The sequence below is a fragment of the Actinoallomurus sp. CA-142502 genome (assembly GCF_050936355.1).
Classification (GTDB): Bacteria; Actinomycetota; Actinomycetes; order Streptosporangiales; family Streptosporangiaceae; genus Actinoallomurus; species Actinoallomurus iriomotensis.
This window is the reverse complement of the sequence record NZ_JBNJMY010000001.1, coordinates 3,425,301-3,480,922: the sequence shown is the minus strand read 5'-3', so window position 1 is coordinate 3,480,922 and position 55,622 is coordinate 3,425,301. Positions and strand designations below refer to the sequence as shown.

Below are 55,622 nucleotides of genomic sequence, written 5' to 3'. Positions count from 1 at the left end.
TCGCCGATGAGGCGGGCGTAGGTGTCGGTTTTGGCGTGCAGGCGTTCGCCGTGGCGGCGTAGCCGGTGCTGCCGGGCCATCACCCCACCGGCCCGGAACATCGCCCCCGCCCCCAACGCGGTGATGGTGCCGTCGGGATGCAGACGGCAGGCCCCGGCACTCACCAGGGTGTTCAGCCCCCAGTCCACCCCCAGCGCCGTCGTGTGACCCATCGGCTCAGCCTTGGGGACGGGATGAGAGAACGCCAGGTCCACGCGTACTTTGTGGCCCTGCGGGCGGAGTGTGGGCAGGTGCAGCACCGCACCAGGCGGGACGGTGGGCGCCAACGTGATCGGGCAGGCCACCCAAACCCAGTCGGCGTAGGAGCACGGATCCGGACGCACAGGCAGTTGCAGCCGCAGCAGCACCCTGGCCGGGTCCTCTTCGGCGCGTTCCAAGGTGGCCTGCTGGCGGTCCACCGCCGCCAGCACCAGCATCCGCGCCGCACGCGGCACCTCTTCCAGCTCGAACACATCCACCGGAAACCGCCCATGCCTGTCGGCAAAGGCCGTGATCTGCCTCGTCCGCGCTTTGATCACGCTGCCGGGCAGGGACCGGCCGCCGGGGACCGCTTCCCGGACGGCGTCCCACTCGGCCTGCGTGCGTTTGCCCGCCTCGGCGGGCCAGGTCCTCAAGATTCCGGCGGTCAGCTGGGCGCGATGCTGCGCACCACGCAGGATCCGCCCGGCCTGTTCCTGCGCCATCCGCACGATCCGGTCATTGACCTTGAGTCCCGCAGGGATCTCCACACCCCAACCCAAACGCCGCAACGCCATCCACGCATTCGACGGCAGCACCCGGCGCCATCCACCCCACCGGCCAGCACCGCCACATCACCGGCATTCCAACGCCCGGCCAGCAAAGCCGCGACCATCCCCGCGACCAGATCCGCAGCCCACCCCACCCGCTCGGCCACCACCCGCGCGGTCAGAGCCTCACCGGTCTTCTCATCAACCCCGCCACGCAGCAACATCCGGGCGGTCGCGGTCCGGGCCACCTGGCCCTCAGCCAGCGGAAGTTTCCGGCTCACACGACACCACCGGATGACACGCAACCAAGCATGTACGCACAGTAACAATCCGTGTCAGCGTTCCGTACGATGATTCGAAAATTCGAGCGAAGCCAGCTCGTCAGAACATCGACCACCTACCCGGGAAACCCCCCGAGCGCATCCCGCTTTCGCCATCTTGAGCAGCCACAGCAACCCAACACCCTCTTGTGACCGCTATGTACGAATCGCTAAGGGAACCCGTTAGCCTTTGCGCGGCACCTGTGGGGAGGGCGAGTGGCCGGCCTTGAGCGGATCACGGGGGCCGTAGCTCAGCCGGATGACCTGACCGGTCTCGCCGGGGGCGCCGACGTCCTTGCCGTTGACCGTCACCCGGACGCCGCCGCCGTTGCCGATCAGCAGCCGGATGCGCTTCTTTGACTTCCACTCCTCGCTCTGCCCAGCGCGGATCATGCCGCTGAACAGCTCCTTGCCCTTGGCGTCGCGGACGTTGAGCCAGCTCGCGCGTTTCGCCTTGACCCGTACGGTGACGTCCTTGCGGGGCGCCGGCGACGGCGACACGGTGTGGTTGCGGGGAGCCGGTTTGGCGGTCGCGGGGGCCGCCGCCCGCTGGGCCGCGTGGTGTTCGTCGTGCCCGGTCGCGACCCGGACGATGCCGTAGAGCGCGACGAGGACGAGCGCGACGATCATGGCGGCGCTCCAGTTGGGCGCGCGCCGCTCACGGAAGCGTACGGGCGTCTCGGGCTCGAACGCCTGCCGCGCCGGGATCGCCTGCGGTGATCCGCCGTGCGCGTCGTCGTACCGGCCGATGAGGGGCTCGGGATCGATTCCGGTGGCCCGGGCGATGCTGCGGATGTGCCCGCGCGCGTAGAAGTTGCCGCCGCACAGGGTGTAGTCGTCGCGTTCGATGGCGTTGATCACGGTCTCGCGGATGCGGGTCCGGTCGGCCACCTGCCCGACGGTCAGCCCGGCGTCCCGTCGCGCCTTCGCGAGGGTGTCGCCGATGCTCGACGCGCCTTCGTCGCCGGCGCCGTCGCCAACGACAGTTCCCTCGCTCCGCTCCGTCACGGCACCTCCTGGGAACCTCGTGGCGTACACGCGATGACGTCGCCCGAATCGTCCTTCGCTACCGCTGAGTCTATGAAGGCCGGTCGCCGGAAGCGACGTGCAACGCTGTTACTTCAGCTACCCAAGATCTCCGTCGCTACTCGCCGCGCAGCGATGCCAGCACGCCCGGTAGATCGTCGGGTTTGACCAAGACATCGCGTGCCTTCGACCCCTCGCTGGGACCGACGATGGAACGGCTCTCCAGAAGGTCCATGAGACGTCCGGCCTTGGCGAAACCGACGCGCAGTTTCCGCTGGAGCATCGAGGTCGAGCCGAACTGGCTGGAGACGATCAGCTCGGCGGCCTGGACGAGCAGCTCGAGGTCGTCGCCGATGTCCTCGTCGATCTCCTTCTTGCGCTGATCGTTCGCCGCGACGTCCTCGCGGTAGTCGGGCTCGGCCTGCTTCTTGCAGTGCTCGACGACGTCATGAATCTCTTTTTCGGAGACGTAGGCGTTCTGCAGCCGCATCGGCTTGCTCGCGCCCATCGGCAGGAACAGCGCGTCACCCTGGCCGACGAGCTTCTCCGCGCCGGGCTGGTCGAGGATGACGCGGCTGTCGGCCAGGCTCGAGGTGGCGAACGCCAGCCGCGACGGGACGTTCGCCTTGATCAGGCCGGTCACCACGTCGACGCTCGGCCGCTGGGTGGCGAGCACCAGGTGGATGCCCGCGGCGCGGGCGAGCTGGGTGATGCGCACGACGGAGTCCTCGACGTCGCGCGGCGCGACCATCATCAGGTCGGCCAGCTCGTCCACGATCACCAGGAGGTACGGGTAGGGCTGGTAGACCCGCTCGCTGCCCGGGGGCGCGGTGAGCTTGCCGGCCAGCACGCCCTTGTTGAAGTCGTCGATGTGCCGGTATCCGGAGGCCGCCAGGTCGTCGTAGCGGCGGTCCATCTCCCCCACCACCCACTGCAGCGCCTCGGCCGCCTTCTTCGGGTTGGTGATGATCGGGGTGATCAGGTGCGGGATGCCGGCGTAGGAGGTCAGCTCGACGCGCTTGGGGTCGACCAGCACCATGCGCACCTCGTCCGGCGTCGCGCGCATGAGGATCGACGTGATGAGCCCGTTGATGCACGTCGACTTACCGGCGCCGGTCGCACCCGCGATGAGCATGTGCGGCATCTTGGCCAGGTTGGCCACGACCGTACGGCCCTCGACGTCCTTGCCGAGCCCGACGACCATCGGATGGTGGTCGTTGACCGCAATCGGGGCGCGCAGCGTGTCGCCGAGGCTGACGATGTCCTTGTCGGTGTTGGGGATCTCGACGCCGATCGCGGCCTTGCCGGGGATCGGCGAGATGATCCGCACGTCGGCGCTCTTGACCGCGAGCGCGATGTTCTTGGTCAGCGCGGTGATGCGCTCGACCTTGACCGCGGGCCCCAGCTCGATCTCGTACCGGGTGATCGTCGGGCCACGGGTGAAGCCGGTCACCTGCGCGTCCACGCCGAACTGGTCGAGCACCTCCGACAGCGCGTTCACGACGGTGTCATTGGCCTTGGTGCGCGGCTTGACGATCGATCCGGGCTTGAGCTTGCCGGCCGGCGGCAGGGTGTAATCGCCGCTGACGCCGGAGGAGGAGAGGGTGAGCTGCTCGGAGCTCTTCGGCGGCGGCGTGTGGTCCGGCGGCTCGGGCGGCGCGAAGACCTCGGTCGGCTCCGGCTCGAAGAGGTCGTCGGCGAGGCTCGGGCCGTCGTCCTCCTCCTCTTCCGGCTCTTCCGGTGCGCCGGTGCCCGAGACGACCGGGGTGTCGTACGGCTTCTTGTGGTCGCCGACCTCGACGTCGCGTTTGCGCTTCTTGCCCCGCGTCTTCTGCTCCTCCTCGGCGACGATCTCGTCGCCCTCGGGGAGCAGCGGATCGCGGAGCAGGATCCGGTCGCGGAACGCGAGGAGACGCTCGGGGACCTGGTGCACCGGTGTCGCGGTGACCACGAGCAGGCCGAAGGCGGCCACCAGCAGCAGGAGCGGCACCGCGACCCAGCCGGTCACCGTGCTCGTGAGGGGCGCCGACAGCAGCCAGCCGATGAGCCCGCCGGAACCCTGCAGCGCGCGCTCGCCCGCGTCGGGGTACGGCGTGCCGTGCGCGGCGTGGACGACGCCGAGGATGCCGCCGATGAGCGCGGAACAGCCGACGGTGAGGCGCCCGCCGTCGCCGTTGTGTCCCGGATGACGCAGCATCCGCCAGGCCAGCAGCGCGAACATCACCGGCAGCAGCCCGGCGAGCGTGCCGAAGCCGTCCCGCACGGCGCGGCCGAAGTACTTGATCAGTCCGGTGTGCGGCGTCCACCAGGTCGCGGCGGCGAGCACGATGGCCAGCCCGAGGTTGGCCAGGCCGACGCCGTCCCTGCGGTGCTCCTCGTCGAGGTCGCGCGCGCTCTGCCCGAACCGGCGCACCACCGCGCCGACGGACCGGGCGAGCATCAGCCAGACCCCGGCGATGACGCGGTAGATGCCGAGCATCAGCTGGGCGAGCGGATCGGGCCGCTGCGGCCGGCTCTTCGCGGCGGGGCGTTTGGCGGCCGGACGCTTGGCCGAGGACGCCGGCCGACGGGCCGCCGGCGCCGCCTTACGGGCGGCCGGCTTGGCGGACCCCGAGTTGCGGGCCGCAGGCTTACGCGCGTTGCCACGCGTGCCTGAGGAGCGTTTGGCGCCCCCTGGCGTACGTGTGGCCATGATGGTGAGACTAACGGCTATGCCCGATGGGTTCCCTTGTGCGCCAACGGCGTGTCGCGCGGAAAAGAGACCACGAGCCTCCCGGCCGAAGCCCCCGGGAGACCAACGCGTGTGGTGAGGCCCGGTGGTGAGGCCCGGTGGTGAGGCCCGGTGGTGAGGCCCGGTGGTGAGGCCCGGTGGTGAGGCCCGGTGGTGAGGCCCGGTGGTGAGGCCCGGTGGTGAGGCCCGGCGGTGAGGCCCGGCGGTGAGGCCCGGCGGTGAGGCCCGGCGGTGAGACCCGGCGGTGAGACCCGGCGGTGAGACCCGGCGGTGAGACCCGGCGGTGAGACCCGGCGGTGAGACCCGGCGGTGAGACCCGGCGGTGAGACCCGGCGGTGAGACCCGGCGGTGAGACCCGGCGGTGAGACCCGGCGGTGAGACCCGGCGGTGAGACCCGGCGGTGAGACCCGGCGGTGAGACCCGGCGGTGAGACCCGGCGGTGAGACCCGGCGGTGAGACCCGGCGGTGAGACCCGGCGGTGAGACCCGGCGGTGAGACCCGGCGGTGAGACCCTCCCGCCCGGGGGCCGATCCCACTTCCATTGTCCAGCCCGGAGGCCGGCCGGCGGAAGCTTCTCCGGTGGCTGTGGATAACCGGCCACCTCCGCCGCGCTGCCGGGAGCGCCCGGCCGGTCCTCAGGGACCGGCCGGGAACCGCCTGTGGGCGTCGCGCGGCGAGGTCTCTCAGACCTCGACGATGACCGGGATGATCATCGGTCGGCGGCCGAAGGACTCGTTCACCCAGCGGCCCGCCGTACGGCGGACGAGCTGGCGGAGCTGGTGGGCGTCGTTGATCCCGTCGGCCGCGGCGGACTCCAGGACCTCGTCCAGACGGGGGATCACGGCCTCGAAGCTGTCGATGCCCGCGCCGCGGGCGTGGATCTCCGGGCCGCCCAGTACCTTGCCGCTCGACGAGTCGATGACCACCACCACGGACACGAAGCCCTCGTCGCCGAGGATGCGCCGGTCCTTCAGCGAGGTCTCGGTGATCTCGCCGACCGACAGGCCGTCGACGTAGACGTAGCCGGCGCGGACCGCCCCGACGATCTTGGCCTGCCCGTCGACCAGGTCGACCACGACGCCGTCCTCGGCGATGACGATGTTCTCGTCCGGCACGCCGGTGAGCGCGGCGAGCCGCGCGTGCGCGCTGAGGTGCCGCCACTCGCCGTGTATCGGCATGAAGTTGCCGGGGCGCGTCATGTTGAGCACGTACAGCAGCTCGCCGGCCGGCGCGTGTCCCGAGACGTGCACCAGGGCATTGCCCTTGTGCACGACGCGGGCGCCCCAGCGGGTCAGGCCGTTGATCACGCGGTTGACGGCGTTCTCGTTGCCCGGGATGAGCGACGAGGCGAGGATCACCGTGTCGCCCTGCTCGATGCGGATCTGGTGGTCGCGGTTGGCCATCCGGGACAGCGCCGACATCGGCTCGCCCTGCGAACCGGTGCAGACGAGGACGATCTCCTCGCCCGGCAGGTCGTCCATCTCCTTCTGCTCGATCAGGATGCCGGCGGGTACCCGCAGGTAGCCGAGATCGCGTGCCACGCCCATGTTGCGCACCATCGACCGGCCGACGAAGCAGACCTTGCGGCCGCTCTCGTGCGCGGCGTCGAGCACCTGCTGCACGCGGTGCACGTGCGAGGCGAAGCAGGCGACGATGGCGCGCTTCTGCGCGATCCGCAGCACGTCGCTCAGCACGATGCCGATGTCACGCTCGCTGGTGACGAACCCCGGGACCTCGGCGTTCGTGGAGTCCGACAGCAGCAGGTCGATGCCCTCGGCGCCGAGCCGGGCGAAGCCGCCGAGGTCGGTGAGCCGGCCGTCGAGCGGCAACTGGTCCATCTTGAAGTCGCCGGTCGCCAGGACCAGGCCCGCCGCCGTACGGATGGCGACCGCCAGCGCGTCCGGGATGGAGTGGTTGACCGCCAGGAACTCACAGGAGAACGGGCCGAACGACCGCGTCTCCCCCTCGCGTACCTGAACGGTGGTCGGCTTGATGCGGTGCTCGGTGAGCTTGGCCTCCAGCAGCGCCAGCGTGAGCCGCGAACCGATCAGCGGGATGTCGGGCCGCTCGCGCAGGAGGTACGGCACGCCGCCGATGTGGTCCTCGTGCCCGTGCGTCAGCACGATGCCCTCGATGTCGTCGAGGCGGTCCCGTATGTAGTCGAAGTCGGGCAGGATCAGGTCGACGCCGGGCTGTTCGGACTCGGGGAACAGCACCCCGCAGTCGACGATCAGCAGACGGCCGCCGAACTCGAAGACCGTCATGTTGCGGCCGATCTCGCCCAGCCCGCCGAGCGGCACGATCCGCAGTCCGCCATCGGGCAGTGCGGGCGGCGACCCCAGCTCAGGGTGTGGATGACTCATCGGATCCCCCGCTTCTCATCCGACGGCACGGGGGCATATTCATGCGCGTTCGTCACGCGCCCTCCTAGCTTCGATCGCGGCACGCCCCTCCGGCGGTACCGCGTGGTGCCTGTGGTCCTCTCACGGACCCTCCAAGACCTTGACGCCGCCGGCGATGAGGTCCTCCCTCAGCGCGGCGGTGAACTCCGGCGTCGCGTCCACCAGCGGGGGCCGTACGGCGCCTCCGGGCTGGCCGACGAGCGACAGCGCGGCCTTCACCGCGATCACGCCCTGCGTACGGGTCATGATCGCGGTGGTGACCGGGATCAGCCGGCGATGGATCCGCCGGGCCCGGTCCACGTCTCCACCGAGGTAGGCGTCGATCATCTCGTGCAGATCGGCGCCGACCACGTGTCCGACGACACTGACGAACCCGGCCGCTCCGAGGGAGAGCCAGGGAAGGTTCAGGGCGTCGTCTCCGGAGTAGAACACCAGGTCCGTCTCGGCCATCACCCGCGAGGCCGCGAACATGTCGCCCTTGGCCTCCTTGACCGCGATGATCCGCGGGTGCTCCGCGAGGCGCAGCAGCGTCTCGGGGGCGATGGGTGTGCCGGTACGGCCTGGAATGTCGTAGAGCATCACCGGGAGTTCGGTCGCGTCGGCCACGGTCGTGAAGTGGCGCGCGAGGCCCTCCTGCGGCGGCTTGTTGTAGTACGGCGTGACGACCAGCAACCCGTCGGCGCCGGCGGCCTCCGCCTGGCGCGCCAGCTTCAGGGTGTGCACGGTGTTGTTGGTACCCACGCCCGCCACCACGTGCGCGCGGTCGCCGACGGCCTCGATGACGGTGCGCAGCAGCCGCTCGTCCTCGGCGTCGGTCGTGGTGGGCGACTCGCCGGTCGTACCGCTGACGACGAGCCCGTCGTTGCGCTGATGATCGACGAGGTAGGCGGCCAGCCGGGCCGCCCCGTCGTAGTCGACGGCGCCGTCGGCCGTCATCGGTGTGACCATCGCGGTGAGCATCCGGCCGAAGGGCGCCGCGTCGTCGCGCTCCTGCGGCACAGCGTTCGTGCTGGGTGCCATGTTCCGAACTTACCGGGCATCGCCCCCGCTGGGGACCCGCGGGCACCCCCGTGTCGCCTTCTTACCGCCCGTGAGCTCCTGTAACGAAGATGACGCCGCCAGAACACGCTCGGGGGTACATGTTCTGACGGCGTCTTCTGATCAATCGTCTCTCACAAAACCGGCGTTACCGGTGAACCTTGGCGGGCTTTCGTGCGTTGAAGAGAGTGGGACGAGGTTCCGCCGGGGTCTGGCGGGGCTGGCGGAGCCTCTCCCGGCGGAGGATGCGCGCCTCGGTTCGCCGGGGTCTGGGGCTCTCTCGCGCCGATCACCCACCCGATCGGCGCACCCGCGGCCGAGGCGCGCGCATCCTTCTCCCACCCCCCGACCTGCGCCGATGGTTATCCACAGGCGCGCGAAGACGTTCCGCTGGCAGGTGCCGGCGCTGGACAATAAGAGTGGGGTCGCCCCCCTGGGCGGGCGGGGTCCACGACGGGCGGGGTCCACGACGGGCGGGTCCACGACGGGCGGGTCCACGAACGGGTCATGTCCTCATCGAGTGGGCGCGATCGTCCCGTGTGGGTTCTTCAGAGGGTTCTCGATCAGCGGTTCGTCGCCGCTCTTCCGCACCGCTGGAAGCGGGTGAGGGTCTTGCTCATCGGCGGAGTCCGACGGAGACCGGGGCGTCCTCACCGGTTCGGGTGTCCGCTCGATCGCCCGGCCGCGCATTGCTCCGGCTCTGCGCGGCCGCGCACATTCTCTGTCCTCGCCCGCTAACCGGGCGTGTGCATCCTCACGGACCCTCAGCCCTCATGTCCGGCCGCGAGGTGCTCGTCGAGCCGCGACTTGAGCTCTTCGGGGCTCAGGGCGCGGAAGAACTCGTTGCCGCGCACCGCCCACCAGTGGCCCGAACCGCCCAATCCGAACCTCCAGCCGGAGTAGTCGGACGCCAGCTCCTGAAGCCGGCCGTCCGCCGGGCCGACCATGTGCCTCATGCTCATCCTTCTCCGAACCTCCCTACACCGCCATCCGCCACGACCAGCGCAACGGTCCCCCGAATACTTCCCCCAGGCAAGGGGGTTTGATCGCGGGATGACCGCTTGTGACGCCGACAAGATCATTCTTGCGAGCAAGACGATGGCACGACGCGCCAAAGTCCAGGCAATTCGCGAGCGATGTAACTAAATCGTGACAACTGCTTGTCCTTGCGGACCCGGCGGCCGCTCGGACGCCAGTTGCAATGCCCGGTGCAAGTTTCATCGACAAACGCGCCGCAGGGCACGCGGTAGGCCTCGCCGCACGCCCCACCGAATGACCCATCGCGGCAGGTCAGAGCATAAACCGGGTACATCACCGTTCGATACCGTGTCGCCGGGCCGGTTCGCTCGCGAACACGCGTCGGCGTCCACCTCATGGGACGCGACTCATCCCCCCGGTCGGCCCCGATTCGCACGGTTGTGATCAATCTCATCCCTGCCGATTCCCAGCCATTCCCTCCGGTATGTCGCCCAGTCGCGCGCGCTGGTGGTCCAGTCCGCGTAGACGCCCACCCCGTACGGTCGCCGCGGAGGGCGCGGCAGGGCGTCGATCCCCTGCCGTACGCCGCGCAGCGCGGTGGGCAGGTCCTCCGCCCACGGTGTCGTGGTCCGGTAGGTCGGCACGCCCATGAAGACCGTGACCCGGTCGCCGAGGAGGGCCAGGATCCGCTCGGTGTGGTGGGCGAAGTGCCATCCCGCGAGCGCCTGTGCCGGCGCCTCCGAGTCGTACGTCATGATCGCGAGCTGGTCGACGCGACTCGCCACGGCGCGCAGGTAGGCCCCGGTGGGCCGCGGGGGGTAGTCGATTCCCACGCGCGGCAGCAGCGCGCGGAACACCGGCGCCTCCCAGTCCTCCAGGGGCGGCTGCTCGAGCGCCGTCGAGAGCAGCCGCCCCCGGTCACGAGTGAGCTCGTGGGTGCGGGCCAGCAGGTCGAGGAAGTCGCGGTCGCCGGAGTAGACGGGCTCGATGTCGTAGTGGATGCCGGCGAAGCCCACGGCGAGCAGCGCCCGGTCGGTGTCGAGGATCCGGGCCCGGGTCCCCGGGTCGCCGAGGTCGAGCGGGCCGCCCCCGGCGCGCTCCACCTGGCCCACGTACGCCTGGGCGCGTACCCCGGGAGCGAGGCGGCGCATCGCCGACAGCAGCTCACCGGCGTGCCGGTACCGGGACGGGGGGATCCGCCCGTCACCCTCCAGCGGTCCCGCGTGGAAGAAGACGTCGGTGATGCGGTTCGTCGCCAGGGTCGCCGCGAGCGCGCGGTAGTCGGCCTCGGTGTGCGGTTCGCCGACCCACTGGTGGCGCGCCCACAGGGCGTTCGCCGTGCCCCCGTACGCCCGGGGCTCCCGCTGCCACGCGAACCAGGTCTGGGCGAAGAAGACGGCGAGCGCGCCGAGGAGCACCGCCACCGCCCACGCCGCGCACCGCAGGGTCTTCCTGATCATCTCCGGTGAGACGTGCGGAGCGGGCCGGGGGTTCGGCCCGGATCAGCGGTGGCGCGGCTCGGTCACGGTCGTGTAGGTGGTCACCGGCGCGCCTCCACCGAGTTTGCGCAGCTGGAACATGCGGAGCTCGAGCAGCGCGGAGCCCAGCGCCCAGATGACGGCGTACAGCACGACCGCGGCGACACACCGGCGCAGCAGCGGATGACGCCGGCGCGGCGGCGCGGGCGCGGGCGGCCAGTCGGGCCCGTAGTCCATGAACCGGCTCGTGTCGTCGGCGTCCCGGCGCCGGGTGGGCGCGCGGCTCGCCAGCCGGGCGGCGCGCTCCAGGAGCGCGGAGAACCGGCCCTGTTCGCGGATACGGGCCAGCGACACCCGCCGTACGGCCGGGCTCGCGGCGGCGGACGCGGGCGGTCCGGTCTCCTCGTCCCGTACGCGGCCGGACCGACGGATGTCCGGACGGCGACGAGGCGTCCAGCAGGCCATGGCCTCCCCCGGCGTCTCCACTGGAACCGGAGCGCGGGACCTGCGCTCCGGTGCATCGATCCTTACCCGGCTCGAAGCCTCGTTAGTCTCTCGCGTCGCCGGTCCGAGTGGGAGTCAGAAGACCGGGATGATGTCCTGCGGATCGATGTTCGAGACGTCGACGCCGCCGATGTCGAGTTCGGGAATGGCCGGGAAGGCGATCCCCCAGCGTTCGACGATGGCCCGGACGCGGGCCATCGCGACGCGCCAGTTCTCCGCCTGCTCTTCGAAGGACAGCACGCCGAGACCCGCGTCGCGGGCGTAGGACATCAGCACCCGGTGGTTGGGCAGGAAGTACGGCGGCAGGTCCCAGAAGCCCTCGGGCGGCTCCCACAGGATCATCGACAGGAAGACGAAGCCGGCCCGGAGCTGCTTGGTGATCAGGCCGCGGGTGTCGTCGGTCAGGCCCGGCCACTCGTTCTCCAGGATGGTCATGCAGATCTGCAGGTGACGTGACTCGTCGCGGCCGATGCGCTGGAACATCTCCCCGAAGACGGGGTGCCGGGTGCCCGAGGCCATCCCGCGGAACAGGGTGGAGGCGGCCATCTCCCCCATCATGAAGCTGGTGAACAGCACCGGGAGCGAGTAGCGGGTGACGGCGGTGGTGTAGCCGTTCCAGTAGCGCCCGCCGTTGTGGTACAGCCAGCCGATGTTGTTGTGCGCGGCCTTCTCCAGGTCCGTCTTGGGCTCCCAGTCGAGCGGCCCGCCGGGCCACAGCCTGGCGATCGTCCGCTGGCAGCACTCCTCGTGGTTCATCTCGTCGCGCGTGATCGAGAAGAAGCACTTGCGGACCGGGTCCTCCTCGTGCTTCTCGAACGCCTGGATCGTGGCGCGCGCGAAGACCGCCGGCCCGGACGCGTCGAAGTTGGCCAGCACCGAGAACCAGTACATGATCCCGAGCCGTTGCTCGACGGTGAAGTCCTCCGGCCGCAGCTCGTTCCAGGGCAGGTCGGCGGGGTTCCAGACGACGCGCTTGGACTTCTCGTAGATCGCCGCGAGCTTGTCGGTCTCGACGTGCCACTCCATCGGATAGATGTTCGGCTGCGGCACGTCGGGCGCGGGCCAGAAGCCGCCCTCGGGGATCGTCAGCTTCCTGTCATCCATCCGCCGCTCCTCGTCGCGAGACAGCCCCTGGTGCCACCGTACGTCGGCCCGTGGTCGACGCCGTCCTCTCCCGCGAGACCCGTGCGCGCTGGGCGAGCAGGACGCACACCAGCACGCCGGCCGCGGCCGTCACCGTGCTCATTCCCGCGTGCTCGCCGAGCAACAGCCACGACCAGACCAGAGTCAGGAGCGGCTGGGCCAGCTGCACCTGGCTCGCCCGGGCGACCCCGGCCCTGGCCAGGCCGGAGTACCAGGCGAAGAACCCCAGGAACATCGACACCGCCGCGAGGTAGGCCAGGCCCGCCACGGCCGGGGGGCTCCAGCGCGGCGGCTCGGCGGCGATCAGCACGGCCGTGACCGGCACGGTCACGGGCGCCGCGAGGATCAGCGCCCAGCTCACCACCGCGCCGCCGGGCATGGTCCGCGCGAGGCGCCCGCCCTCGGCGTACCCCAGCCCCGCGGTCACCAGCGCGCCGAACAGGAACAGGTCCGCGGCCGAGAGACGCCCCGGACCGTTCCGCAGCGTGAAGGCCACCACGCAGCCCGCGCCGGCCACGCTCGCGGTCCAGAAGAACCACGACGGCCGCTCCCCCACGCGTACGACGGCGAAGACGGCCGTGGTGACGGGCAGCAGCCCCACCACCACGGCGGCGTGCGAGGCGGAGGCGCCGTGGCCGAGCGCGAGGGTGGACAGCACCGGGAAGCCGAAGACGACGCCGACCGCGACCACCGCCAGCGCGACCCACTGCCGTCCGCGCGGGCGCGGCGCGCGCGTGAGGCGCAGCGCGACCACGGCCAGCACGGCCGCGATCGCGGCCCGCCCCAGGCCGATCGTGTACGGGCCGAAGCCGCGCAGCGCGAGGGCGGTGGCCGGCAGGGTGAAGGAGAAGGCCAGGACGCCGAGGGCCGCGGCGGCGAGCCCGCCGGAAGGCGCTATCGAGGGGGAGGCAGTAGCGCTATCGTCATCTTTCATGGAAGACGATAGCAGTATCGCCACGCTCGCCGCCGAGCTGCGCGGCGCCGTGGCGAGGCTGCGGCCCGGCGACCGCCTGCCCTCGAGCCGCGCGCTCATGGCCCGCCACCAGGTCAGCCCGGTCACGGTGTCGCGGGCGATCGGGCTGCTCAGCGCGGAGGGCTTGGTCGTGACCCGCCCCGGCAGCGGCACGTACGTGGCGGAGCGCGCCGTCCCCCGCGCCCCCGCGGACCTCTCCTACGGCTGGCAGGCCGTGACGCTCGCCGACCGCACGGTGGACGCGGCGGGCGTGCTGGGTCTGCTGTCGGCGCCCGCCGACGGAGTGATCACACTGAGCGGCGGCTACCTCCCGCCGGAGCTCCAGCCCGGGCAGGCGCTGGCCACGGCCGCCGCGCGCGCGGTACGGCGGCCGGGGGCGTGGGAGCGCCCGCCGCTCTACGGGCTGCGGGGGCTGAGGGAGTGGTTCGCCCGCACCGCCGGCGGCGACGTGACGGCGGCCGACGTCACCGTCACCGGCGGCGGGCAGGCCGCCGTGACGCTCGCCCTGCGGGCGCTGCTGCCGCCCGGCGCGCCGCTGCTGGTCGAGTCGCCGACCTATCCGGGCGCGCTGGACGCGGCGCGGGCGGCGGGGCTGCGGCCCGTCCCCGTGCCGGTCGACCATGACGGCCTGCGCACGGAGCTGCTCGCCGACGCGTTCGCCGCCACCGGCGCGCGGGCCGTCTACTGCCAGCCGACGTTCCACAACCCGACCGGTGCCGTGCTCGCCCCGGAACGCCGGACGCGGGTGCTCGACGTGGCGCGCGCCGCGGGGGCGTTCGTGATCGAGGACGACTTCGCCCGCCACCTGGCGATCGATCCGCCGCCGCCGTCGCTGGTCTCCGCCGACCGCGAGGGCCGGGTCGTGCACATCTCCTCGCTGACGAAGGCGACCGCGCCGAGCGTACGGGTCGCCGCCGTGGTCGCCCGCGGCCCGGTGGCCGAGCGCATCCGGGCGACCCAGCTGGTCGACTCCTTCTTCGTCGCCCGGCCGCTCCAGGAGACCGCGCTCGAGCTCGTCGGGTCTCCCGCGTGGCCGCGCCACCTTCGCGCCGTGAGCGAGGCGCTGCGGCGGCGGCGCGACGCGCTCGTGTCCGCGATGGCCGCGCACGGCCTGCGCCCGATCCTCGTGCCGCGCGGCGGCCTGCACGTATGGATGGCGCTGCCGGCCGGCACGGACGACGTGGCGCTCGCCGAGGCCGCGCTCCGCGCGGGCGTGCTCGTCAGCGCGGGCCGCCGCTACTTCCCCGCCGAGCCGGCCGGGCCGCACGTACGGCTGAGTCACGGATCGCCCGGCGGCGAGGCCGAGTTCGCCCGTGGCGTGGCGATCCTGGCCGGCCTGCTCGCCGAGAACGGGTAGTCTCCGGCGACCGGTGACCGGCGTTCGCCGGTGTCGCCGGCCGTCGTCAGCGAGGAGGGGCGGATGAGCGGCCCGGAGCACGCGCTGCTGGTGCGCGACTTCGTCAACACCTACGACATGCAGTGCGACATCGAGGAGTTCGGCGCACCCTCCGACCTCAGCGGCTGGCTGGCCGAGCGCGGCCTGGTGGCGTCCGGCGCGTCCGCGAACGAGTCCGACCTGGGCCTGGCGGTCGCGCTGCGCGAGGGACTGCGGACGGCGATGATCGACCGGCCACGGCCGGAGCTGGAGGGCCTGCTCGCCGCCCTGCCGGTACGCGTGTCGCTCGACGGTCCCCGGCTGGTACCGCTCCATCGCGGGGTTCGCGGCGGGCTCGCCCGGGTGGCGGCGGCGGTCATGGCGAGTGCGGCCGACGGCACGTGGGAACGCCTCAAGGCGTGCCGGGCGACGGGGTGCCGCTGGGCGTTCCTCGACACCTCCAAGAACCGCTCCCGCGCGTGGTGTTCGATGCGCATGTGCGGCAACCGCACCAAGACCCGCGCGTACCGCGAACGCCGGCGCCGGGACGCGGTGCCCTAGAGTGCCACTCGCCGTCAATCAGGGAACGGAAGCGGGCGTTGAGCGTAGTAGGGGTACGAGCGGCCTATCCGGGCGACGTCGAGGCCGTCGCGGACATCCAGGTGCGCGCCTGGCGCGAGGGCTACGGCGCGGTCATCCCGCCGGCGGCGCTGGCCGAGATGACCGGGCCGGAGGCGCTCGGCCTGTGGCGCGAGCGCTGGGCCGAGGCGGTCGCGGCGCCGCCCAGCCCCCGGCACCGGCTGCTCGTGGCCGTCGACGAGGGGGTCATCACGGGCTTCGCGGCGCACGCCCCGGCCGGCGACCCCGACCAGGACCCCGCGACGACCGGTGAGCTCCTGACGCTCCTGGTCGACCCGTCGCGGCGGCGGGCGGGCCACGGCAGCAGGCTGCTCGCCGCGACCGTGGACCATCTGCGCGACGACGGCTGCACGACGGCGGTCGCCTGGGTGTTCGCGGCCGACGACGTGCTGCGGACCTTCCTCGTGTCGGCCGGCTGGGCGCCGGACGGCGCCCACAGCAAGGTCGACATGGGGGAACCCGTCGCGATGGTCCGCCTCCACACCGCCATCGCCTGATCCACGGGCTTGAACCCTCCGCTGCGCCGCGCGGGCGATGTGGCGGGACCACGGCGAAGAACTCGGGCGGAGCCTGCCGTGGCCCGCGGGCCGGATGCGCGAACTGCTGAACCACCTCGAGCGGGCTCGGGCGTCCGGCGTCTAGAAGATCTTCTGGTCGAGGGTCCAGTCGATCTCCGGGCGGCCGGCGTCGGTCAGCGCCTTGTTGACGGCGCTGAACGGGCGCGTGCCGAGGAAGCCGCGAGGGTTCATCGGGCTGGGGTGGCCGGCCTCCAGGACGACGTGCCGGGGGTTGGTGACGAGGTCGCGCTTCTTGCGCGCGTACGCGCCCCAGAGCACGAACACGATGCGCTCGTCCGTCGCGTCCAGGGCCCGGATCACCGCGTCGGTGAACTCCTCCCAGCCCTTGCCCGCGTGCGAGCCCGCCTTGCCGGCGCGTACGGTCAGGACCGCGTTGAGCAGCAGCACGCCCCGCTCCGCCCACGGCGTCAGGTCGCCGCCGGCCGGCATCGGGACGCCGAGGTCGTCGCGCAGCTCCTTGAAGACGTTGCGGAGCGACGGCGGCACGCGCACGCCCTCGCGGACGCTGAAGCTCAGCCCGTGGGCCTGCCCGGGGCCGTGGTAGGGGTCCTGGCCGAGGATCAGCACCCGTACGTCGTCCGGCGAGCACAGCCGGAACGCGTTGAACAGGTCGGGCAGCGCGGGGTAGACGACCTGTCCGTCGTACTCGGCGGCCACGAAGTCGCCGAGGCGCCGCGTGGCCTCGGCGTCGAGCAACGGCTCGATCAGGTCACGCCACTTGTCCGGCAGGAACTCGAGGAGATCGAAGGGCATGTGCCGAAACTAACAGTGCCCACCGACAGCGGACGCTCAGAACCGCGGATCGTCCGGGCCCGCGTCGTCCTCCTGCAGACGGGTCACGGTGTCGAGCAGGAACCGGCGTACGGCGGCCTCGTCGGCGGGCGCCAGATGGTCGAGCAGGGGCTCGATCTGACGGTCGGCCGCGTCCTGCACCTGCCGGAGGTGGCGGTGGCCGCTCTCGGTGAGCGCCAGGCGTACGAGCCGGCGGTCGGAGTCGTCGCGGCACCGCACGATCCAGCCGGAACGCGCCAGGTGCTCTACCGTGTGATTGAGGGTCGAGGGCGCCACGCCACAGCGACGGGCCAGCTCACGCTGGGTCAGCGCGTAGCCCTGTTCGAGGTAGGCCAGCACCGCCAGACCGTGCGGCGTCAGGCCGTGACTCCCCATGAAGCGCTGCCGGCGCAGGGCCACGACATGACCGGCCACCGCCAGCAGACGGGACAGCGACATGTGTTCGGGGTCGGCCTCGGAGGCGCGCACGGCGACATTGTCCGTGCTCAGCGCCCGCGTGGCCAGAGGGCGACCCGGATCAGGGGGATCGAGGGGCGGGGGTAGGTTGAAAGCGAACCGTTCGGCGGCGAACCATCGCCCACACTCAGGCAGGTCCACCCGAATCCCCATGACTGTCAGCACGGCTCCGGCCGCTCCCGCTCCCGCGATCGGCGCTCCGGGCCGTCGCCGGTGGCTGGGCATGGTGATCATCGGTCTCGGCGTCTCGCTGATCATCGTCGACGCCACGATCGTCAACGTCATGCTGCCCCGCGTGGTCGGTGACCTGCGGCTGACCACGGCGGACGCCGAATGGGTCACCTCGGTCTACTCCCTCGTGTTCGCGGCGCTGCTCATCCCGTTCGGGATGGCCGGCGACGTGTACGGGCGAAGGCGGATGTTCCTGCTGGGCACGGTGGTGTTCGTGCTGGCGAGCCTGCTGGCGGCCGCCGCGGGGAGCGGCGCCGCCCTCATCGGCGCCCGCGTGCTGCAGGGTGTCGGCGCGTCCATGATCCTGCCGGCCACGCTGTCCACGGTGACGGCGGTGTTCCACGGCCGCGACCGCGCCGTGGCGTTCGGGATCTGGGGCTCGCTCATCGGCGGCATGGCCGCCCTCGGGCCGCTGCTCGGCGGCTGGCTCGCGACCTCGTACGGCTGGCGGTGGGCGTTCGGGGTCAACCTGCCGATCGGCGCGGTCGTCATCGCCGGGGCCCTCATCCTGGTCCCCGAGACCCGCGACCGTACCGCCCGGCGCGGCGTCGACTGGACCGGCGGGCTGCTGACCGCGGCCGGGCTCGGGGCACTGGTGTTCGCGCTCATCGAGGGGCAGCGGTACGGCTGGTGGCGTCCGCTGCGGCCCTTCTCGGCCGGACCGGTCCACTGGGGCGCCGGGATCTCCCCGGTGCCGGTCGCCCTCGCGGCCGGAGCGGTCGCGCTGGGCGCGCTGTTCGCCGTCGAGCGGGCGCGTGCGGCGGCCGGACGCCCGGTCGTGCTGGACCTGACACTGTTCCGCATCCCGTCCTTTCGCCGCGGCAACGCCGCCGCCTCGCTGATCAGTGTCGGCGAGCTGGGGCTGATGTTCACGCTGCCGCTGTTCCTGCAGGACGTGCACGGCGATTCGCCGCTCCAGGTCAGCGTGGCGATCCTGCCGCTGGCTCTGGGCACGCTGGTCGTCGGCGGCTTCGCGGCGCGGCTGTCGCGGCGCGTGGGCGCCGCCCGGATGCTCCAGGCCGGCATGGCCCTGGAGACCGTCGCGGTGCTCCTCATCGGCCTCACGACGCACGCCGGCACCACCGGGTACGCGCTCGCACCGTGGATGCTGCTCTACGGCGTCGGGCTGGGCCTGACCACCGCGCAGCTCACGAACATCGTCCTGCGCGACGTGCCGCCGGCCCGCGCGGGCCTCGCCTCGGGCACGCAGTCGACCGCGCGGCAGGTCGGCTCGGCGCTGGGCATCGCCCTGATCGGCACCGTCTTCGCGACGAGCCTCAGCCACGTCATGACCGACCGGCTGCGCGACACCGGGGCGGGGGCGAGCCAGGGCGGGGTGTACGCGGCGCGGCTGCGCGACTCGGCCGGCACGTTCGCCCGTGACCTGCGGCACGGCGACCCGCGCGTCGCCCGCGCCGCCGACGAGAGCCTGGCGGCCGCGACCGACCGCGCCGCCTTCGTCACGGCCGGGCTGCTGGGCCTCGGCTTCGTGCTGACCCTGGGTCTGCGTCAACCGCCCGAGCCGGATCCGGCAGAATCTCCCGCATGATCTTCGACGCCGGACGCGTGCGGTAGTGGCCTCCCTCCCCCAGTGGGTCGCCGGAGCCCGACCCCGTACCCTCCCCAACTCGATCGTTCCCGTGCTCGTCGGCACCGGACTCGCGATCGGCTTCGGCCACGCGATCTGGTGGCGCGCCGTGGTCGCGCTGCTCGTGTCGATGCTGCTGCAGATCGGCGTGAACTACGCCAACGACTACAGCGATGGCATCCGCGGCACCGATGAGGAACGCGTCGGGCCGATGCGCCTGGTCGGTTCCAAGGTCGCGCCGCCCCGCCAGGTCCTCGCGGCGGCGGCCGTCTGCTTCCTGCTCGCGGCGATCGCGGGCCTCGTGCTGGCGGCGGTCACCTCCTGGTGGCTGCTGCTGATCGGCGCGGCGGCGATCGCCGCGGGGTGGTTCTACACCGGGGGCTCACGACCGTACGGCTACCGCGCGCTGGGCGAGATCTCGGTGTTCGTGTTCTTCGGGTTGGTCTCAGTCGTCGGCACCGCGTACGTGCAGCTCGAAGGCCTGCCGTGGGCGGTGTGGATCGCGTCGGTGCCGGTGGGGCTGCTGTCGTGCTCGATGCTGGTGGTGAACAACCTGCGCGACATCCCGACGGACCGGGAGGCGGGCAAGCGCACGCTCGCGGTCGTCCTCGGCGACGGGCGCACCCGCCTGCTGTACGCCGGGTGCGCGGTCGTGGCCCTGTGCTGCGTGCCGGTCGTCGCCGCGGCGCACCCGTGGGCGATGATCGGGCTGCTGTCGGCGCTGTGGGCGATCTCCCCGGTGCGGCGCGTCCTGCGCGGGGCGACGGGCCCGGAGCTCATCGCGGTGCTCGGCGAGACGGGGCGGTTGCAGATCGTCTTCGGCGTTCTGTTCGCCGTCGGCCTCGCCGTCTGAGCTTCTTGAGGGTTTGCGTCTTTGTCGCATCTGCCAGCGTTCGCGGCCTTCGGCACCCGCATCGGCCTGGTGTTTCGTTGAAGATTCTCCGTTTCTGCGAGGGATATACTCGCGCGGGTGACGGTGTTCCGGATCAGTGAGGTCGCGTCTCTGCTCGATGTCAGCCCGGACACCGTCCGACGCTGGGTCGATTCGGGCCGGCTGGCGGCCGAGCGCGACGAACACGGCCATCGGATCGTTTCAGGGGCGGATCTGGCGGCTTTCGTCCGCTCGCCCGCCGAGGCCGAGACCTCCTTCTCCTCCGCACGCAACCGCATGCGCGGCATCGTCACCGACGTCGTACGCGACGGCGTGATGGCGAAGGTGGAGATCCAGGCGGGGCCCTACCGCGTCGTGTCCCTGATGAGCCGGGAGGCGGCGGACGATCTCGGCCTCGAACCGGGCGTCGTCGCGGTCGCCGTGGTGAAATCCACGAACGTCGTCGTGGAGCGCACCGAATGACCCCCGGCCCGCCTGCCCCGGCCGCGGAGGGTCGTCCACAGGGGCGGCAGAGCCTTCCGGGAGCGGGGGGCGGGGCTGGACAATGGAAGTGGGGTCGCCGCCCCCGGGCGGGCGGGGTCCGCACCACCCCGGCCCGCACCACCCCGGCCCGCACCACCCCGGCCCGCACCACCCCGGCCCGCACCACCCCGGCCCGCACCACCCCGGCCCGCACCACCCCGGCCCGCACCACCCCGGCCCGCACCACCCCGGCCCGCACCACCCCGGCCCGCACCACCCCGGCCCGCACCACCCCGGCCCGCACCACCCCGGCCCGCACCACCCCGGCCCGCACCACCCCGGCCCGCACCACCCCGGCCCGCACCACCCCGGCCCGCACCACCCCGGCCCGCACCACCCCGGCCCGCACCACCCCGGCCCGCACCACTGGGGCGCGGCTGTGAACCGCCGGGCGCCCTGGGTGCTCGTTCTGCCGGCGCTCGTCGCGCTCGTCTTTCTCGTGCTGCCCGTCGCCGGGCTGCTGGTGCGGGCGCCCTGGTCCACGCTCGGCACCCGGCTCGCCCAGCCCGAGATTCTCGACGCGCTCCGGCTGTCGGTCGTCTGTGCCACGCTCGCGACGGTCTTCTGCCTCATTCTCGGGGTGCCGCTCGCGTGGGTGCTGGCCCGCGTGTCCTTTCCCGGTCACCGGCTCGTGCGTGCGCTGGTGACCGTGCCGCTCGTGCTGCCCCCGGTCGTCGGCGGCGTGGCGCTGCTGCTGGTCCTCGGCCGCAGCGGCCTCGTCGGCCAGTGGCTGTACCGCTGGTTCGGCGTGAGCCTGCCGTTCACCACCGCCGGGGTGGTCGTGGCCGAGGCGTTCGTCGCGCTGCCGTTCCTGGTGATCAGTGTGGAGGGCGCGTTGCGCGCCGCCGACCTGCGGTACGAGGACGCGGCGGCGACGCTGGGCGCCTCCCGCTGGACGACGTTCCGCCGGGTCACGCTGCCGCTCATCGCACCGGGCATCGGAGCGGGGGCGGTGCTGTGCTGGGCCCGCGCGCTCGGTGAGTTCGGGGCCACGATCACCTTCGCCGGCAACTTTCCGGGCCGTACGCAGACCATGCCCCTCGCCGTGTACCTCGCGCTGGAGAACGACCCGCAGGCCGCGATCGTGCTCAGCCTCGTGCTCCTCGCGGTGTCCGTGGTGGTCCTCTCCGGACTGCGAGGCCGGTGGGTGTCGTGATCGACGCGCACCTGGTCGTACGGCGGCCGGCGTTCACCCTCGACATCGCGCTGGAGGCCGCCGAGGGCGAGGTCGTGGCGCTGCTGGGGCCGAACGGCGCGGGCAAGAGCACCGCGCTGCGCGCCCTCGCCGGGCTCCTGCCGCTGTCGGCGGGGCACATCCGCGTGCACGGCGAGGAGTGGCGTGACCGGCCGGCGGACCGGCGTCCGGTCGGCATGGTCTTCCAGGACTACCTGCTCTTCCCCCATCTCACCGCGCTCGACAACGTGGCGTTCGGGCCGCGCTGCCAGGGCGTGCGCAAGGGCGAGGCGCGTCGGCTCGCCTCCGAGTGGCTCTCGCGTGTCGGCCTCGCCGACCACGCCGGCCGCCGTCCGCGTACCCTCTCCGGCGGCCAGGCGCAGCGGGTCGCGCTCGCCCGTGCCCTCGCCGTACGGCCCCGGCTGCTCCTGCTGGACGAGCCGCTGTCCGCGCTCGACGTCGACACGCGGCGGGAGATCCGGGCCGGGCTGCGCCGCCACCTCGCGGAGTTCGACGGCGCGTCGCTGCTCGTCACCCACGACCCGCTCGACGCGATGGCGCTCGCCGACCGGCTCATCGTGGTCGAGGACGGCCGCGTCGTCCAGGAGGGCACGCCCGCGCACGTCGCGCGCCACCCCCGTACGGACTATGTCGCCCGCCTCGTCGGCCTGAACCTCTACCGCGGCGTCGCGGAGGGCCATGACGTGAAGCTGGAGCGGCTGACCCTGTCGGCCGCCGAGTCGCTGGGCGGCGAGGTGTTCCTGGCGTTCCCGCCGTCGGCGGTGGCACTGTTCCGTGTACGGCCGGAGGGCAGTCCGCGCAACCTGTGGGAGGCCACGGTCGGCGGGATCGAGCCGCACGGCGACCAGGTCCGCGTCCACCTCGAAGGCCCGCTGCCGGCCGCCGCCGACATCACCCCGGCCGCCCTGGCCGAGCTCGGCCTGGCGGAGGGCGAACCCGTGTGGGCCGCGGTCAAGGCGGCGGAAACTCACGCCTACCCCGCCTGACGGCCCCGCTGTCGGCCGAGGTCGCGACACTCGCCCCGCGGCGACGGCTCTTGTCCCACAACGCCCTAAGATCGCGGCCATGCCGTATTTCACGCGCCTCGCCTCCGTTGTCGCGGTGACCCTGGCTCTGGGCGGATGCGGCATCGCGTCCGGAGACACGCGGTTCACCCTGAAGGTGCTGGCCGCGTCGTCGCTCACCGACGCGTTCGGCGAGCTCGGCACCGCCTACCAGCAGGCGAACCGGCACGTGACACGCGTGCAGTTCGAGTTCAGCGGCTCGCAGGAGGCCGCCGGGGACATCGACGACGGCGAGCACGCGGACGTGCTGGCCACCGCCGACAGCGCCTCGATGGACATCGCCGACGGCAAGACCACCGACCGCCGCCCCTTCGCGTACGGGGCGATGACGATCGCGGTGGCGCCGGGCAATCCGCGGCACATACGCCAGTTGTCCGACCTCGCCGACCCCAGGCTGCGGGTGGTGCTGGGCGGCCCGATCGTCCCCGTGGGCCGCTACGCCGCGCAGGTCCTGGCGAAGGCGGGCGTCCAGGTACGGCCGTCGTCGGAGGAGGCCGACGCGCGGACCGTGCTGACGCGGGTCCGCACCGGGGCCGCCGACGCCGGCATCGTGTACGTGACGGACATGCGGTCGGCGGGCGTGTCGGCGAGCAGCGTGGCCATCCCGGCGCTTCAGAACGTCACGGCCACCTATTTCGCGGCCGCCGTCCGGCGCAGCGACCACGGCGACGCCGCCAAGGCGTTCGTGACCTGGCTGACCTCGTCCGCGGCGAGGACGATCCTGCGCAAGTACGGCTTCCTGACCGGCTGAGGCCCGGTTCAGGAGCGGGCGGCGCCGGGTTCGTCGGCGAGGGTGTCCACCGTCTCGGCCAGGATCCGCAGGCCGGGGAGGGCCTCGGCCAGGACGTTCTGGTGGTGGTCGTCCAGAGCGCCGAGGGCCGCCTGGAGGATCGCGGTGTTGGTCGCCTTCCAGTTCTCCACGGCCTGCCGTCCGGCGGGCGTCGGGCTCAGCGCGATGGCGCGGGCGTCGTCCGCCGCGTTCGTCCGTACGACGAGCCCGCGGGAGTGCAGCGCGTTGACCAGCGTGGTGACGGAGTTGGCGGCGAGCATGAGCCGGCGCGCGATCCGGCCGGGGCGGATGCCGGGCTCGTCGGCCACGCACGCCAGCACTTCGAGCTGGGCGACCGAGAGCGGATTGGCCGGGTCGGCGGCGCGGGCGGCGCGGCGCATGGCGCGACGGAGTCGCGCGACGGTGTCGGCGAGGAGGACGCCGGTGTCCTCCGACGTCCGACCCGCCCGGAGGTCGTGGGCCATGCGCCCATTGTCCCCCTAAACGGCAGGATTAGTATTCATGTCCGGGGTTCTCCCGGAGTACGGGCGACGAGGCCGGTGGCGGTCGCGACGGCGGCGACGGCGGCCATCGCGGCGAAGGCCGGTCGCGCCCCCTCCCCCGTGCTGTGCAGGAAGAGGGTCACGACGGCGATGCCCAGCGCGGTACCGATGCCGCGGGTCATGTTCACCATGCCCCCGGCGGTCGCCGAGAGCCGGCGCGGGACGGCTGCCATCACCGCGGTGTTGTTCGCGGGGATGAACAGGCCCAGCCCGAGGCCGAGCAGGAACAGGCTCCAGCCGGAGACGCCCAGGCAGAGCAGGGCCGCCGCCACCGTCGAAAGGGAGCCGCCGAGCACGCACCGGCTCCGGTTGCCGAGACGTCGCGGCAGGAGGCGGTCGGCGGCGAGCGCGGCGAGGGCGAACCCGGCCGGCAGCGTGGTGAGCACGAGCCCCGCGTACGTCGCGCCCCGGCCCGCGAGGATCTGCGGCACCAGCGCCAGCGGCCCGAACAGTACGAGGTAGCCGCACATCGCCCCAGCCAGCCCGGCCGAGATCGCGGGAGTGCGCAACAGGGCGATGTCGACCAGCGGGCTCGCCGCGCGCCGCTCCCGTACGCCGAAGGCCGCCGTCGCCGCCCCCGCCACGACCGCGAGGGCCGCGATCGCCGCCCCGGACAGGCCGAGGCCGGAGGCACCGGAGATGGCCAGCAGCGCCGCGGTGCTCGCGGCGGCGATGAGGAGCAGCCCCGGCCAGTCGAACCGCGCGGCGTCGGCCCGCTCGCGCGTACGGGGCAGCAGGTACCGGCCGACGACCAGAGCGGCGCATCCGACCGGAACGTTCACCCAGAAGACCCATCGCCAGCCGGCCGAGCCGACCAGCAGCCCCCCGACGGTCGGCCCGAGCGCGAGCCCGAGGGCCTGCGCGGCGGCCTGCATGCCGAGCGCGGCGCGCATCCGGGCGCGGGGCACACTCGTGACGACGAGCGCGACGCTGTTGGCCTGGAGCATGGCCGCACCCGCCGCCTGCAGGACGCGGAAGCCGATGAGCGCCCCGAGCGTCGGCGCGAGACCGCACGCCGCGGACGCCACGGTGAAGACGAGGAAGCCGTAGAGGTAGACGAGCTTGCGCCCGACCGCGTCCGCGAGCCGGCCGGCCCCTGCGAGCAGCCCGACGAGCGCGAGCAGGTAGGCGAGCGAGACCCACTGCGCGGCGGCCAGCGAGGCGCTGAAGTCACGCTGGAGCGCCGGGAAGGCGAGCGTGACGATGCTGGCGTCCAACTGCCCCATGAACGCGCCGACGCAGACGGACCCGACCGCGAACCAGGGGGCGTAGGGGTGTTCCCGCACCGCTCGCGGGCGTGCCGGTTCAACGAGCAACCGCGTCATCAATCCAGGTCTCCACGCTCGGCGTCGTAGATAGTTCTGTTAGAGAAGTATAAATGTCGGGGTTTGTCCGCTGAAGCGGTGGCCCCCGCCACGGGCCGGCGGCGTCTTGCCGGTCGGCCTCGTGGGCCCGGGCGAGCCGGTGCGCCCGCCTCGGTCAGCGGCCGGCGCGGCGAGGGTGAGTCGATACGGCCACGGCCCGCGAAACGCGCGTCAGGGGTGTCGGCGGCGGAGCAGCGGGACGGCCGACCACCCACCACTCGCGTCCGCCCTCGACCCGGCAGCCGGTCGCCCTCATCCCACCCACCTCACGCCACCCCTGCCCCGGCGGCGGTCCCCTACGTGCGGCCGAGATGTGTGCGCACCATCGGACGCCTCCACTTTGGCGGCGGCCCCTGTGGGTACCGAGACGTCTTCGCCACGGGTATCCCGCCCCCCCTGCCGCAGTCCCCACCGAGTGGCCGAGACCGGCTCGGCGGCGGAGGAACAGGGCAGTCGATCGGCCTTGCGAGCGCCCGCACTCGAACTGGCCGCCGGATGCCTCCGATGCCGCCCTCAGCCTGGCCACCGCACGCCGCCCCTGCTCCCGGTGGCGGCTCATGTGGGTGGTCGGGACGTGTTCGTGGCGTGACGGCGGGTCGCAGTGCGTGGAAGTCCTCCGGAGCGGGACAATGCTCACCGCAGCGACACTTCCCCCCTTACGGAGTGCACCCTTTGGGCCTCGCCGACCTTGAAAACGTCGACCTCGTGACGGGAGAGCCCGACGGCGACCAGGGCCTTTGGATCCTGTCGGAGGACTGGACGCCCGAGCGCGAGGCGCTCGACCACGTACAGCTCCTGATCAAGCTGGCCCACGTCCGCGCGTACGCGGAGGGGCTCGACGGGCAGGGGCATCGGTGGACGATCCTGTTGCACAGCGGTGGAGAGCCGCCGTCGAGTGTGCTGCGGTTCCTGCGCGAACGCGACATCGCGGCGATGACCGTCGGGCCGTCCGGGCCGCGTCCGGCGGCGGGGCGTCCGGCGCGTTTTCCGAACCTGCACGACGGTTCGCCGGACCTCGACTCCCTGCAGGCCGCGAACGCCGCGAGCTTCGCCGCCGAGCACGGACTCGACGGGTCGCTCGACTCTCTCGTGCTGCTCGACGACGCCCTGGAGGAACGCCGGCGCCTGCACGGGCTGCTCCCCGGCGACGTGGACCCGGACTTCTCCGACGGCGACCTGATCGTCCTGGCCGGAGCGTACGCGGGCGAAGTGCTCCGCCACCACACCCGCGAGGCGATGTGGTGGCTCGGGCCGCCCGGCCGGTCCGGTCCGCTGCACATGCGGGCCGGTCTCGGCCTGGGGTCGCGGGTCGACACGCTCGGGCGGGTGCGGCGTTACCTGCAGTACGGCTCCGACGACTCGGTGCACGCCCTGGTGGCGGACCTGGCCGCCCGCCTCGGCCACTGATTCTCGAATACCGATTGCGATCACTCAATCGCTCTCCGTATCGTTTGAGGGTACCTAAACCCCGACCGATACCGGGAGTCGAACTATGCTCGCGTCACCCTCACTCGAGGAGCGTGTCTCGACCGTGGAGGACACCGTCAAGGACATCGTCACGTCGCTTCCGCTTCCGGACTCCACGGCCAGAAGGCTCCAGGCCGACGTGATCCTCCTCCGCCAGGAGACCGCGTCACTCCGGCGGGACGTCGTCGATCTCGCCGTGGACACGCACGAGATCCGGGAGACCCTGAAGGAGCACGGCACCACCCTCAAACGGCACGACACGATGCTCACCGAGCAGAGCCGGACACTCAAAGAGCACAGCCGGACGCTCAGGGAGCACAGCAAGGACCTCACCGAGATCAAGTCCACGCTGCGAGACCACGGCGACGTCCTGAAGGACCTGGCCACCACGCTGAAGGTCGTCGTCACCAAACTCGACGAGCGCTAGCCGACGGCCGCAGCGCTGCCGTGGGTCGCGTGTGCGTCGCGACGACCCGGTCGGCTCGTGAGTCGCGCCGCCCGACCCGGCGTACGGCCAGCCGCCGGCGTGGTGCATCGCGCCGCACGCCAGCGGGCCGCGCGGGCGGGGCAGCGAGGCGAGCAGTGTGCGCCCGTGCTGCTTCGGTCTCGAACCGGAGCAGCACAGGCCGGCGGGCGCCCCTGGGCTGAGCCCACCGGCACGAGGATCGGCGGGAGCGGGCAGGCTCGGCTCTGGCGAGCTTGCGCGGGCAGGCTCGGGTCAGCCGAGGCCGAGCAGGGATTCCAGGCCGACGGTGAGGCCCGGAAGTTCGGCGACGCGGCGGACACCCAGGAGCACTCCCGGGCTGAACGACTCGCGGCTCAGCGAGTCGTGGCGGATCGTCAGGGTCTCGCCGTGGCCGCCGAGCAGCACCTCCTGGTGGGCGATCAGGCCGGCGAGGCGTACGGCGTGCACGCGGACGCCGCCCACGTCGGCGCCGCGGGCCCCGTCGAGGGCGGTCGTGGTCGCGTCCGGCGAACGGCCGACGCCGGCCTTCTCACGCGCGGCGTTGGCGAGTTCGGCGGTACGGCGGGCGGTGCCGCTGGGCGCGTCGGCCTTGTTCGGATGGTGCAGCTCGACGATCTCCACCGAGTCGAAGAACGGGGCGGCCTTCTGGGCGAAGTGCATCATGAGCACCGCGCCGACGGCGAAGTTCGGGGCGATCAGCGAGTTGACACCCGGGTGGGAGGCGAGCCAGCCACGGACGGTCTCGAACCTGCCCTCGTCGAACCCGGTCGTCCCCACGACCGTGTGCACGCCGTGTTCGATGCACCAGTGGAGGTTGTCCATGACCGCGTCGGGATGCGTGAAGTCGATGGCGACCTCCGCGGCCGCGAGCGGATCCCGCCCGTCGCCGACGTCCACCGCGGCCACGAGTTCCAGATCCTCCGCCGCCTCAACCGCCCGGCACAGCTCGGCGCCCACGCGCCCGCGCGCACCCAGCACCCCGACCTTGATCATCTGTTCCCTCTCGCTCGTCCTCACGCAGCGCCGAGCCTATCGCCCGCGGCGGCGTCCCCGCCGACCCCGGAAACGGCGATGGCACCTCCGCCGACGGAGGTGCCATCCCGTTGAAAAACCCCGCCCGCGGCATGCACCGCGAAGCGAGACGGCTCACAGCGTGAAGTCGCGGCCTCCGAACGGACCGATGACGGTCAACGTCATCGGACGGCCGAGGACCTCCGCGCCGATCGCACGGACGTCATCGAGCGTCACCGCCTCGATCCGGCCCAAGATGTCGTCGACCGACAGCAGGCTGTCGTACACGAGCTCGCTCTTGCCGATGCGGCTCATCCGCGACCCGGTGTCCTCCAGGCCGAGGACGAAGGAGCCGCGCAGCTGTCCCTTGCCGCGCTCCAGCTCATCCTCGGTGATGCCCTCGGCGGCCACCTTGGCGACCTCGTCGCGGCAGATGGACAGGACCTCGTCCACCTTGGCCGGGAGGCAGCCCGCGTACACGCCGAACGTGCCCGTGTCCGCGTACTGGGAGTTGTAGCTGTACACGGAGTACGCCAGCCCGCGCTTCTCCCGGATCTCCTGGAACAGACGCGACGACATCCCGCCGCCCAGGGCCGCGTTGAGCACGCCCAGGGCGAAGCGGCGCTCGTCCGTGCGGGTGATGCCGACCGTGCCGAGGATCAGGTTGGCCTGCTCGGTCGGCCGGTCGATCGAGTGGACTCCGGGGTTGGACGCGGCGCCCGGGCCTTCGGTGCGCGGCGGGCTCGGCATCCGGCCGGCGTCGCCGAGGTTGGCCGCGAACGCCTCCGACACCAGGCGGACGACCTCGTCGTGGTCGAGGTTGCCGGCCGCGGCGACGACGAGGTTCGGCGCGACGTAGCGCCCCTTGTAGTACGCGGAGATGCGTTCCTGCGGCAGGCCGCTGATCGACTCGACCGTGCCGAGGATCGGACGGCCGAGCGGCACGTCGCCGAACAACGCCGCGGCGAACTCATCGTGCACCGCGTCGGTCGGGTCGTCGTCGTGCATGGCGATCTCTTCGAGGATCACCCCGCGTTCGGCCTCGACGTCCTGGTCCTCGATCAGCGACGAGGTGACCATGTCGGAGACGACGTCGATGGCGAGCGGCAGGTCGGAGTCGAGCACCCGCGCGTAGTAGCAGGTGTACTCCTTGGCGGTGAAGGCGTTCATCTCACCGCCCACCGCGTCCATCAGCGACGACATCTCCAGCGCGCTGCGCTTCGGCGTGCCCTTGAACAGCAGGTGCTCCAGGAAGTGCGAAGCGCCGGCCTCCTCGGGCGTCTCGTCGCGTGACCCGACGCCCGCCCAGATGCCGAAGGCGACCGAGCGCACGGTCGGCATCGTCTCGGTGACGATGCGCAGACCGCCCGGCAGGACGGTGCGCCGCACCACCCCGGCACCATCGGTGCCGGGGTGGACGGTGTGGGTCGAGCCGGGCTCCTGCTCGCGTGCGGTGATCGTCATGAGTTGCGGTCGGAGTCGCCACCGCGGTTGCCGCCGCCGCTGCGGGTGCGGCGGCGGCGCGGACGCTCGCCGTCGCTGCGGCTCTCGCGCCGCTCGCCCGACTGGCCGTCGTCCGAGGGCGCGGTCTCCGCGGCGTCCGAGCCGCCCTCGGCGGCGGCCTCCGCCTCACGCTCGACCACCTCGACCGGCACCAGCGACAGCTTGCCGCGGGAGTCGATCTCGGTGACCTCGACCTGGACCTTCTCGCCGACCTTGATGACGTCGTCGATGTTCTCGATCCGGGCGCCGCCGTGCAGCTTGCGGATCTGAGAGATGTGCAGCAGCCCGTCCTTGCCGGGCAGCAGCGACACGAACGCGCCGAACGTCGTGGTCTTGACGACCGTGCCGAGGTAGCGCTCGCCGACCTCCGGCATGTGCGGGTTGGCGATCGAGTTGATCGCCTGCCGCGCGGCCTCCGCGGACGGGCCGTCGGTGGCGCCGACGTAGATCGTGCCGTCGTCCTCGATGGTGATCTCGGCGCCCGTGTCGTCCTGGATGGAGTTGATCATCTTGCCCTTGGGGCCGATGACCTCGCCAATCTTGTCGACCGGGACCTTGATCGTGATGATGCGCGGAGCGTTCGGGCTCATCTCGCCCGGAGCCTCGATGGCCTCCTGCATCACGTCGAGGATGGCCAGCCGGGCACCCTTGGCCTGCTTGAGCGCGCCCGCCAGGACGCTCGCCGGGATGCCGTCGAGCTTGGTGTCGAGCTGGAGCGCCGTGATCAGGTCACGGGTGCCGGCGACCTTGAAGTCCATGTCGCCGAAGGCGTCTTCGGCGCCGAGGATGTCGGTCAGCGTGACGTACTCGTCGCCCTCGTTGATGAGGCCCATGGCGATGCCGGCCACCATCTGCTTGAGCGGCACACCCGCGGACAGCAGCGACATCGTGCTGGCGCAGACCGAGCCCATCGAGGTGGAGCCGTTGGAGCCGACGGCCTCCGACACCTGCCGGATGGCGTACGGGAACTCCTCGCGCGTCGGCAGCACCGGGATCAGCGCCCGCTCGGCGAGCGCGCCGTGGCCGATCTCGCGGCGCTTCGGCGAGCCGACGCGGCCGGTCTCACCGGTGGAGTACGGCGGGAAGTTGTAGTTGTGCATGTAGCGCTTGGTGCGCTCGGGGTTGAGCGTGTCGATCATCTGCTCCATGCGGAGCATGTTCAGCGTCGTCACGCCCAGGATCTGGGTCTCGCCGCGCTCGAACAGCGCGGAACCGTGCACCCGCGGCACCACGCCGACCTCGGCGGTGAGCTGACGGATGTCCTTGACCCCGCGGCCGTCGATGCGGATCTTCTCGGCGATGACCCGCTCGCGCACGAGCTTCTTGGTCAGCGCGCGGAACGCGGCGCCGATCTCCTTCTCGCGCTCTTCGAAGTCGGGCCCGACCTTCTCCGCGGCGAGCGCCTTGACCCGGTCGAGCTCGCTCTCGCGCTCCTGCTTGCCGGCGATGGTCAGCGCCTGGGCGAGCTCGGAGCGTACGGCGGCCTCGACCGCGGCGAACACGTCGTCCTGGTAGTCCAGGAAGATCGGGTAGTCGGCCGTCTCCTTGGCCGCCTGGGCGGCGAGCTGGCTCTGCGCCTGGCAGAGCACCTTGATGAACGGCTTGGCGGCATCGAGGCCCTCGGCCACGGCCTCCTCGGTCGGGGCGGCGGCGCCGTCGGCGACGAGGTTCAGCGTGCGCGGCGTCGACTCGGCCTCGACCATCATGATCGCGACGTCGCCGTCCTCGAGCACCCGGCCGGCCACGACCATGTCGAAGGTCGCGCGCTCCAGCTCGGTGTGCGTCGGGAAGCCGACCCACTGGCCCTCGATCAGGGCGACGCGCACGCCGCCGATCGGGCCGGAGAACGGCAGACCCGCGAGCTGCGTGGACATCGACGCGGCGTTGATGGCGACGACGTCGTACAGGTGCTCGGGGTTGAGGGCCAGGATCGTCTCGACGACCTGGATCTCGTTGCGCAGGCCCTTCTTGAACGACGGGCGCAGCGGCCGGTCGATCAGCCGGCAGGTGAGGATGGCGTCCTCGCTCGGCCGGCCCTCACGGCGGAAGAACGAGCCGGGGATGCGCCCGGCGGCGTACATCCGCTCCTCGACGTCGACCGTGAGCGGGAAGAAGTCGAGGTTGTCCTTCGGCTTCTTTGACGCGGTGGTGGCGGACAGGACCATGGTGTCGTCGTCGAGGTAGACGACGGCGGACCCGGCCGCCTGGCGGGCGAGCCGCCCGGTTTCGAATCGGACCGTGCGTTGGCCGAAAGCGCCGTTGTCGATAACGGCTTCGGCGATCTTCACACCTTCCACGATGTGAACCCTCCTTGGGAATCGGTGGAGGCCCGCATCCGGTTCCCCGGTGGTGCAACGCTCTGTGGAGAGGTGCCGGTCTTCGATCGAAGCCGTCGGACCCGCCCGGGTTCCGATGGCCACTACCGAGGACCGGCCCCCGACGCACGCGGGGCGGCGGTCGCGGGCTCATTCAGTTGTACGAATACGAAGAGAGGGAGCGGCGGAGGCCGCTCCCTCTGACCGCTATCGGCGCAGGCCGAGCCGCTCAATCAGCTGACGGTAGCGGTTGATGTCCTTCTTCTGCAGGTACTGCAGGAGGCGACGACGCCGGCCGACCATCAGCAGCAGACCACGACGGGAGTGGTGGTCGTGCTTGTGGGTCTTGAGGTGCTCGGTGAGCTCATTGATGCGCTTGGTGAGAACGGCCACCTGGACCTCGGGCGAACCGGTGTCGCCTTCGGACGTGGCGTACTCTTCCATGATCTTCTTTTTGGCGGCGGTGTCGAGCGACACGGCTCTCCTTCTCTGGCGGGTACGCCGATATCAAGTCGAAACACTCGGAAACCATGCGTACCCACAGTCATCCGAGTGGATGGGCGATCACGCCCCGCGCGGGCAGCCGACTACTGCCGGTCACTTCCCAGCGGCAAATCACGGTACCACGGGAAACCTGGCACCCCGTTAACGATTGAACACCCAGTCATGGCGGAGTGTTCCCGCGAACCGCCTCAGTCGCGGGTCAGGTCGCGCGCCTGGTCGACGTCGCGGCGCATCTGGTCGATCAGCGCCCCGACCGAGTCGAACTTGAGGGTGTCGCGCAGCCGCGCGGTGAAGTCGACGCCGACGTGCGCGCCGTACAGGTCGAGATCGTCGCGGTCGAGGGCGTACGCCTCGACGGTGCGCTCGCCGCCCTCGAACGTCGGGTTGACGCCGATGGAGATCGCGGCCGGCCAGCGGGCGTCCGGATGTCCCGCGGACCGGTCGCCCTGCAGCTCGGCGTAGCCGGGGCAGTGGAGATATCCGGCGTAGACCCCGTCGCGCGGGATGGCGGTGTGCGGCAGGCTCTCCAGGTTGGCGGTGGGAAAGCCGAGGTCACGGCCGCGCTGCGCCCCGCGTACGACGACACCCTCGACCCGGTGGGGCCGCCCCAGCAGCCGCGTGGCGCCCTCCACGTCGCCCTCGGCGAGCTGTTCGCGGACCAGGGTCGAGGAGATCGGCCGGCCGTCCGCGACGAGCGGCACGCCCTCGGCCTCGAAGTCGTACTTGCCGCCCAGCTCCTGGAGCAGCGCGACGTCGCCCTTGGCCTTGTGCCCGAACCGGAAGTCCTCCCCCACCACGACGCGGACGGCGTGCAGCCGGTCGACCAGGACCGACTGGATGAACTCGTCCGGCCCCATGCGGGACAGCTCGAGCGTGAAGGGCAGCACCATCACCGCGTCCGCTCCCAGCTCGCCGAGGAGCTCGGCGCGCCGCTTCGGCGTGCACAGCAGCGGCGGATACGTCCCCGGCCGTACGACCTCGTCGGGATGCGGGTCGAAGGTGATCACCACGGCGGGCGCGTCGAGCTCGCGGGCGAGCTCCGCGGTGCGGTCGACGAGCCGCTGATGCCCGCGGTGCACACCGTCGAAAACGCCGATGGTGACGATCGACCTGCCCCAGTCTGCGGGCACGTCGTCGAGGCCATGCCAACGTCGCACTGTCCACCCCTCTCGCGGTGCTCCTAGCGTGCCATGGGTGAGGCACCGGGGGTGACATCGGGCCGGTTCCGGCGGTCCCGTGCCTCGTCAGCTCCCCGGCCGGAGCGTCTCGGCGGCGCCGTACCGCAGGATGCTGACGCGCACCTCACCGCAGGCGCACCGACTGTAGGTCACGAGGCCCTCGGAGGTGGCATGCCGGGAGATGACCTCGTACGGCTCGGACTCGGGCCAGGCACAGACAGGGCACTCGGTCACCGGGATTCCGCCAATGCGATCGCTGTAATGGTCTATCCGATGATAAACATTACAGCTCGATCGTCGGGCAAGATAGGGCGATGCGGGTCACCGGCTACAAGAGTCAGGGCATCGGCGCCGCGGCCGCTCTGGTCAACGCCGTGACGAGCGCCGAGGGAACCGACACGGACGACGCGCTGCGCGGCGTCCTGGCGGACCACGGCTTCTTCGTGGCGGACTTCACCGCGGACACCGCGGCGCGGCTGCGTCCCTGGGCCCGGATGCTGCGATCGGTCTTCGAGGCGGAGACGCTGGACCGGGCGGTGGACCTGCTCAACGGCCTGCTCGCGGACGTGCCGATGCACCCCCACCTGGCCGACCACGACGAGCTGGGGCTGCACCTGCACTACGCGCCGCCACAGGTGGAGCTGGCGCACCGGTTCCGCGCGACCACGCTGATGAACCTGTCGGAGCTGGTCTGCGACCACGGCGTCGACCGGATCGGGGTCTGCGCCGCCTCCGGATGTGACCGCGTCTACGCCGACGACTCGCGCGGCGGGCGCCGGAGGTTCTGCTCCGACGCCTGCGCGAACCGGACCAACGTCGCCGCCTACCGCGCCCGCCACCGCGACCGCTGAGAGCGGCCAGACCGGCCAGATCAGCCCGTCAGGGGACGAAGACGGCGATCGGCTTGGCGACCGGGCCGTGCTCCTCCATCAGCGCGAGCAGCGTGCCGTCGGGGCCGAAGACGCCGATCGGGCCCGGCCCCAGGCCGGTCGCGCCCAGACGCCCCCCGTGCGCGATCTTGCGGGCGTCGTCGGTGGACACGTCGAGCCGCGGGAAGGCCGCGGACACCGCCTCGGCCAGCGGCAGGACGGTGAGCTCCTCGGTGAGCTGCTCGATCGTACGGGCCTGGGAGAGGTCGTACGGGCCCACGCGGGTGCGGCGCAGGTAGCACAGGTGGCCGCCGACGCCCAGGGCGGCGCCCAGGTCGCGGGCCAGCGCGCGGATGTAGGTGCCGCTGGAGCACGTCACGGTGGCCGAGACGTCGAGCACGTCACCGGCGTAGCGCAGGTCGCCGAGCGCGAAGTCGTACACCGTGACCTGGCGGGCCTTGAGCGCGACCTCCTCGCCGTCTCGGACCCGCTTGTACGCCCGGCGTCCGTCCACCTTGATGGCGCTGACCTGGGGCGGGATCTGCTCGATCGGGCCGGTGAGGTCGGCGACCGCCGTGCGCAGCTCCTCCTCGGTCACTCCCGAGGCGGGCGCGGTGGCGGTGACCTCGCCCTCCGCGTCGTCGGTGTTGGTCGACTGGCCCAGCCGGATCACCGCGTCGTAGGACTTCTCGGTGAGCGCAAGGTGGCCGAGCAGGCGGGTCGCCTTGTCCACCCCGACGACGAGCACACCGGTGGCCATGGGGTCGAGCGTGCCGGCGTGGCCGACTCTGCGAGTGCCCGCCAGCCGGCGCAGCTTGCCCACGACGTCGTGGGAGGTCCAGCCGGCCGGCTTGTCGACGATGACAAGTCCGTTCATGTGCGGTTGACGACCTCGATCTGGGCGAGAAGCTCCCGTAGGCGTTCGACCGCGTGCCGGACCTCGCCGTGCAAGGTGAAACCGGCCGCCGTCGGGTGTCCGCCGCCGCCGAGTGCGACGCACGCCATCCCGACGTCGACGCGCCCCTTGGAGCGGGTGGAGACCTGCCAGGCGCCTTCGTCGTCCTCCTTGAAGACGACGGCGACCTCGGCCTCGTCCGTGCGCCGGACGACGTCGATCACGCCTTCGAGCAGGTCGTACGGCAGGCCGTGCGCGGCGCGGTCGGCGCGCGTCACCGTGGTCCAGACCATGCCGAGGCCGCCGGCCACCTCCGGTTCGAGCGTGGCGCGGCCGAGCGCCGCGGACAGCACCGGCAGGTAGCCGAACGGGGCGCGGTCCCAGACCTCGCGGGCGACCCGCTCGGGCCGGATGCCGGTGGCGAGGAGCCTCCCGGCGAGCGCGTGGACCTCGGGGGTGGTCGCGGCGTACTTGAAGGAACCGGTGTCGGTGACCAGCCCGACGTACAAGCCGAGGGCCATGTCATGGGTGAGGGGCACGCCGAGTCGGTCGATGAGGCGCTCGGTGACCGCCGCGGTCGCCGCGGCGCCCGGGTCGACGAGATGCGTCGTGCCGAACCGGGTGTTCGACGCGTGGTGGTCCAGGACGATCACCTCGCGCGCCTTGCGGGCGTTGGCCGCGAGGCTGCCGAGCCGATCGCGGCTGGCCGCGTCGAAGGTGACCATGACGTCCGGCTCGGCCGGGTAGTCACCGGGGTCGGTGAGCAGGTCCAGGCCGGGCAGGAACCGCAGAATCCGCGGCACGACGAACACGTCGCCGAACGAGGCCGTGAACGGCTTGCCCAGGACGCGCAGCGCCTGGGCGAAGGCCAGCATCGACCCCAGGGCGTCGCCGTCCGGGGAGACGTGACACGCCAGGCAGACCGTCTCGGCCTCTTCGATCGAGGCGACCGCCCGTTCCCACTCGTCGGCGGTGATGGCTACGGTGCTACCCGGCGGGGAGTTCACGACCCGGAGTATCCCGCGTTGTCGGCATCGTCGCCGTCGGTTTCGTCAACATCCGCATCGGATCGCGCCTCGCGGTAAGGGTTGGCGTCCCCGGCGGGAAGGGCACCCTCGGCGACCTTGGCCACCTGCTCGTCCGCGGCGCGCGCCTTGGCGAGCAGATCGTTGATCTGCCGGGCGTTCTCGGGCAGCGCGTCGGGCACGAACGTCAGGCTCGGGGTGTGCCGCACGCCGGTGCGCTTGCCCACCTCCGTACGGATCACGCCCTTGGCGCTGTCGAGCGCCGCCGCGCTGTCCGCGCGCTCGGCGTCGCTGCCGTACACGGTGTAGAAGACCGTCGCGTCCCGCAGGTCGTTGGTCAGCCGGGTGTCCGTCACGGTGACGAAACCGAGCCGCGGATCCTTGATCCGCCGCTCCAGCATCTCCGCGACGATCTGCTGGATGCGATCTGCGAGCTTACGAGCCCTCGCGGGGTCCGTCACAGCTTCTCCTTCATCGGTCCCGTGACCAGGGTGCGGTCACGGTCCTCCATCAACCGGTAATGGAATGCACTCTATGACTCTTCGTTGAAGAGCCGTTGCCGGGCCGAGAGCAGCTCGATCTCCGGGCGTCCGGCGACCAGCCGCTCACACGCCTCCAGCACCTCGACGCAGTTGGCCGCCTCGGCGGAGACGACCGCGATCGCGATCTCCGCCCGGCGATGCAGGTCGAGGTGGCCCGTCTCGGCGGCCGCGGCCGCCGGGAACCGCCGGCGTACTTCGGCGACGATCGGGCGGACCACGGCGCGTTTCTGCTTCAGCGAACGTACGTCGCCGAGCAGCAGGTCAAGGGTCAATGCTCCCACATACACAACGGTCACCCCCGTGATCGGACCGGGCATCGACCGACGAGGTGGCGTGCGACGAAGCCGCACGCCACCTCTTCGGGTCGTACCGGGACCGGCGGACGAGCCGCGCTCAGACGCGCGGCTTCTCCCGCATCTCGAAGGTCTCGATGATGTCGCCGATCTTGATGTCGCCGTACCCGATGCCGATACCGCACTCGAAGCCCTCGCGGACCTCGGTCGCGTCGTCCTTGAACCGGCGGAGCGACGAGACGGTGAGGTTGTCGGAGACGACCACGCCGTCGCGGACCAGCCGCGCCTTGCTGTTGCGGTTGATCGTGCCGGACTGGACCATCGAACCGGCGACGTTGCCGATGCGCGGCACCTTGAAGACCTCGCGGATCTCCGCCGTGCCGAGCCGCACCTCTTCGAACTCGGGCTTGAGCATGCCCTTGAGCGCGGCTTCGACCTCTTCGATCGCCTGGTAGATGACCGAGTAGTAGCGGATGTCCACGCCTTCGCGGTCGGCCAGCTCCTGCGCGTTGCGCTCGGGCCGGACGTTGAAGCCGATGATGACGGTGCCCTCCGACGTGAGCGCGAGGTTCACGTCGTCCTGCGTGATCGCGCCGACGCCGCGGCGGATCACCCGGAGACCGACCTCGTCGCCGACGTCGATCTTGAGCAGTGCGTCCTCGAGGGCCTCCACCGAACCGGAGACGTCGCCCTTGATGACCAGCAGCAGCTCCTGGAGCTCGCCCTTCTCGAGGTCCTTGAACAGCTCCTCGAGGGTGCGGCGCCCGCGAGTGCGGAGCAGCTCGGCGTTGCGCTTGCGCGCCTGCCGGCGGTCGGCGATCTGGCGTGCCATCCGGTCGTCGTCGACAACGATGAAGTTGTCACCGGCGCCGGGCGTGGCCGACAGACCCAGGACCTGGACCGGACGCGACGGCGGAGCCTCCTCGACGGGCTGGAAGTTCTCGTCGAGCATCGCACGGACGCGGCCGAAGGCCTCGCCACAGACGATCGAGTCGCCGACCTTGAGCGTGCCGCGCTGCACGAGCACGGTCGCCACCGAACCACGGCCCTTGTCCAGGTGTGCCTCGATCGCGACGCCCTGGGCGTCCTGTTCGGGGTTGGCCCGCAGGTCCAGCTCGGCGTCGGCGGTCAGGACCACCGCTTCGAGCAGGTCGTCGATGCCCATGCGCTGCTTCGCCGAGATGTCGACGAACTGCGTCTGGCCACCGAACTCCTCGGCCACCAGGCCGTACTCGGTGAGCTGCGCACGCACCCGCTGGGGGTCGGCGCCCTCCTTGTCGACCTTGTTGACCGCCACGACGATCGGCACCCCGGCCGCGTTGGCGTGGTCGATCGCCTCCGTGGTCTGCGGCTTCACCCCGTCGTCGGCGGCGACCACCAGCACGACCAGGTCGGTCGTCTCGGCACCGCGCGCACGCATGGCGGTGAACGCCTCGTGACCCGGGGTGTCGATGAAGGTGATCTTGCGCTCCTGGCCGTCGACCTCGGTCGCGACCTGGTAGGCGCCGATGTGCTGGGTGATGCCGCCGGCCTCGCCGGCCACCACGTTGGCGTTGCGGATCGCGTCGAGCAGCTTCGTCTTACCGTGGTCGACGTGACCCATGACGGTCACGACCGGCGGACGGGAGACGAGGTGCTCGTCGCCGCCCTCGTCCTCGCCGAACTCGATGTCGAAGGACTCGAGCAGCTCGCGGTCCTCGTCCTCGGGGCTGACGACCTGGACGGCGTAGTCCAGCTCGGCGCCGAGCAGCTGCAGCGTCTCCTCGTTGACCGACTGCGTCGCGGTGACCATCTCACCGAGGTGCAGCATCACCTCGACGAGCGACGCCGGGTTGGCGCCGATCTTCTCGGCGAAGTCGGTGAGCGAGGCGCCCTGCGGCAGGCGGATCGACTGGCCGTTGCCGCGCGGGACGCGGACACCGCCGATCGAGGGCGCCTGCATGTTGTCGAACTCTTGACGCCGCTGCTTCTTGGACTTGCGCCCACGCGTGGGACGTCCGCCAGGACGGCCGAACGCGCCCTGCGTGCCGCCGCGGCCACGGCCTCCGCCGCCCGGACGCGGGCCGCCGAAGCCACCGGGACGGCCACCGCCGCCGGCACCGGCCGGACGGCCGCCGAAGCCACCGCCACCACCGGGACGACCGCCGCCACCAGGACGGCCACCGCCGCCACCGGGACGACCGCCGCCGCCACCACCGGGACGCCCGCGGCCACCGGCGCCGCCGGGGCCACCGGCGTCGCGCTGCGGACGCGACGGCATGTTCATCGGGCTGGGACGCGGGCCTCCGGGCCGAGGCGGCATGCTGCCGGGGTTCGGCCGGGGACCGCCGGCGCCGGGTGCGCCGGGACGGCCCGGGCCACCCGGGCGCGGCGGGGCGCCCGCACCGCGGTCGCCACGAGGCGCGCTGGGCCGGTCACCGCGAGGCGGCGCCGGACGGTCGCCGCGCGGGCCAGGGCCGGGACGCGGACCCGGCTTGGCCGAGCCCATGCCGGTGTTGGTCGAGGAGAACGGGTTGTTACCCGGACGCGGACGGCCACCGGGACGCCCACCGGGCGCGGCCGGACGCGGACCGCCGCCGGGACCACCGGAGCCACCGGGCCGCGGGCCCGGCTTGGGACCCGGACCGGGACGCGCCGCGGGACCGGGACGCGGGCCCGGCTTGGGTCCGTCGGCCTGGCCACCCGGACCGGCCTGGCCACCCGGACCGGCCGGACCGGGTGCGGGCCGGGGCGCGGCCGGACGCGGGGCCTGCTGACGCGGGCCCGGCTGCGGGGCGGGCTTGGGCGCCTCGGGCACCGGCGGCAGATCGCGGCGGGGCGCCGGGGGCGCGTCCGTCTTGATCTCCGGTTGGGGCGCGGGCCTGGCCTCCGGCTTGAACTCTGGCTTGGGTGCGGCCGGCTTGGGCACCGGCCTGCGCGGACCCGGCTTCGGCGCCGGGGCCTTCTTACCGTCGCCCGACTTGGCCGACGGTCCTCCGAATGCTTCCTTAAGTCTGCGAACGACCGGCGCCTCGATCGTTGACGACGCCGACCGGACGAACTCGCCCATCTCGTTGAGCTTGGCCATGACGGCCTTGCTCTCCACACCGAATTCCTTGGCGAGCTCGTATACCCGGACCTTTGCCACTGCACTCCCTACTCGGTCCGGGGACGTCCTCGGACCGTCGCTACCTTGCGGTAATCATCGCTGCGTGCTCATCGAGCGCTCATAGCAATCTCGACCTGCTTCCGACTAGACGTCGCTTACGAACCGGCCTGCTGGGACTCGAGCCATTGGCGGAGCACGCCAACCTCGAGCGGCCCCGTCCGGCGAAATGCCCGGGGGAACGCCCGACGACGCTCAGCCAGCTCAAGACATGCCAGGTCGGGGTGCAGGGAGGCGCCCCTACCCGGCATTCGCCCGCGCGGGTCAGGGACCACGTTGAAACCAACAGGGCCCTCGACCACGACCAGGCGCAGCAGGTCGGACTTGGCCGTGCAAATCCGACAGCCCACGCATGTACGCCGTGGGACCGCGCGACCACGAACCATAAGTCTACCGCGTCGGCGCGTCGGCGGGACCTGCCGCATGCTCCCCTTCGGAGGAAGATCCGTTTTCGGTGTCCGGGCGGATGTCGATCCGCCACCCCGTCAGACGAGCGGCGAGACGGGCGTTCTGCCCCTCTTTGCCGATCGCCAGAGACAGCTGATAATCAGGCACGATGACCCGCGCGACGCGCGCCTCGGCGTCGATCACCTCGACATGGTTAACCCGCGCCGGAGACAGGGCATTCCCCACGAAATCGGCGGGCTCGTCCGACCAGTCGACGATGTCGATTTTCTCGCCGTGGAGCTCGTGCATCACGTTGCGCACCCGGCCGCCCATCGGCCCGATGCAGGCGCCCTTGGCGTTCACGCCGGGCTTCCGTGAGCGAACCGCGATCTTCGTGCGGTGGCCGGCCTCGCGGGCGATCGCCGCGATCTCGACCGTGCCGTCGGCGATCTCGGGCACCTCGAGCGCGAAGAGCTTCTTGACCAGGTTGGGGTGGGTGCGGGACAGCTTCACGAGCGGCCCGCGGTGCCCCTTCTTGACCTGGACGACGTAGGAGCGGATGCGCTCGCCGTGGTCGTAGTTCTCGCCCGGGACCTGCTCCTCGGGCGGGATCACACCCTCGAGCTTGCCGAGGTCGACCAGGACGTTGCGCGGGTCCTTGCCCTGCTGGATCACGCCCGCGACGATGTCGCCCTCGCGCCCGGCGTACTCGCCGAACGTCATCTCGTCCTCGGCGTTGCGCAGGTGCTGCAGGATCACCTGCTTGGCGGTGGTCGCCGCGATCCGGCTGAAGTTGGTGGGCGTGTCGTCGTACTCGCGCGGCTCGGCGGGCTCGCCCTCCGCCTCGTCGGCGGGCGTCTCGGTGGCCCACACCGTGACGTGGCCGGACTTGCGGTCGAGCTCGACGCGGGCCTTCGGGGCGGCGCCCTCGGTGCGGTGGTACGCGATCAGCAGTGCTTCCTCGATCGCCTTGACCACGAGTTCGAGAGAGATGTCCTTTTCACTCTCGAGACTGCGCAAAGCCGTCATATCGATGTCCACGAGGCCTCCCCCTAGTCCTCGTCGCCGTCGGGATCAGCGTCATCCCGGCGGTTGAACTCCACCTGGACCAGCCCGCGGGTGAGCTCGTCGTAGCCGAGCCGTCGCTCCTGGCCGTCGGTGTCGAGCACGACGGCCTCGTCATCGGCCGTCGAGACGCGGCCGGTGACCTCCTCGCCGCCGGACAGCGTCGCGCGTACGAGGCGGCCGCTCGCGCGCCGCCAGTGCCGTGGCTGGGTGAGGGGACGGTCGACCCCCGGCGAGGTCACCTCGAGGACGTACGGCCCCGAGCCCATCGCGTCGCTCTCGTCGAGCGCGGCGGAGACACGCTGGCTCACGACCGCGATGTCGTCGAGGCTGACGCCGCCGTCGCCGTCGACGATCACGCGCACCTGCCGCCGTTTGCCGGCCGGCGTCACGATGACGTCCTCGAGATCGAACCCGATCTCGGCGACCACCGGCTCGAGCAGGCGCATGAGCGAGGCCCGCGCCTGGTGTCCGGGCCCCCGCCGGCCCCGCTGAGCGTGGCCGGAGTCGGCATTGACGCTCATGGGGCCTCCTTCGTGTAGGCGCGTACGGCCGCGCGGCCGATGTGTGAGTGGCCGCCCGGTGCGTCCACTCCGCACCTAAGACTATCCACAGCTGCGGGCGCCGGGTGCCGCATCGCCAGCCGACGGGCGCGCCCTTGTGGAATGCTTGCGCACCTGAGTGGAAGACGATGGACGGAGGCACGCTTGGAGGCGTTGCGGTCCGTGACTCCGACGCGGCGTGCGGTGCTCGGGGGCTCCGTTGCGGCGCTCGTGACGACCACGGGATGCACGACCGTCGGGCCGGGCGAGGCTCCCTCTCCGGGTCCCGAGGTGACGCTGCTCGACGGGGTGATCGCGAGCGAGGCCGCGCTCATCGCCCTGTACGACGCGGTTCTCGCCGCCCACCAGGGCCTGAGCGGGCGGCTCAAGAAGCTGCGCGAGCACCATGTCGAGCATCTCGCGGTGCTCAAACGCCACTATGTCCCCGGCAGCGCCAGCACCGCGACGCCCGAGCCGCGACCGTCCGCCACCGCGCCGCGCACCGAGTCCGGCGCCCTCGGCGCCATCCGGAGCGCCGAGCGCAAGGCGGCCTCCGCGCGTGCCGACGAGGTGCGCCGCGTGTCGCCGGGGCTGTCCCAGCTCCTCGCCGCCATCGGCGCCTGCGAGGCCGGGCACGCCCAGGAGCTCACATGACCGAGCGAAGCGAGGGCATCAAAAGCACAGCTCCGGTGGTCACACCCTCCGACGAAGGAGGACCCATGACCGAGCGAAGCGAGGGCATCAAAAACACAGCTCCGGTGGTCACACCCTCCGACGAAGGAGGACCCATGATCGAGCGAGGCGAGCGAATCGGCGACCACAGCACTCTGATCATGAGGCCGACGAAGGGGGTCTCATGACGCAGACGCCAGAGACGATCGCCGCGCTGCAGGGCGCCCTCGCCGCCGAGCACGTCGCGATCTTCGGGTACGGCCTGCTGGGCGCCCACCTGCTCGGCGTCCAACGGCAGAACGCCACCCAGATGTGGAACTCCCACCGCGCCCGGCGCGACCGGCTGCGGTCCTACGTCGAGGCGGGCGGCGCGACCCCGGTCGCGGCGGCGCCGGCCTACCGCCTGCCCTCGCCGGTCTCCTCGCCCCGTACGGCCGCCCAGCTCGCCGCCCGGCTGGAGGACGGCGTGACCGCGGGGTACGCCGGGCTGGCGGGCGTCGCCGACGCGAACCTCCGCCGCTACGCCGCGCTGGCGATGCAGGAGGCGACCGTACGCGCGATCCGGTGGCGTGGCTCACCTTCGGCCGCCTTCCCCGGTCTGACCAGCGCGGCCTTGTATCCGAGGGCGGAAAAATAGCCCGAAAGGTTTGATGGGTAATCTGCCTGGCGAGATCACAGCAAGATCACGACCAGGGAGGTTTCGGGCGCTTTCATGAGTGTGAGTCGCGAGCGACTGCGGGACACATGGCGGACCCTGATGGGTGAGACGATCACGGATCCGCCCGAGGAGGAACCCGGCGACACCGTCTCCGGTGCGGCGCTGGACCTGGTCCTCCGCGTCGGCGAGCTGCTGCTGGCGAGCGGCGAGGTCACCGAACGTGTGAACGAGTCGATGCTCAGCCTGGCGGTCGCGTACGAACTCCCCCGCTGCGAGGTCTCGGTGACGTTCACGGTGATCTCCGCGTCGGTCCATCCGGGGCGGGGGGCACCGCCGGTGACCGGCTCACGGGCGATCCGGCGGCGCTACCCGGCGTACTGGCGGCTCGTGGAGCTGCACACGCTCATCCAGGAGGCCTCCATCGGCCTGCTGGACCTCGAGGAGGCCCACGACCGGCTCCGGAGGATCAAGCGGAGCCAGCCGCCGTACGGGTCGCCGTATCCGGCGTGGCTGGCCGTCGTCTCGCTGGGGCTGATCGCCGCGTCGTCGAGCCTGTCGATGGGCGGCGGGCCGCTCGGCGTGGGGACGGCGTTCGTGGCGACGGTGCTGGCCGACCGGACCGCCGCGCTGCTGGGCCGCCGGGGCATCGCGGAGTTCTTCCAGCTCACCGTGGCGGCGGCGATCGGGGCGACGAGCGCCGTGCTGGTGATCGCGGCGGGTTCGCCGGGCAACGCGTCGACGATCGTCACCGGTGCCATCGTGGCGATGCTGCCGGGGCGGCCGCTGGTCGCGAGCATCCAGGACGGCATCACCGGCGACCTGGTCAGCGCCGGAGCCCGGCTGCTGGAGGTGTTCTTCATCGTGGCGGCGATCGTCTCCGGGCTCGGCGTGACGGTGTACGCCGCGGTGCACCTCGGCGTCCCGATCGACGTACGGGACCTGCCGGCGGCGCCGGTGACGCTGCGGCCGGTGGCGGTGCTGGCGGCGGCGGGCGTGTCGGTGGCCTTCGCGGTCTCCCTGGCCGTCCCGCGCCGCACGCTGCCGGCGGCGGCGCTGAGCGGGGCGCTGATCTGGACGGTGTACGTGCTCGGCCGGGGCCTGGGGGCCGCCCCGCTGCTGGCGGCGGCCATCGGCGCGGTGATCGCGGGTGTGCTGGGCCACGTCCTCGCCCGGCGGCGGCACCTGCCGGCGCTGCCGTACATCGTGCCGGCGGTGGCACCGCTGCTGCCTGGTACGGCGTTGTACCGCGGCATGATCCAGCTGAACGGCGGCGAACCGTCGCAGGGCGTGCTCACCTTGATCGGCGGTATCTCGGTCGCCCTGGCCCTGGGCGCGGGCGTCAACCTGGGCGGCGAGTTCATCCGCGCGTTCCAGCGCGTGGGCGTGGGCGGCTCGGGCCGCGGCGCCCGCCCGGCCGCCCGCCGCACCCGCGGTTACTGACCCCGCCGGTTCGTGGATATGTCGGGAATGTGAATCTTGAAATGGCCGTTGAGCTGGGCAAAGGCCAAGCTATGACGGGGTGAACGCGTGTCCGAGACGACGGAACCGACGGGCCCCCCGTCCTCGGCCGGGGCCTCGGCGGGCACGGCCGCCGCCCTCGCGGACGAAGATTCCGCGCCGTCTGCTCCCGCCACGGCGCTCGACGTCCTCACTCCCGGCCGCGTCCCGCCTCCGGTGGACGCGCGGCGTCGGCGGCTCATGTGGGCCGGACGGGTGGTCATGGCCGGGACCGTCGTCGTCTGTCTCGTGGTCTTCCATGACGATCTGCCCGATCCCGAGGCCATGTGGCGGTCCACGCTCCACGCCGGGCCCGGGTGGCTCGCGTGCGCCGTGCTCGCGCAGGCCGCCTCGATGGCCATGTTCGCCCGGGTGCAGCGGCGGCTGCTGCGAGCGGGCGGCGTGCGGATGTCGTTGCCGCGCGCGCTGCGGATGACCTATGCCGGCAACGCCCTGTCCACCACGCTGCCCGCCGGGCCGGCGATCAGCGTCGCCTTCAACTTCCGGCAGTATCGCCGTGCCGGTGCGCCGCCGCGCCTGGCCACCGCGGTGGTCATGCTGGGCGGTGTGATCATGACCGGCTCGTACGCCGTCGTGGGGCTGGCGGCGCTGGTGGCCGCGCCGGGTTCGCGGGCGCTCGCGGTGTCCGGGCTCGCCGTTCTGGCGGTGGGGGCCGGCGTGTGCGCGGTCGTGGCGTGGCGCCACGGGGCCTCACTGGCGCGGTTGACCCGCCGTCTCGCCCGCCCGTTCCTGCGTCACCGGCTCGCGGCGCCGTACGCCGCGCGGCTGCGCGAAGGCCGGGCCGGTTTGCGGCTGCGTCCGTCCGACTGGGCGATGCTGTCCTTCGCGTCCCTGTTCAACTGGGTCTTCGACATCCTCTCGCTCGCCGCCGCGGGGCGCGCGGTCGGCGTGCACACCGCGCTGTACTCGATCACGCTGGCGTACTTCGCGGCGCAGGCGGCGGGCACGCTCGTTCCGCTCCTGCCCGGCGGCCTCGGCGCGATGGAGGGCAGCCTCGCCGCGTCGCTCGTCGCGTTCGGCGCGCTGTCGGCGCCGGCGGGGGCGGCGGTCGCCCTGTACCGCCTGGTGTCCTTCTGGGGCGTCGTCGGCGTCGGCTGGCTCGCCTGGCTCGCCGTCAAGGCCGGCGAGAAGGACGGCGCCCTCCCGGCCCTGGACGGCGGCTGGGGCCTGTCTCGAAGTCCCCGTCCGTAGCGAGCGGCGTCCAGGCGGCGCGTCGCAAGGCGGAGGAGGGAGTCAGCCTGGTGTTGGCTGGCGACCGACGACAACGCGGCGAGGCGTCGTCTGGGCGCCGCGCAGTAGGACAGCGGGGCTTTGAGACAGGCCCTAAAGCACCCGGTCGGGCACCAGTGGGGGTGTGCTCACCGAGGGTTCCGGCTGCTCCTCGTGGCTCGGCATGAGGAGCACGACCACGATCGCCGCGCCGAAGCCCGCCGATCGCAGCACCAGGCGTACCGGATCCTGGGGCAGCGGCTCCCCGAAGACCGCCGTGCCGGCCAGAACCGTGTAGACGCTGCCCACGACGCTCGAGACCGGCACCACGATGGAGGCGCGCCCGCGCTGCAGCGCGGTCTGGAACAGCAGCAGGCCCGCGCCGGACAGGGTCAGGTAGAGGTACGGGTACGGGGAGGCGAGCGTACGGCCGACGAAGTGGTGCGCGTCCTCGGCGAGGAAGCCCGACACGCCCTTGGTCTGCAGGCCGGCGGCCCCGTACAGCAGGCCGGACGCGCCGCCGTACAGCAGGCCCGGCGCCGGTCGGCGGCCCGCCCGCGAGGCGGACCGAGTGGCGGTGACGAACGCCCCCAGCCCGAGGAACACCGTGCCGCCCACCACGGCGAGCATCTCTCCCGTGCCCGCGTGCAGCCCGAGCCTCGTCGGCTCCATCGACAGGCAGACGAGCAGGAGGGACAGCGCCAGGACGCCGAGGCCGGCCCACTCTCGCTGGGTGGTCCGCTCGCCGAGGAACACGGCCGAGAACACGACCAGCAGCGCGAGCCCGGCGAGCTGGATCGGCTGCGCGACGCTGAGCGGCACCAGCGACATCACGACGATCTGGCACGCCATGCCCATGCCCATGACCAGGAAGCCGGTCAGCCACGCCTTGCTGGTGGCCAGGACGCACACCAGCCGTCCGACGCGCCGCATGCTGAGAGGCGGCAGGTCGCGCAGCGCCCGCTTCTCCAGCACGAATCCGGCGTTGTACAGCACGGTGGCGATCAGCCCGAGGACGATGCCGTAGAACAAGCAGCCTCCTACGAGCCTGCGTCGGGGGACGTGACGATCCAGGCCAGACAGTGCCTGACATCGCAGGTCAGGGCGCACGAGAGGACGAACGCCCGCAAGACCACGAGGCACGAATTTACCCGATGGTCCCAAATCCGAGGTGAGCACCGGTCGAAAAGCCGTTCCGGCACGGACGGCCGCGCGCCTGGACGAAGCCGTTCTCGCGCGCCGCCGAGGCCGCCGGTCGTAGGCCTTTCGACCGATTTGAAACGCCTGTCGGAATCTCCCGGGCCCCGTCGCGCTTTACTGGAGGAGTCCCGGAGAGCGGCACTCCCCGCCGCCGCGGGAACGACGGCAACCGAACGAGCGCGTGGCCGAACCGGCCGGAAGAGGAGACGCCCCCATGGCCGACGGCGCGACGGCCGCGACGCCGTACGGCCCTCCCGGGCAGCCTGCGGACGACGCCTCCGTGAATGGCGACCCCGGCCACGCGACCGCCCAGCACGCGGCGAACGTCCGCGCGATCGACGGCCGCCGGTTCCGCAGCATCCTCGGGCGCTTCGCGACCGGCGTCGTGGCGATCACGGCGATCGACCCCGCGACCGGCGCACCCACCGGGCTGGCCGCCAACTCCTTCACCTCCGTGTCGCTCGAGCCGGCGCTCGTCTCCTTCTGCGTCGCGCACACGAGCACGACCTGGCCGCGCCTCCGCGCGGCCGAACGCCACTGCGTCAACATCCTGTCCGCGCCGCAGCGCGAGGTCTGCCTGCAGTTCGCCGCGAAGGGCGCCGACAAGTTCGCCGGTCTGGAATGGGGCGAGTCGCCCGGAGGCGGGCCGGTGATCGACGGGGCCCTCGCGTGGCTGGAGTGCTCGGTCGAGGCCGAGTACCCGGCGGGCGACCACATGATCGTCGTGGCTCGCGTGCACCACCTGGACCGCCATCACGACGGGGAACCGCTCATCTTCTACAGGGGCGCCTACGGCCGCTTCCAGGAATGACGGAGGGTACTGGAGGCGCCCTTCACCTCCAGTACCGTCTCAGGAGCTGTACTCCCCCGTCGCGGCGAGCACGCGGGTGACGCGGTCGGCCGCCTCCGCGGGGTCGTTGGCCGGAGCGATGCGCTCGGCCCAGGACCACCAGAACCACCAGGCTCCGGCGGTGGTCTCCGCCAGGATGTTCTCCGCCAGGGCCGATGCGCGTGGGTTCACCACGTGCAGGCTCGGCGGTCCGCCCTGCGGGATCGTCAGCCGGACGGCGAAGCCCCGGTCACGGAGTTCGTCGCCGAGGCTTTCGAGATATGTGATTCGCGTCCGCGCTAACGCGGCGTTCTCATCAGACACGATCGGATCACCTCATCTTGCAGCGTGTGGCCCGATGAAGCATCAGCATTTCGCCGCCCCGGCCCCCACGCAATTCGCAGCACCGGGCGCCGCCGAACTCGCCCCCGGCGCGGGAGGCGAAAGCACGGGAACTGCGGCGGTTTCCCCCTATGCTCGGGAATCACCGCACCGTACGCGGCGGAGTCACGGACAGGGGGCCCAGTGGTCGCGGCAGCACTCCGCAAGGGCAGTACACAGGGACGCCTGCACGCACCCGCGTGCGCCTTCCTCATCCTCTACGGCGTCTCCAAGCTCGCCGAGGTCCTCGACTGGTCCCGCCTGCACCATGACGCCGTGGCGATGCTCGGCGCCGGCTCCGGCGCGGTGACCGGGCTGCTGCTCGCCGGCAAGGGCGCAGAGTTGGCGCTCACCGTCGTCGCCGTGCTGGCCCTGATCCGGTCGGACGAGACGCTGCTGGCCGCCGCCGTGGCGGGCTGGACCGCCGACCTGGCCGTGCTGACGGTCGTGGCCGCGGTCTGCGGCGACCTCTCCCGGCTGCTGGAGCACGGACTCGCGTTCTTGGTCCTCGCCGCCCTGCTGACCGTGCTGTACAGGTCCGGCGCCGTACGGCTGCCGCGCCGCGCCGGCAAACCGGATGAGGCCGCGTCCCCGCCGCCGTACGCGACCCGGCAGGACCTCGTGACCGGCACCACGGACCCGACCCGCCAGGACCTGCCCGTGCGCCGCCCGGACGTCACGCGCCAGGACCTGCCCGTACGCCGTCCCGACGTGACCCGGCAGGACCTGCCCGTACGCCGCCGGCCGCCCAGCAACCCGTGACCCCTGACATCAACGCCATGTTGACAACGTGGCGTTGATGGTCATCGGAGTCCTGACCCATGGTGGTGCCCCTGGCCGACGCCGACGAACGGTGCGGAGCCAAGGCCGCGCACCTCGGACGCCTGCTGCGCGCCGGCTTCCCGGTGCCCGGCGGGTTCGTCATCGACGACCCGCGCGCCGGCGGCCGGGAGGACGAGCTCGCGCCGGCGCTGCGGGCTCTGGGCCGCGGACCGTTCGCGGTGCGGTCCTCCGCACACGGCGAGGACGGGCCCGAGGCGTCCTTCGCGGGCCAGCTGCACACGACCTTGAACGCGGCCACGCCGGCGCGGGTGACCGAAGCGGTGCGGCGCGCGGCGGATCGAGGGTCTGTTCGGCCGCCCGCAGGACATCGAGTGGGCCGTCGCGGGCGGGAAGGTGTGGGTGCTCCAGACCCGCCCGATCACCACCACGCCCCGCACCGCGATACGGCCGGTGACGACCGCCGGGCGGGTGCTGGTGGCCGGGACGGCGGCCGGCCCCGGCAGCGCGGCCGGACGAGTGCGGCTGATCACCGGGCTGGACGACTTCGGCCGCTTCGCCGCCGGGGACGTGCTGGTCTGCCGCACGACCTCGCCGGCCTGGACGCCGCTGCTGGCCCGCGCGGCCGCGGTGGTGACGGAGACCGGGGGGATGCTCGCGCACCCCGCGATCGTGGCCCGCGAGTTCGGCATCCCCGCCGTCCTGGCCGCCGAGGGCGCCATGACCGTGCTCGCCGACGGACGGCCCGTCGTCGTGGACGGCACCGGCGGCACCGTGACCGCCGCCGACGAGGAGCCGGCCCGATGAGCCGGACCACTCCGGCCGACGTTCTGGTCCTGCACGCCGCGCGTACCCTCGGCTACGCCACCGCCGCGCGCATCGCCGAACGGCTCGGACTGCCCGAGGCCGAGGTGACCGAGCGGCTCTCGAACGCACGGTCCCGTGGATGGGCCGCCTACTTTTCCTTCGCCGGTGACGGCGGCTGGTCCCTGACCGAGGCCGGCGAACACCGGGGTGAGCGACTCCTGGCGACCGAACTCGATGCCGCCGGCGCCCGCCGGGCGGTGGAGGACGTCCACCAGGACTTCCTGCCGGTCAACGACGTGGTGGGCGCGGCCTGCACGGCCTGGCAGCTCGCGAGATGGGCATCGGCGAGGACCCGGTGACGCTCACCGCCACGATCGCCGCGCTCGAAGAGCCCGCCCACGCGCTGGCCGGCCTCGAGGCACGCCTGACGGCGCACCTGACCCGGTTCGGCGGGTACCACCGGCGCTTCGCGGCCGCGCTGAGCCGGGCGGGCACGGAGCCGGCGTGGATCACCGGCACCGGCCGCGACTCGTGCCACCAGGTGTGGTTCGAACTCCACGAGGACCTGATCGCGACCCTCGGTCTGACCCGTTGAGGTCCGCTCCGCGCAGCCGTCAGACGACCAGCCGGGCCACCGCGGTCATCGTGCCGGGGGCCACCTCGGTGAAGCCGCCGTCGCGCACGACGACGTCCGCCTCGGCGACCGTGCGGCTCCACTCGTCCGCCTCGACGACGCGCACCCGCAGGCCCGGCCAGGCACCTCGGGCGCGCAGCAGCAGGTGCGCGGCGTGCCCGCACTGCGCGGCCGCCTTACCGGTCGTCATCGGCACACCGGGGTTCAGCGCGACCAGAGCGTAGGGCGGGGCCGGCGGCGGCTTGGGTTCCTCCTCGCGTTCCAGGTCGGTGCCGCCGACCTGGAGGCGCGCGATCTCGGGCGGCACTTCGGTGACCGGGCCGGGGACGAACGCCCGCGCCGGCGCGCCCTCGTGGTCGACGAGCACGCCGGGCAGGGCGTCGAGGGCCTCCCAGCGCGCACCGCGCGCACGGCGGACCACCTTGCGGATACGCCGGCCTTCCCAGGCCGCGACCGCCTCGTGCCACTCGCCGCCCGGCGCGGAACGCGGGTCGGCGAGCAGTGTGACGGCGGCCATCGCCGCCGACTCGCACACCGCGAGGTGCGAGGGAGGCGCGTTCTTCTCCACGCGCAGGGCGAGCTGCATCGCCCACGGTGGCTGGTCCGCCGGATCCTCGTGCCCGTTCACTGAGCCGTTCACGGGCACATGTCTACACAGCCCGGCGCACGCTCGGCACCCCGGGGGCCGTTCAGGTGAGCTTGGCGAGCGCGTCGTCCATGATCTCCGCGCCGGTGTCGATCTCCTCTTCGGTCACGGTCAGCGGAGGGGCGATGCGCAGGCAGGCGGCGGCTCCGCCGGCCCGGCCCTTGGTGATGTTCAGCGACAGCCCGCAGGCGTGGCAGGCGTCGGTCAGTGCCTCGCCGCGCTCGATGGCGGGCGTCTTGGTGGCCCGGTCCTCGACCAGCTCCACGCCCCAGAGCAGGCCCATCCCGCGTACGTCGCCGATCAGCTCGTGCCGCGTGGCCAGCTCGCGCAGGTGGGCGCCGAGGCGTTCGCCGCGCCGGGCGGCGCGGTCGGCGAGGCCCTCCTCCTCCACGACGTCGAGGACCGCGAGGGCCGCCGCCGCGGGCAGCGGGTCGGACTGGTGCGAGGTGTAGTACATCAGGCCCGCGTCGTAGGCCGCCCGCTCGATCGCGTCCGTGGTGACGACCGCGCTGATCGGCAGGCCGCCCCCGAGCGTCTTGGACAGCGTCACGATGTCCGGCACGACGCCGTAGACGTCCATGCCGAACATCGCGCCGAGCCGGCCGAAGCCGGTCTGCGCCTCGTCCAGGATGAGCAGCATGCCGCGTTCGTGGGTCAGTTCGAGGAGCCGCGCGAGATATCCGGGCGGCGGCACGAGGATGCCGCCGGACGACAGCACCGGTTCGGCCACGACCGCCGCGCCGGCCCCACTCGTCTGCTGGTCGTACAGCTCGAAGCCGATCTCCAGGCAGGTCTGGTCGCAGGTGCCGGCGCAGTGCCGTACCGGACAGCGGTAGGCGTACGGGGCGGGCAGCGCGAACACCCCGGGCATCGTCGGTCCGTGCCCGCGCCGCCCGGCCGAGTAGGTGAGCGACTGGCTGCCCGAGGTCATGCCGTGCCAGCTGCGGGTGAGCGACACGACCTCGAAGCCGCCGGTCGCCAGCTTCGCCATGCGGACGGCCGCCTCGTTGGCCTCTCCGCCGGTGCTGAGGAACATCGAGCGGTCCAGCCCGGCGGGCATCAGCCCGGCGACGCGTTCGGCGAGGGCCAGGACGGGTTCGGACAGCAGCCCGGAGTTCAGGTGAACGGCCTCGGTCAGCGACCGGCGCACCGCCTCGACGATGCGCGGGTGACTGTGACCGATGGTGGCGCAGATCTGACCGGAGGTGAAGTCGAGGACGCGGCGCCCGTCGGTGGTCTCCAGCCACGAACCGGAGGCGCGGGCGATCACGTCGGAGGAGAACTCCCCGTTGTAGCGGATCAGGCGGCGTGCACGTGGGTCCATGCCGCGATGATCTCCCCGCGCGAACGGCGGATCCAGCGAAGATTCTCGCGGAATATCCGTGGAAGGAAACGAACGATGCTCGATCTCCGGCGTCTGCGGCTCCTCCGCGAGCTGCACGCCCGCGGCACCATCGCCGCCGTGGCCGAGGCGCTGTCCTACAGCCCCTCCACCGTCTCCCACCAGCTCTCCGAACTGCAGCGGGAGGCGGGAGTACCCCTCTTCGAACGCGACGGCCGCCGGCTGCGCCTCACCGAGGCGGCGCACGTGCTCGTCGGCCACGCCGACGTCCTGCTCACCCGCATGGAACTCGCCGAGGCCGAGATGGCGGCCGCCGCCGGCGCCGTGGCCGGCACGGTGCGCGTCTCGGCGTTCCAGACGGCGGCCATCAGCCTGGTCGCGCCCGCGCTCGCCCGGCTGGCCGACCGTCATCCGGAGCTGCGCCTGGAGGTGACGGAGGTCGAGCCGGACCAGGCGTTCGACGCGCTGTTGCGCCGCGAGTGCGACCTGGCGATCTGCGACGAGTACGGCGGGCAGCGCAGGCCGCGCCCGCGCGGGCTCACCTTCGAGGAGCTGTACCTCGAGCGGGTGCGCCTCGTGCTGCCCCGCGGGCATCCCGCGACGCGTCTGCGCGACCTGTCCGAGGCCGCCTGGGCCGGCGGCCAGCCGGGCACCAGTCACGACCGGCTGCTGATGCTCGCGTGCACGAACGCCGGCGGTTTCGTGCCCGACATCCGCCACCGCACGACCGACCTGCTCGTACTGCTCGCGCTCGTCGCCACCGGACGCGCCGTCACCCTCCTGCCCGACCTGTCCCGGCCCGAGCGCGAGCCCTCGGTGACGGTACGGGACACCGGCATCTCCCGGCGCGTGCTCACCGTCGTACGGAACGACGGCCTCGCCCGGCCCGCCCTCACCGCCGTACGGACGGCACTGAGCGAGGCGGCGTCCGACCTTGGTTGACCTTGTCCCTGGGGGAGGCCACAGCATCGGTGGCGACAGGAGGAGGGCGGCGATGGGTTCGCTGACGATCGGGGCCTTCGCACGGGCGGCACGGCTGTCGCCGAAGGCGCTGCGCCTGTACGACGAGCTCGGCCTGCTCCGCCCGGCGCGCGTCGATCCGGTCTCGGGTTACCGGTTCTACGAGCCGGCGCAGTTGGAGCGGGCCCGGCTGGTGGCCTGGCTCCGCCGGCTCGGCATGCCGCTCGCCCGCATCCGCGTCGTGTGCGAGCTCGCGCCGGCCGACGCGGCCCGCGAGGTCGCGGCGTACTGGGCGCGGGTGGAGGCCGACACCGCCGCGCGGCGCGACCTGGCCGCCTTCCTCATCGACCAGCTCCAGGGACGAGGAGATGAGCACATGACACTCGGTATCCGCTACGCCGTACGGTCCGACACCGGCCGGGTCCGCCCGAGCAACGAGGACGCGGCGTACGCCGGCGCGCGGCTGCTCGCCGTGGCCGACGGCTTCGGCGGTGAGGGCCGCGGCGCGCCGGCGAGCGCGGCCGTCATCGAGGCGCTGCGCCCGCTCGACACCGACATCCCGGCGGGCGACCTGCTGAACGCGCTCGACCAGGCCGTGCACGACGCCGACGCCGCGCTACGCGGCATCACCCGCGACGACCCCTCGATGGAGGGGGTCGGCAGCACGCTGACCGCGCTGCTGTGGTCGGGGTCGCGCCTCGGGCTGGTGCACATCGGCGACTCCCGCGCGTACGTCCTGCGCGACGGCGAGCTGTTCCAGATCACCCACGACCACACGCACGTGCAGTCGCTGATCGACGAGGGCCGCCTCACGCCCGAGGAGGGGGCCTCCCACCCGCAGCGGTCGCTGCTGCTGCGCGCCCTGGCGGGCCGCGGGGTCGCGGCCGACCTGAAGCTCCGCGAGGCGCGTCCCGGCGACCGGTACCTGCTGTGCTCCGACGGCCTGTCCGCGGTGGTCCCGCTCCCGGCCGTCCAGGACACCCTCGCCGCGGCGGCCGACCCCGACGACGCCGTACGGCGGCTGGTCGACCTCGCCAACGACGCCGGCGGCCCCGACAACGTCACCTGCGTGGTCGCCGACGTGGTGGAGGGTGACGGCGCCTAGCCCTCGGTGCGGGGCGTCCGGCACATGGCGGTTAGGCTCGGATTCCGGCCGCCCCGCACGAGAGGACCCCATGGCGCGCGCGATCGTGTTCGACCTGTTCGGTGTCATCGCCTCGACCCAGACGCCCGAGGACATCCGCGCGATCGAGCGGACCGCCGGAGTGGAGGCCGGGCCGTTCTGGGAGGCCTACTGGGCGCTGCGCAAGCCGTACGACGCGGGGCAGCCGGCCGGGGAGTACTGGGCGGCGGTGGCCGACCGGCTCGGC

57 protein-coding genes and 2 pseudogenes (2 of these 59 cut by a window edge) are annotated in these 55,622 nt (G+C 72.3%); 27 read left to right on the top strand and 32 right to left on the bottom strand.

Going from position 1 to position 55,622, the window contains the following annotated elements; genetic code table 11:
• From ACQEV1_RS16915 to ACQEV1_RS16870, 10 genes are all read right to left on the bottom strand, one after another.
• Positions 1–788 carry the beginning of a zinc ribbon domain-containing protein gene (locus ACQEV1_RS16915; RefSeq protein ID WP_433394661.1) on the bottom strand. 931 nt of this gene lie to the left of the window's left edge, so 788 of the gene's 1,719 nt are visible here — the first part of the coding sequence; it begins with the start codon at positions 786–788; its stop codon lies off the left edge, out of view.
• Positions 789–1,291: 503 nt separating this feature from the next.
• Complete coding sequence (locus ACQEV1_RS16910; protein ID WP_433394660.1) at positions 1,292–2,116, bottom strand: helix-turn-helix domain-containing protein; 825 nt, start codon at positions 2,114–2,116, stop codon at positions 1,292–1,294.
• A 136-nt stretch (positions 2,117–2,252) separates the two neighbouring features.
• Positions 2,253–4,826 (bottom strand): DNA translocase FtsK, encoded by a 2,574-nt coding sequence (locus ACQEV1_RS16905; protein ID WP_433394659.1) that lies wholly within the window; start codon positions 4,824–4,826, stop codon positions 2,253–2,255.
• A 722-nt stretch (positions 4,827–5,548) separates the two neighbouring features.
• Positions 5,549–7,228: a ribonuclease J gene (locus ACQEV1_RS16900; RefSeq protein WP_285617512.1), complete on the bottom strand. Its 1,680-nt coding sequence runs from the start codon at positions 7,226–7,228 to the stop codon at positions 5,549–5,551.
• A 120-nt stretch (positions 7,229–7,348) separates the two neighbouring features.
• The gene (dapA, locus tag ACQEV1_RS16895) at positions 7,349–8,287 is read right to left on the bottom strand and encodes a 4-hydroxy-tetrahydrodipicolinate synthase (protein WP_433394658.1); all 939 of its coding nucleotides are present in this window, start codon (positions 8,285–8,287) and stop codon (positions 7,349–7,351) included.
• Between the two features lie 782 nt (positions 8,288–9,069).
• The gene (locus tag ACQEV1_RS16890) at positions 9,070–9,261 is read right to left on the bottom strand and encodes a hypothetical protein (RefSeq protein WP_285617515.1); all 192 of its coding nucleotides are present in this window, start codon (positions 9,259–9,261) and stop codon (positions 9,070–9,072) included.
• A gap of 429 nt (positions 9,262–9,690) precedes the next feature.
• Positions 9,691–10,743, bottom strand: coding sequence for a hypothetical protein (locus tag ACQEV1_RS16885; protein ID WP_433394657.1), 1,053 nt, complete (start codon positions 10,741–10,743; stop codon positions 9,691–9,693).
• Between the two features lie 42 nt (positions 10,744–10,785).
• Complete coding sequence (locus ACQEV1_RS16880) at positions 10,786–11,226, bottom strand: hypothetical protein (protein ID WP_433394656.1); 441 nt, start codon at positions 11,224–11,226, stop codon at positions 10,786–10,788.
• A gap of 114 nt (positions 11,227–11,340) precedes the next feature.
• Positions 11,341–12,369, bottom strand: a complete 1,029-nt coding sequence (locus ACQEV1_RS16875) for a hypothetical protein (protein ID WP_285617519.1) — start codon at positions 12,367–12,369, stop codon at positions 11,341–11,343.
• Positions 12,362–13,342 (bottom strand): DMT family transporter, encoded by a 981-nt coding sequence (locus ACQEV1_RS16870; protein ID WP_285617520.1) that lies wholly within the window; start codon positions 13,340–13,342, stop codon positions 12,362–12,364. Before ACQEV1_RS16870 ends, ACQEV1_RS16875 begins: the two co-directional genes overlap by 8 nt.
• Here ACQEV1_RS16870 and ACQEV1_RS16865 point away from each other — a divergent pair.
• From ACQEV1_RS16865 to ACQEV1_RS16855, 3 genes are all read left to right on the top strand, one after another.
• Positions 13,341–14,738 (top strand): PLP-dependent aminotransferase family protein, encoded by a 1,398-nt coding sequence (locus ACQEV1_RS16865; RefSeq protein ID WP_433394655.1) that lies wholly within the window; start codon positions 13,341–13,343, stop codon positions 14,736–14,738. The genes ACQEV1_RS16870 and ACQEV1_RS16865 overlap by 2 nt on opposite strands.
• A 63-nt stretch (positions 14,739–14,801) precedes the next feature.
• Complete coding sequence (locus ACQEV1_RS16860; RefSeq protein ID WP_285617522.1) at positions 14,802–15,317, top strand: CGNR zinc finger domain-containing protein; 516 nt, start codon at positions 14,802–14,804, stop codon at positions 15,315–15,317.
• 38 nt (positions 15,318–15,355) lie between these two features.
• Positions 15,356–15,892 carry an N-acetyltransferase family protein gene (locus ACQEV1_RS16855; protein WP_433394654.1) on the top strand — a complete coding sequence of 179 codons (537 nt, stop codon included), beginning with the start codon at positions 15,356–15,358 and terminating at the stop codon, positions 15,890–15,892.
• A 141-nt stretch (positions 15,893–16,033) separates the two neighbouring features.
• Here ACQEV1_RS16855 and ung read toward each other — a convergent pair whose 3' ends face one another.
• Positions 16,034–16,726: a uracil-DNA glycosylase gene (gene ung, locus ACQEV1_RS16850; protein WP_433394653.1), complete on the bottom strand. Its 693-nt coding sequence runs from the start codon at positions 16,724–16,726 to the stop codon at positions 16,034–16,036.
• A gap of 36 nt (positions 16,727–16,762) precedes the next feature.
• A complete protein-coding gene (locus ACQEV1_RS16845) occupies positions 16,763–17,233 on the bottom strand; it encodes a MarR family winged helix-turn-helix transcriptional regulator (protein ID WP_285617546.1) in 471 nt (156 codons plus the stop codon).
• A gap of 139 nt (positions 17,234–17,372) precedes the next feature.
• Here ACQEV1_RS16845 and ACQEV1_RS16840 point away from each other — a divergent pair, with 139 nt between their 5' ends.
• The 7 genes from ACQEV1_RS16840 to modA all read left to right on the top strand — a co-directional run bounded on the left by ACQEV1_RS16840 (position 17,373) and on the right by modA (position 23,464).
• Positions 17,373–19,001, top strand: a complete 1,629-nt coding sequence (locus ACQEV1_RS16840; RefSeq protein ID WP_433394652.1) for an MFS transporter — start codon at positions 17,373–17,375, stop codon at positions 18,999–19,001.
• A gap of 25 nt (positions 19,002–19,026) precedes the next feature.
• Entirely contained in the window at positions 19,027–19,893 is an 867-nt protein-coding gene (locus tag ACQEV1_RS16835; protein ID WP_285617548.1) for a 1,4-dihydroxy-2-naphthoate polyprenyltransferase, read from the top strand.
• A 117-nt stretch (positions 19,894–20,010) separates the two neighbouring features.
• A complete protein-coding gene (locus tag ACQEV1_RS16830; protein ID WP_285580805.1) occupies positions 20,011–20,394 on the top strand; it encodes a TOBE domain-containing protein in 384 nt (127 codons plus the stop codon).
• Positions 20,391–20,837 (top strand): hypothetical protein, encoded by a 447-nt coding sequence (locus ACQEV1_RS16825; protein ID WP_433394651.1) that lies wholly within the window; start codon positions 20,391–20,393, stop codon positions 20,835–20,837. The genes ACQEV1_RS16830 and ACQEV1_RS16825 overlap by 4 nt, the downstream gene beginning before the upstream one ends.
• Entirely contained in the window at positions 20,834–21,610 is a 777-nt protein-coding gene (locus ACQEV1_RS16820; protein WP_285581006.1) for an ABC transporter permease, read from the top strand. Before ACQEV1_RS16825 ends, ACQEV1_RS16820 begins: the two co-directional genes overlap by 4 nt.
• Positions 21,598–22,635, top strand: coding sequence for an ABC transporter ATP-binding protein (locus tag ACQEV1_RS16815; RefSeq protein WP_433394650.1), 1,038 nt, complete (start codon positions 21,598–21,600; stop codon positions 22,633–22,635). The genes ACQEV1_RS16820 and ACQEV1_RS16815 overlap by 13 nt, the downstream gene beginning before the upstream one ends.
• Positions 22,636–22,714: 79 nt before the next feature.
• Complete coding sequence (gene modA, locus ACQEV1_RS16810; protein ID WP_433394649.1) at positions 22,715–23,464, top strand: molybdate ABC transporter substrate-binding protein; 750 nt, start codon at positions 22,715–22,717, stop codon at positions 23,462–23,464.
• A gap of 8 nt (positions 23,465–23,472) precedes the next feature.
• Here the strand turns inward: modA and ACQEV1_RS16805 are convergent, their stop codons facing one another.
• Positions 23,473–23,967: a MarR family winged helix-turn-helix transcriptional regulator gene (locus ACQEV1_RS16805; protein WP_285580811.1), complete on the bottom strand. Its 495-nt coding sequence runs from the start codon at positions 23,965–23,967 to the stop codon at positions 23,473–23,475.
• A 35-nt stretch (positions 23,968–24,002) separates the two neighbouring features.
• On the bottom strand, positions 24,003–25,370 hold the full coding sequence (locus ACQEV1_RS16800) for an MFS transporter (RefSeq protein WP_433394648.1): 1,368 nt from the start codon (positions 25,368–25,370) through the stop codon (positions 24,003–24,005).
• A 744-nt stretch (positions 25,371–26,114) separates the two neighbouring features.
• Here ACQEV1_RS16800 and ACQEV1_RS16795 point away from each other — a divergent pair.
• A complete protein-coding gene (locus ACQEV1_RS16795; RefSeq protein WP_285580814.1) occupies positions 26,115–26,816 on the top strand; it encodes a hypothetical protein in 702 nt (233 codons plus the stop codon).
• 124 nt (positions 26,817–26,940) lie between these two features.
• Positions 26,941–27,303 (top strand): hypothetical protein, encoded by a 363-nt coding sequence (locus ACQEV1_RS16790; protein WP_433394647.1) that lies wholly within the window; start codon positions 26,941–26,943, stop codon positions 27,301–27,303.
• A gap of 291 nt (positions 27,304–27,594) precedes the next feature.
• Here the strand turns inward: ACQEV1_RS16790 and dapB are convergent, their stop codons facing one another.
• The 6 genes from dapB to ACQEV1_RS16760 all read right to left on the bottom strand — a co-directional run bounded on the left by dapB (position 27,595) and on the right by ACQEV1_RS16760 (position 34,087).
• Positions 27,595–28,335, bottom strand: coding sequence for a 4-hydroxy-tetrahydrodipicolinate reductase (gene dapB / locus ACQEV1_RS16785; RefSeq protein ID WP_285618872.1), 741 nt, complete (start codon positions 28,333–28,335; stop codon positions 27,595–27,597).
• A gap of 153 nt (positions 28,336–28,488) precedes the next feature.
• Complete coding sequence (locus tag ACQEV1_RS16780; protein WP_285617554.1) at positions 28,489–29,817, bottom strand: M16 family metallopeptidase; 1,329 nt, start codon at positions 29,815–29,817, stop codon at positions 28,489–28,491.
• Entirely contained in the window at positions 29,814–32,153 is a 2,340-nt protein-coding gene (locus tag ACQEV1_RS16775) for a polyribonucleotide nucleotidyltransferase (RefSeq protein ID WP_433394646.1), read from the bottom strand. The genes ACQEV1_RS16780 and ACQEV1_RS16775 overlap by 4 nt, the downstream gene beginning before the upstream one ends.
• Positions 32,154–32,378: 225 nt before the next feature.
• A complete protein-coding gene (rpsO, locus tag ACQEV1_RS16770; protein ID WP_285580821.1) occupies positions 32,379–32,648 on the bottom strand; it encodes a 30S ribosomal protein S15 in 270 nt (89 codons plus the stop codon).
• A 215-nt stretch (positions 32,649–32,863) separates the two neighbouring features.
• Positions 32,864–33,832, bottom strand: a complete 969-nt coding sequence (locus ACQEV1_RS16765; RefSeq protein WP_285580822.1) for a bifunctional riboflavin kinase/FAD synthetase — start codon at positions 33,830–33,832, stop codon at positions 32,864–32,866.
• Between the two features lie 87 nt (positions 33,833–33,919).
• Positions 33,920–34,087 (bottom strand): hypothetical protein, encoded by a 168-nt coding sequence (locus ACQEV1_RS16760; RefSeq protein ID WP_285580824.1) that lies wholly within the window; start codon positions 34,085–34,087, stop codon positions 33,920–33,922.
• An 80-nt stretch (positions 34,088–34,167) separates the two neighbouring features.
• Here ACQEV1_RS16760 and ACQEV1_RS16755 point away from each other — a divergent pair, with 80 nt between their 5' ends.
• Positions 34,168–34,704: a CGNR zinc finger domain-containing protein gene (locus ACQEV1_RS16755; protein ID WP_285580827.1), complete on the top strand. Its 537-nt coding sequence runs from the start codon at positions 34,168–34,170 to the stop codon at positions 34,702–34,704.
• A gap of 28 nt (positions 34,705–34,732) precedes the next feature.
• On the opposite strand, the gene truB is transcribed toward ACQEV1_RS16755, so the two are convergent.
• The 8 genes from truB to rimP all read right to left on the bottom strand — a co-directional run bounded on the left by truB (position 34,733) and on the right by rimP (position 42,598).
• Positions 34,733–35,599, bottom strand: coding sequence for a tRNA pseudouridine(55) synthase TruB (truB, locus tag ACQEV1_RS16750; RefSeq protein WP_285617556.1), 867 nt, complete (start codon positions 35,597–35,599; stop codon positions 34,733–34,735).
• On the bottom strand, positions 35,596–36,624 hold the full coding sequence (locus ACQEV1_RS16745; RefSeq protein ID WP_285617557.1) for a DHH family phosphoesterase: 1,029 nt from the start codon (positions 36,622–36,624) through the stop codon (positions 35,596–35,598). Before ACQEV1_RS16745 ends, truB begins: the two co-directional genes overlap by 4 nt.
• On the bottom strand, positions 36,621–37,103 hold the full coding sequence (gene rbfA, locus ACQEV1_RS16740) for a 30S ribosome-binding factor RbfA (protein WP_285580832.1): 483 nt from the start codon (positions 37,101–37,103) through the stop codon (positions 36,621–36,623). Before rbfA ends, ACQEV1_RS16745 begins: the two co-directional genes overlap by 4 nt.
• 71 nt (positions 37,104–37,174) lie before the next feature.
• Positions 37,175–37,501, bottom strand: coding sequence for a DUF503 domain-containing protein (locus ACQEV1_RS16735; RefSeq protein WP_433394645.1), 327 nt, complete (start codon positions 37,499–37,501; stop codon positions 37,175–37,177).
• 76 nt (positions 37,502–37,577) lie between these two features.
• On the bottom strand, positions 37,578–40,604 hold the full coding sequence (infB, locus tag ACQEV1_RS16730) for a translation initiation factor IF-2 (protein ID WP_433394644.1): 3,027 nt from the start codon (positions 40,602–40,604) through the stop codon (positions 37,578–37,580).
• A gap of 116 nt (positions 40,605–40,720) precedes the next feature.
• Complete coding sequence (locus ACQEV1_RS16725; RefSeq protein WP_285617559.1) at positions 40,721–41,008, bottom strand: YlxR family protein; 288 nt, start codon at positions 41,006–41,008, stop codon at positions 40,721–40,723.
• 4 nt (positions 41,009–41,012) lie between these two features.
• Positions 41,013–42,038 carry a transcription termination factor NusA gene (gene nusA / locus ACQEV1_RS16720; protein WP_285618875.1) on the bottom strand — a complete coding sequence of 342 codons (1,026 nt, stop codon included), beginning with the start codon at positions 42,036–42,038 and terminating at the stop codon, positions 41,013–41,015.
• A 23-nt stretch (positions 42,039–42,061) separates the two neighbouring features.
• Positions 42,062–42,598, bottom strand: coding sequence for a ribosome maturation factor RimP (gene rimP / locus ACQEV1_RS16715; RefSeq protein WP_285580836.1), 537 nt, complete (start codon positions 42,596–42,598; stop codon positions 42,062–42,064).
• 249 nt (positions 42,599–42,847) lie between these two features.
• Here rimP and ACQEV1_RS16710 point away from each other — a divergent pair, with 249 nt between their 5' ends.
• The 4 genes from ACQEV1_RS16710 to ACQEV1_RS16695 all read left to right on the top strand — a co-directional run bounded on the left by ACQEV1_RS16710 (position 42,848) and on the right by ACQEV1_RS16695 (position 46,655).
• Positions 42,848–43,270, top strand: a complete 423-nt coding sequence (locus ACQEV1_RS16710) for a hypothetical protein (RefSeq protein ID WP_285617560.1) — start codon at positions 42,848–42,850, stop codon at positions 43,268–43,270.
• Between the two features lie 202 nt (positions 43,271–43,472).
• Entirely contained in the window at positions 43,473–43,925 is a 453-nt protein-coding gene (locus tag ACQEV1_RS16705; RefSeq protein ID WP_285580839.1) for a ferritin-like domain-containing protein, read from the top strand.
• Between the two features lie 120 nt (positions 43,926–44,045).
• Entirely contained in the window at positions 44,046–45,386 is a 1,341-nt protein-coding gene (locus ACQEV1_RS16700; RefSeq protein ID WP_285580842.1) for a threonine/serine ThrE exporter family protein, read from the top strand.
• Between the two features lie 87 nt (positions 45,387–45,473).
• Positions 45,474–46,655, top strand: coding sequence for a lysylphosphatidylglycerol synthase transmembrane domain-containing protein (locus tag ACQEV1_RS16695; RefSeq protein ID WP_433394643.1), 1,182 nt, complete (start codon positions 45,474–45,476; stop codon positions 46,653–46,655).
• A 132-nt stretch (positions 46,656–46,787) separates the two neighbouring features.
• On the opposite strand, the gene ACQEV1_RS16690 is transcribed toward ACQEV1_RS16695, so the two are convergent.
• Positions 46,788–47,705, bottom strand: coding sequence for a hypothetical protein (locus ACQEV1_RS16690; RefSeq protein ID WP_433394642.1), 918 nt, complete (start codon positions 47,703–47,705; stop codon positions 46,788–46,790).
• A 382-nt stretch (positions 47,706–48,087) separates the two neighbouring features.
• On the opposite strand from ACQEV1_RS16690, the gene ACQEV1_RS16685 reads away from it, so the two are divergent.
• Positions 48,088–48,684: a flavin reductase family protein gene (locus tag ACQEV1_RS16685; RefSeq protein ID WP_433394641.1), complete on the top strand. Its 597-nt coding sequence runs from the start codon at positions 48,088–48,090 to the stop codon at positions 48,682–48,684.
• Between the two features lie 39 nt (positions 48,685–48,723).
• Here the strand turns inward: ACQEV1_RS16685 and ACQEV1_RS16680 are convergent, their stop codons facing one another.
• Positions 48,724–49,026, bottom strand: a complete 303-nt coding sequence (locus ACQEV1_RS16680) for a hypothetical protein (protein ID WP_285580851.1) — start codon at positions 49,024–49,026, stop codon at positions 48,724–48,726.
• A 201-nt stretch (positions 49,027–49,227) separates the two neighbouring features.
• Here ACQEV1_RS16680 and ACQEV1_RS16675 point away from each other — a divergent pair, with 201 nt between their 5' ends.
• From ACQEV1_RS16675 to ACQEV1_RS16650, 6 genes and pseudogenes are all read left to right on the top strand, one after another.
• Complete coding sequence (locus tag ACQEV1_RS16675) at positions 49,228–49,845, top strand: hypothetical protein (protein ID WP_433394640.1); 618 nt, start codon at positions 49,228–49,230, stop codon at positions 49,843–49,845.
• Between the two features lie 59 nt (positions 49,846–49,904).
• Positions 49,905–50,135 (top strand): annotated as a pseudogene (locus tag ACQEV1_RS16670) (PEP/pyruvate-binding domain-containing protein); the annotation flags it as partial.
• Positions 50,136–50,202: 67 nt separating this feature from the next.
• Positions 50,203–50,256: pseudogene (locus ACQEV1_RS16665) on the top strand (hypothetical protein); the annotation flags it as partial.
• 9 nt (positions 50,257–50,265) lie between these two features.
• The gene (locus tag ACQEV1_RS16660; protein ID WP_433394639.1) at positions 50,266–50,670 is read left to right on the top strand and encodes a PEP-utilizing enzyme; all 405 of its coding nucleotides are present in this window, start codon (positions 50,266–50,268) and stop codon (positions 50,668–50,670) included.
• Positions 50,667–51,029 (top strand): hypothetical protein, encoded by a 363-nt coding sequence (locus ACQEV1_RS16655; RefSeq protein WP_433406182.1) that lies wholly within the window; start codon positions 50,667–50,669, stop codon positions 51,027–51,029. Before ACQEV1_RS16660 ends, ACQEV1_RS16655 begins: the two co-directional genes overlap by 4 nt.
• Positions 51,005–51,265: a hypothetical protein gene (locus ACQEV1_RS16650; RefSeq protein WP_433394638.1), complete on the top strand. Its 261-nt coding sequence runs from the start codon at positions 51,005–51,007 to the stop codon at positions 51,263–51,265. The genes ACQEV1_RS16655 and ACQEV1_RS16650 overlap by 25 nt, the downstream gene beginning before the upstream one ends.
• A gap of 19 nt (positions 51,266–51,284) precedes the next feature.
• Here ACQEV1_RS16650 and ACQEV1_RS16645 read toward each other — a convergent pair whose 3' ends face one another.
• Entirely contained in the window at positions 51,285–51,944 is a 660-nt protein-coding gene (locus ACQEV1_RS16645) for a hypothetical protein (protein ID WP_433394637.1), read from the bottom strand.
• A 49-nt stretch (positions 51,945–51,993) separates the two neighbouring features.
• The gene (locus tag ACQEV1_RS16640) at positions 51,994–53,274 is read right to left on the bottom strand and encodes an aspartate aminotransferase family protein (protein ID WP_285617569.1); all 1,281 of its coding nucleotides are present in this window, start codon (positions 53,272–53,274) and stop codon (positions 51,994–51,996) included.
• A gap of 75 nt (positions 53,275–53,349) precedes the next feature.
• Here ACQEV1_RS16640 and ACQEV1_RS16635 point away from each other — a divergent pair, with 75 nt between their 5' ends.
• From ACQEV1_RS16635 to ACQEV1_RS16625, 3 genes are all read left to right on the top strand, one after another.
• A complete protein-coding gene (locus ACQEV1_RS16635; protein ID WP_285617570.1) occupies positions 53,350–54,234 on the top strand; it encodes a LysR family transcriptional regulator in 885 nt (294 codons plus the stop codon).
• 52 nt (positions 54,235–54,286) lie between these two features.
• The gene (locus tag ACQEV1_RS16630) at positions 54,287–55,357 is read left to right on the top strand and encodes a MerR family transcriptional regulator (protein WP_285617571.1); all 1,071 of its coding nucleotides are present in this window, start codon (positions 54,287–54,289) and stop codon (positions 55,355–55,357) included.
• Positions 55,358–55,427: 70 nt separating this feature from the next.
• On the top strand, positions 55,428–55,622 hold the start of the coding sequence (locus ACQEV1_RS16625) for an HAD family hydrolase (RefSeq protein ID WP_285617572.1). It continues 402 nt past the right edge of the window; 195 of the gene's 597 nt are visible here — the first part of the coding sequence; its start codon is at positions 55,428–55,430; the stop codon falls past the right edge of the window.

Bases quoted from the DNA above. Each gene is read 5' to 3' on its own strand.
- ACQEV1_RS16905 (WP_433394659.1), bottom strand. From the start codon at position 4,826: ATGGCCACACGTACGCCAGGGGGCGCCAAACGCTCCTCAGGCACGCGT.
- ACQEV1_RS16900 (WP_285617512.1), bottom strand. From the start codon at position 7,228: ATGAGTCATCCACACCCTGAGCTGGGGTCGCCGCCCGCACTGCCCGAT.
- dapA (WP_433394658.1), bottom strand. From the start codon at position 8,287: ATGGCACCCAGCACGAACGCTGTGCCGCAGGAGCGCGACGACGCGGCG.
- ACQEV1_RS16890 (WP_285617515.1), bottom strand. From the start codon at position 9,261: ATGAGGCACATGGTCGGCCCGGCGGACGGCCGGCTTCAGGAGCTGGCG.
- ACQEV1_RS16885 (WP_433394657.1), bottom strand. From the start codon at position 10,743: ATGATCAGGAAGACCCTGCGGTGCGCGGCGTGGGCGGTGGCGGTGCTC.
- ACQEV1_RS16880 (WP_433394656.1), bottom strand. From the start codon at position 11,226: ATGGCCTGCTGGACGCCTCGTCGCCGTCCGGACATCCGTCGGTCCGGC.
- ACQEV1_RS16875 (WP_285617519.1), bottom strand. From the start codon at position 12,369: ATGGATGACAGGAAGCTGACGATCCCCGAGGGCGGCTTCTGGCCCGCG.
- ACQEV1_RS16865 (WP_433394655.1), top strand. From the start codon at position 13,341: ATGGAAGACGATAGCAGTATCGCCACGCTCGCCGCCGAGCTGCGCGGC.
- ACQEV1_RS16870 (WP_285617520.1), bottom strand. From the start codon at position 13,342: ATGAAAGATGACGATAGCGCTACTGCCTCCCCCTCGATAGCGCCTTCC.
- ACQEV1_RS16860 (WP_285617522.1), top strand. From the start codon at position 14,802: ATGAGCGGCCCGGAGCACGCGCTGCTGGTGCGCGACTTCGTCAACACC.
- ung (WP_433394653.1), bottom strand. From the start codon at position 16,726: ATGCCCTTCGATCTCCTCGAGTTCCTGCCGGACAAGTGGCGTGACCTG.
- ACQEV1_RS16840 (WP_433394652.1), top strand. From the start codon at position 17,373: ATGACTGTCAGCACGGCTCCGGCCGCTCCCGCTCCCGCGATCGGCGCT.
- ACQEV1_RS16825 (WP_433394651.1), top strand. From the start codon at position 20,391: ATGACCCCCGGCCCGCCTGCCCCGGCCGCGGAGGGTCGTCCACAGGGG.
- modA (WP_433394649.1), top strand. From the start codon at position 22,715: ATGCCGTATTTCACGCGCCTCGCCTCCGTTGTCGCGGTGACCCTGGCT.
- ACQEV1_RS16805 (WP_285580811.1), bottom strand. From the start codon at position 23,967: ATGGCCCACGACCTCCGGGCGGGTCGGACGTCGGAGGACACCGGCGTC.
- ACQEV1_RS16800 (WP_433394648.1), bottom strand. From the start codon at position 25,370: ATGACGCGGTTGCTCGTTGAACCGGCACGCCCGCGAGCGGTGCGGGAA.
- dapB (WP_285618872.1), bottom strand. From the start codon at position 28,335: ATGATCAAGGTCGGGGTGCTGGGTGCGCGCGGGCGCGTGGGCGCCGAG.
- ACQEV1_RS16780 (WP_285617554.1), bottom strand. From the start codon at position 29,817: ATGACGATCACCGCACGCGAGCAGGAGCCCGGCTCGACCCACACCGTC.
- ACQEV1_RS16755 (WP_285580827.1), top strand. From the start codon at position 34,168: ATGCGGGTCACCGGCTACAAGAGTCAGGGCATCGGCGCCGCGGCCGCT.
- truB (WP_285617556.1), bottom strand. From the start codon at position 35,599: ATGAACGGACTTGTCATCGTCGACAAGCCGGCCGGCTGGACCTCCCAC.
- ACQEV1_RS16735 (WP_433394645.1), bottom strand. From the start codon at position 37,501: ATGCCCGGTCCGATCACGGGGGTGACCGTTGTGTATGTGGGAGCATTG.
- ACQEV1_RS16725 (WP_285617559.1), bottom strand. From the start codon at position 41,008: ATGGTTCGTGGTCGCGCGGTCCCACGGCGTACATGCGTGGGCTGTCGG.
- nusA (WP_285618875.1), bottom strand. From the start codon at position 42,038: ATGACGGCTTTGCGCAGTCTCGAGAGTGAAAAGGACATCTCTCTCGAA.
- rimP (WP_285580836.1), bottom strand. From the start codon at position 42,598: ATGAGCGTCAATGCCGACTCCGGCCACGCTCAGCGGGGCCGGCGGGGG.
- ACQEV1_RS16705 (WP_285580839.1), top strand. From the start codon at position 43,473: ATGACGCAGACGCCAGAGACGATCGCCGCGCTGCAGGGCGCCCTCGCC.
- ACQEV1_RS16700 (WP_285580842.1), top strand. From the start codon at position 44,046: ATGGGTGAGACGATCACGGATCCGCCCGAGGAGGAACCCGGCGACACC.
- ACQEV1_RS16685 (WP_433394641.1), top strand. From the start codon at position 48,088: ATGGCCGACGGCGCGACGGCCGCGACGCCGTACGGCCCTCCCGGGCAG.
- ACQEV1_RS16655 (WP_433406182.1), top strand. From the start codon at position 50,667: ATGAGCCGGACCACTCCGGCCGACGTTCTGGTCCTGCACGCCGCGCGT.
- ACQEV1_RS16650 (WP_433394638.1), top strand. From the start codon at position 51,005: ATGGGCATCGGCGAGGACCCGGTGACGCTCACCGCCACGATCGCCGCG.
- ACQEV1_RS16640 (WP_285617569.1), bottom strand. From the start codon at position 53,274: ATGGACCCACGTGCACGCCGCCTGATCCGCTACAACGGGGAGTTCTCC.
- ACQEV1_RS16635 (WP_285617570.1), top strand. From the start codon at position 53,350: ATGCTCGATCTCCGGCGTCTGCGGCTCCTCCGCGAGCTGCACGCCCGC.
- ACQEV1_RS16630 (WP_285617571.1), top strand. From the start codon at position 54,287: ATGGGTTCGCTGACGATCGGGGCCTTCGCACGGGCGGCACGGCTGTCG.